Here is a 57236-nt window from a genome sequence, read left to right on the forward strand (position 1 = left end):
AGAACGTGCGTCCCGCGACCGGCCGCGTGACCGTGATGGCCTTCGTCCAGGGCGTGGAGGACTTCGTCGACATGAACGGCGACGGCCAGTACAGCTGCGCCGGCTGGACCGGCCCGGCCGGCAGCTACCGGCCACTGGTCGACACTTGCCCGAGCGGCGGCGAACCGTTTACGGACATGCCCGATCCGTTCCTGGACACGAACCTGAACGGCGTGTACGAAGCGGCCGACAACGACCTGCCGATCCCCTTCAACAGCAGCACCTACAAGCCGGTCGGCAATGGCGCCTGGGGCCTGAATTACCTGCGCCGCGACATCGAGATCGTATTCAGCGGCTCCTATGCGCGGCTGAGCGACGTCTGCTACAACGGCAGCTGTACCGGCGCGACCTACGCCAACGGCGCCTCGATCCCGCTCGCCGGACTGGCAGGAACGGGCTGCGCCGCGCGTGCACTGTCGGTCCGCCTGACCGACGTCAACAACAATCCGCTGCCGTTCGGGACCGGCGTGTCGGTGTCGTCCGCGACCAAATTGTCGGTCACGGGACTGTCGCCGGCGACGATTCCATCGACGCTCGCGGCCGGCGGCACCCTCCACCAGATGACGGTCTCGCCGGATGCGCAATGCGCGCCGGGCGATTTCACTCTCCAGACCAAGACGCCACAGGGTAAGATTACGGAATTCAAGTTCACCGCTAATTGATGTGAAATCCGAAAATGTGTTTCTTGTCGGACTGATGGGGTCCGGCAAGACCACCATCGGCCGGCTGCTGGCGCGCCGGCTGAACATGCGCTTCGTCGATTCCGACCATGCGATCGAGGCGCGCACCGGCGCCACGATCCCGTGGATCTTCGAAATCGAAGGGGAGGCCAGCTTCCGCCGGCGCGAAGCGGACATGATCCGCGAACTCACCGCCCAGCGCGGCATCGTGCTGGCCACCGGCGGCGGCGCCGTGCTCGATGCGGGCAGCCGCGCCTTCCTCGCCGAACGCGGCACCGTCATCTACCTGCGCGCCAGCGTCGGCAGCATCCTGCAGCGCACCTCGCACGACAAGAACCGGCCGCTGCTTCAAACCGCCGACCCGCGCAGGAAGCTCGAGGAACTGCTGGCCCAGAGGGAGCCCCTGTACCGCGAGATCGCGGACCTCGTCATCGATACCGGCCGACCTAACGTACAATCGATGGTTCAGACAATTTTGGACCAGCTCGACGCGCTCAATTCGGCGCGTTCGCGGCGCGCAAAGGCGACATCGATGAACGTACAAGCACCTCTCAATCTCAACGTCGACCTGGGCGAGCGCAGCTACCCGATCGCCATCGGCCCCGGCGTCCTCGACGACGGCGCGCTGCTTGCGCGCCAGGTGGGCGGCAACAAGGCGGCCATCGTCACCAACACGACGGTCGCGCCGCTGTACCTGGACAAAGTCGCGGCACCCTTGCGCGCGGCCGGGCGCGAGGTGGTCGAGATCATCCTGCCCGACGGCGAAGAGCACAAGAACTGGCAGTCGCTGATGCTGGTCTTCGACGCGCTGCTGGCGAATAAATGCGACCGCAAGACGACCCTGATCGCCCTGGGCGGCGGCGTCATCGGCGACCTGACCGGCTATGCCGCGGCCAGCTACATGCGCGGCGTGCCGTTCGTGCAAATACCGACTACCTTGCTCTCGCAGGTCGACTCCTCGGTCGGCGGCAAGACCGGCATCAACCACCCGCTCGGCAAGAACATGATCGGCGCCTTTTACCAGCCGCGCGCGGTGCTGGCCGATACCGCCACCCTGTCGACCTTGCCGGCGCGCGAACTGTCGGCGGGCCTGGCCGAAGTGATCAAGCACGGCGCGATCCTGGATGCCGCCTTCTTCGACTGGATCGAAGCGAACATCGATCGCCTGGTGGCGCGCGATCCGGGCGCGCTGTCGCATGCGATCGCGCGCTCCTGCGAGATCAAGGCCGAAGTCGTGCGCAAGGACGAACGGGAGGGCGGCCTGCGCGCCGTGCTGAACTTCGGCCACACCTTCGGGCATGCGATCGAAGCGGGCCTCGGCTACGGCACCTGGCTGCACGGCGAAGCGGTCGGCTGCGGGATGGTGATGGCGGCCGACCTGTCGCGCCGCCTGGGCCTGGTCGACGATGCCACCGTCGAACGCGTGCGGGCGCTGGTGGCCGCCGCCGGCCTGCCGGTCAAAGCGCCGGACCTCGGCATCGAGCGCTGGATCGAGCTGATGGAAGTGGACAAGAAGAACGAGGGCGGTGCCATCAAATTCATCCTGTTGAAACCCCTGGGCAGCCCGAGCATCAGCAGCGTGCCGCCGGAACTGCTGCGTGCCACGCTGGAAAGCTGCGTGGACGCCAGCGTAAAGTGAAGAGGCGCCGCGCATGATCGACTTCGACGCCCACCTGGCTCCGTATGCGGCGCATTCGAAGGCCTCGCGCGGGCGCCGTTTCGACGAGCCCGCGCCCGGCTCGCGCAGCGAGTATCAGCGCGACCGCGACCGCATCATCCACTCCACGGCCTTCCGCCGCCTCGAATACAAGACCCAGGTTTTTCTCAATCACGAGGGTGACCTGTTCCGCACGCGCCTGACGCACTCGATCGAAGTGGCGCAAATCGGCCGCACGCTGGCGCGCAGCCTGCGCCTGAACGAAGACCTGGTCGAAGCCACGGCGCTGGCGCACGACCTCGGGCACACGCCTTTCGGCCACGTCGGCCAGGACGTGCTCAACGAATGCATGAAGGACTACGGCGGCTTCGAGCACAACCTGCAAAGCCTGCGGGTGGTGGATCACCTGGAAGAGCACTACGGCGCCTTCGACGGCCTGAACCTCACGTTCGAAACGCGCGAAGGCATTTTGAAGCACTGCTCGCTGAACAACGCGCGCCAGCTTGGCCCGCTCGGCCAGCGCTTCATCGACAAGACCCAGCCCAGCCTGGAAGCGCAGCTGACCAATCTCGCCGACGAGATCGCGTACAACAACCACGACATCGACGACGGCCTGCGTTCGGGCCTGCTCACGATGGAGCAGATGATGCAGGTCGAGCTGTTCGCGCGCCATCGCAACGCGGTGGAAGCGCAGTATCCCGGCCTGCCGGGCCGGCGTGCGCTGTACGAGACGATCCGTTTGATGATCACGGCCATGACGGCCGACCTGGTCGAGACCTCGGCCGCCTTGCTGCTCGATGCCGCGCCGGCGAACATCGACGCAGTGCGGACTTCTCCGCCCCTGATCCGTTTTTCGGACCAGATGCGCGCCGAGACCACGGCCTTGAAACGCTTCCTGTATGCGAACCTGTACCGCCACTTCAAGGTCAACCGCATGCGGGTAAAGGCCAGCCGCATCGTGCGCGAACTGTTCGACGCCTTCATGACGGACCCGGTGCTGCTGCCGCCGGATTACCAGGTGGCCAACGGCGACACCGTGAAGCAGGCGAGGAAGATTGCGGACTACATCGCGGGCATGACGGACCGCTATGCGATCCGCGAGCACAAGCGGATTTTTTCGCTGGACGAATTGTAGGGTGGGCCGGGCCGCGATCGGATTCATGCCCAGGCAGTACTGCGCATGATGGTCGAAACGTGTAGATGCCGTGCCGCGTGGGCACAAGTGCCCACGCTACGTTACGCAACGGGCGCAAAATAGCACCACCCGGCGGTGGTGCACCGTAGGGTGGGCTCTCCGAGCCCACGCGTCCACCCTGTGCGCAACCTTAGCGCGCGCTAGAACAAACTCGGCCGCGCCAGCTCCAGCAGCAGCTTCTTGACCGGCGCCGGCAGCGCGGCATCGCCAACCGCCTCCATCGCGACCCACACATGACCGGCCGGCGTCGCCCCACGCTCGGCCAGCGTCACCTTGTGCGGATGAATGTGCAATTTATAGTGCGTGAACACATGCACCAGCGGCAGCAGCGCCTGCACTTCCTCGACCTGGCCCAGCGCCTGCACCTGCGCCGCGAGCGCAATCCCGCCATCTTGCGCGAGCTCGATGCCGACGTGGCCGTCCACTTCCGGCAGCGACAGCAATCCTCCCCAGATGCCGGTGGAAGGACGCTGCTCGAGCAGCACCTGATCGTCGTGGATCACGACCAGCATGGCCGCACGCTTCTCCGGCGTGGTCTTCTTCGGTTTGCGCACCGGCAGTTCATCGGTACGGTTCGTTGCAAACGCGACGCAGCGCGCCTGCAGCGGGCAGCGGCCGCAGTCGGGCTTCGAACGCGTGCACAGCGTCGCACCGAGGTCCATCAGGCCCTGCGTGTACGATTCGATGCCCTCTGCCGGCAGCAGCGCCTCGGCGCGGCGCCATAGTCCCTCTTCGATGCGCTTTTCGCCCGGATAGCCCTCGACGCCGAAGACGCGCGCGAACACGCGTTTCACGTTCCCGTCCAAAATCGCGGCGCGGGTGCCGTTCGAGAAGGCTGTGATCGCGGCGGCGGTCGAGCGCCCGATGCCGGGCAAATCGGCCAGCAGCGCAGGATCGGCCGGGAACTGGCCGCCATATTCGTTGACGACGCGGATCGCGCAGGCGTGCAGGTTTCTCGCCCGCGTGTAGTAACCGAGCCCGCTCCAGTGCGCCATCACGTCCTCGATCGGCGCGCTGGCCAGGTCCTGCACGGTCGGGAAGCGCTCCAGGAAGCGCGCGTAATAGCCGAGCACCGCGGCCACCTGCGTCTGCTGCAGCATGATCTCGGAGAGCCAGACGCGGTAGGCGTCGCGCGTGTTCTGCCACGGCAGGGTGTGGCGCCCGTGCGTGCGCTGCCAGTCGATCACGGCCTGCGAAAACGTCGGATTCAGCAGGTCGTCGAATTCCGTCAGACGCTTCATGCGGCCTCCCGCAGCGGCGCGTCGTCCAGCGCCGCGGCGACGGCATCGTTCAAGGCCTCCAGGCGCCGGCGCTGTCCGTCCAGTTCTTCCTGGCTCGTTTCGAATGCCGCGATCTTTTGCTCCAGGCTGTCGGTGGCATCGTGGATGCGCTGGATCGAGGACAGGCGATGCCGCAACTGCTCCTTGTGCTGGCGGATTTGGGTCTCGAGCGGCACCATGATCACCTTCAGCCAGGCCTCGACGTCCGCATTCGCGGCGCGGACACTGCGGCGCACGTTCGAGACGATCGAATCGAAGAAGCGGTCGAGCAGGGTACTGCGGCTGCTCATGAGCAGGGTCGCGGTACCGAACTGCTTGACGTACAGCGCCTCGACGGCATCGATCTCGTCGCGGTAGCGGGCGAGGGACAGCGGCATCGGCGGCGACATGGTGAGACCGTGCTCGGCGGCCAGGCCGCGCACCATCATGTCCATCACCTTGCCGATCTCGGACACTTGCGCGCCGGCCGCATCGAGGCTGGCGCGGACGTTCTCGAAAAAGGCGCGCACCGGGGCGCGCATGCCGGTCGCGAAGCGCGAGGCGTGCAGCGCCATGCGCACCGTCTCGGCCTGGCGCGCGACGGCGTCCATGTCGAGGATCGAATACAGTTCGGTCGACAGCTTCGTAAAACGGGCGCGCGCGTCCTGCAGGCGCAGCAGGCCGGCATCGAAATCCTTCCGCTCGGCCTCGATGCGGCGCATCATGTGCGCCAGCACGTTCTGGTTCTTGCCGCGCAGGCTTTTGAGTTCCTGCAGCTGCTCGACCAGGCCGCGCGCGCGCGCCGCCAGGGCGCTCGTCTGCGCGCTCGCCAGCGCCTGCAAGTCCTCGCGCAGCGCGCTGCCCAGGATCGCCTTCTTCTGCGGGATCAGGCCATGCAGCAGGGCCGCTTCCAGTTCGCCCAAGCGGCTGCGCTCGAATAAATCCATGTCGCCCTGGATGCGGCCGACCAGCGCCTTCTGCGCCGACACCGGGTACACCTGCCCGGGCGCGAGGCCGAGCTGCTGCGCCACGCTGGCCTGCTGGCGCGCGATCTCGGCTTCGTTCTGCTCGTCGCTCCGCAGGGCATCCCACATCGCGTCGATCTTGTTGAGCACGACGATGCGGCCGGGTCCGGCGCCGATATGGGTGCGCCAGACCTCGATGTCGCTGCGGGTGACGCCCGTCTCGGCGGCCAGCACGAACAGGACGGCATGCGCGTTGGGGATCAGGTTCAGCGTCAGTTCGGGCTCGGTGCCGATCGCGTTCAGGCCCGGGGTATCGAGAATCACGAGCCCCTGTTTCAGGAGCGGGTGCGGCAGGTTGATGATCGCATGCCGCCACTGCGAGATCTCGACCAGGCCGTCGCCCCCGAGCGCGTCCGCCAGTTCGGGATCGTCCGGATCGTAGAGGCCATAGCGCTGCGCTTCCTCGGGAGGCACGCGGCGGGTCATGCTGACCTGGCGGAACGCCTGCGCCATGCGCTCCGGCGCGTCGAGCGCGAGCGGCAGCACGGTCCAGGCGGACGCATCCTCGCGAAAATCGCTGGTGGAGAGCTGGCGCGCGCGGGTTTCGATCGGCAGCAGGCGGATGCAGGGTTCCCAGGCGGCGTCGTACAGCAGTTCGGTCGGGCACATGGTCGTGCGGCCGGCGGAGGAGGGCAGGATGCGCTGGCCGTAGTCGGCGAAGAAGATCGCGTTGATCAGCTCGGATTTGCCGCGCGAGAATTCGGCCACGAAAGCGACCGAGAGGCGGTCGTCGCGCACCCGCGCCGCGGCTTGCGCCATGCGTTGCGTGGTCGCCGCATCAAGCACGTCGACGCTGCCCAGCGCCGCGCGGTATTCGTTCAGCGCCGCCGCGATCGATGCGCGCCAGGCGCTGTATTCTTGGATATCTTGCATGGGGTTCCGCCTGCTAATCAGTGAGGTCTTCAGCGCTGGCAAGTCGCGCAATAAAACGTCGACCGCTGCCCCTGCTTGATCTGGCGCACCGGCGCGCCACAGTTTCTGCAAGGCACTCCCGCACGATCATAGACGAAATATGTCTGCTGGAAATAGCCAGATTGACCATTCACCGCAATAAAGTCTTTCAGGGTACTGCCGCCCTGCACGATGGCTTCCGCCAGGATCTCGCGAATCGCCGTCGCCAGCTTGTCGTAGCGGGCGCGGCTGATGCGCGAAGCCGGCGTCTTCGGGCTGATACCTGCCTTGAACAGGCTTTCGCAGGCGTAGATATTGCCGACGCCGACGACGATATCGCCCGCGAGCAGCACCTGCTTGATCGGCGCGCTGCGCTTGCGCGTTGCCTTGTGCAGCAGCTCGGCCGAAAATTTGTCTTCCAGGGGCTCGACGCCGAGGCCGCGCAGCAGCACGTGTTCGTCGATATCGCCGTCGTCGTGCGCATGCCAGAGCACGGCGCCGAAGCGGCGCGGATCGTGCAGCCGCAGCACCTGCAATTGCGCGCCGTCGCTGACGACCAGGTCGAAGTGGTCATGCTTCTTCAGCTCGGTGCCCACGGGCAGGACGCGCAAGTGACCGGACATGCCAAGGTGGATGATGAGCGTGCCGGCATCGAAACCGATCAACAGATACTTGCCGCGCCGGCCGACCTGCATGATGCGCTGGCCGAGCAGCGAATCGGTCAGGTGGCCGGGAAACGGCCAGCGCAAGCCTTCGCGCCGGAACACGACCTGCTCGACGATGCGGCCTTCGAGGTGGGGCGCCACGCCGAGCCGGGTCACTTCTACTTCGGGGAGTTCAGGCATGAAAATCTGACAAAATTCTTGTAAATTCGTGTTGCGCCCTCGCACGCGCGACGGGGCTTGGGCGTAGAATCGAACATCATTCCACACATGGACTTGCCTTGAAAAACGCTTTCGTCATTGTAACCCTCTCCGGCTTGCTGGCTGCGTGTGCCGTGGCGCCGCAGCAGCCGCCTGTTGCGCAATCGGCGCAGCTGTCGCCAGAGCAGCAAGCGGAAGCAAAGCTTGAGGCGCAGGCCAAGGCCGAGAGCGACGCGAAAGCCGAGCTTGAGGCGGAAAAGGCACGCCTGCCGAAGGTCGAACTGACGAGTACCTTGCTGAACCAGCTGCTGCGCGCCGAGTTCGCGTTTCGCGCCGGCGACTGGCAAGGGCCCTACCTGACGATGCTGAGCCTGGCGCAGCAGACGCGCGACCCGCGCCTGGCGCGCCGCGCCGCCGAAATGGCGCTGGCCGCGCGCCAGCCGGAAGACACGCTGGCCGCCGTGCGCCAATGGCGCCAGCTCGACCCGCAGTCCGACGAAGCGACCCAGTACTATCTGGGGATGGTCATCTTGTCCGACAATATCTCGGACGCAGAAGAAATTTTCCGCAAGCGTTTAGAGGGTGCGCCGGCCGGCGTGCGCGGCATCGTGCTCTACCAGGTGCAGCAACTGCTCTCGCGCGCCAAGGACAAGGAAGCGGCCGCCGCCATGCTGGAGCGTATTGTGGCGCCCTATCGCGACACGCTCGAGGGCCATGTGGTCCTGGCCCAGGGCGCACTGGCGCGCGGCGACAAGGCGCAAGCCGGGCGCGAGGCGCGCGCCGCACTGGCCATGAAACCGGATTCCGAGATCGCCGTCCTGACCCTGGCGCAGGCGGGCGAGAACGAGGCGCAGGTCGCCGAGTTGCTGGCGAAATTTATCGCCGCCAATCCGAATGCGCGCGAAGTGCGCGCCGCCCGTGCCCGCCTGCTGGTCAACGACAAGCAGTTCGAGGCCGCCCGGAGCGAATTCCTGCTGCTCGATAAACAGCAACCGGACAACGTCACCACTCTGTACGCGCTCGGCGTGCTGTCGACCCAGCTGAACGACCCGAGCGGCGCCGAGCGATACTTTGCGCGCTTCGTCGACGTCCTCGGGCGCAACCCGGAAGACGAACGCGATCCCTCGAAGGCTTTGTTGATCCTGTCGCAGCTGGCGGAAGAACGCGGCGACATCAAGGCCGCCGTCGGCTGGCTCGATAAACTGCCCGAGGGCGACGAAAAGGCAGCGTTCGGCGCCCAGTTGCGCCGCGCCCAGCTGCTCGGCAAGGGCGGCGACGTGCCGGCCGCGCGCCGCCTGCTGGCCTCCCTGAAGCCCGGCGAGCCAGTCGCCCAGGCGCAAGTTGCCGCCACCGAGGCGCAGGTGCTGCGCGATGCCGGCCAGGCCGAACAGGCCTTCCAGCTGATGCGGGACGCGACGCGCCGTTTCCCGAACAACCCTGATTTACTGTACGACTTCGCGCTGCTGGCCGAAAAGACCGGTCACGTCGACGTGATGGAAGGCAGCCTGCGCGAAGTGATGCGCCTGGCGCCCGACAACCACCACGCCTACAATGCCCTCGGCTACTCCCTGGCCGAGCGTAATGTGCGCCTGGAAGAAGCGCGCGCCCTGATCGAAAAGGCGCTGGCGATGGCACCGGAAGACCCTTTTATTATGGACAGCATGGGCTGGGTTCAATATCGCCTCGGTAACCTCGACGCCGCCGAAGCCCATCTGCGCCGCGCCTACGGCCTGCGCCACGATCCCGAGATCGCCGTCCACTTGGGAGAAGTGCTGTGGCAGAAGGGCAAGCAGGCCGACGCCCAGAAACTGTGGCGCGAAGCGCGCGCGAAAGACCCGCAGAACGACACGCTGCGCAGCACGCTGGCGCGCCTGAAGCTGTCGCTGTGAAATAATGCTGGATTAGCATGGCGGGCAGGGCGCCCGCCGCTTCCCCTACTGTTCCTATTTCGACCGATGCCGATCAACCGCCGTCTCTCCCTGTTCGTCCTGGCCGCCGCGCTCGCCGGCTGCGCCACCACCGCCACCCAGCCGAGCGGTACCGCGACTGCCGCCGCCGTCGCTCCCTACCGCGATACCATCGAGCTCACGGGCCGCCTGCAGGTGACCTACCAGAAGGATGGCCAGCCCGGCTCCACCAACGGCGGCTTCGAGTGGTCGCAGCGTCCGGGCCAGATCGACGTGGCCTTCCTCAGTCCATTAAAACAGACGGTCGCCACGATCAGCGTCACGCCGCAGGGCGCCACGCTCACCGAAGCCGGCCGCGCGCCGCGCACGGCCAGCGACATCGACACCCTGAGCGCGCAGGCGCTCGGCTGGGCGCTGCCGGTGTCCGGCCTGCGCGACTGGCTGCAGGGCTATGCGACCGGCGCCGACGGCAAGCGTTTTATTGCTTCTCCCGCCAATAACAGCGTCTACACCAGGGACGGCTGGCGCCTGCGCTTCGTTTCCTGGCAAACGGGCAAGGACGGTGCGCAAATGCCCAGGAATATCGTTGCTGAACGTGCCGCCAATGCCGGCAGCGAGCTGGCGATCCAGATCATTCTCGATCCGAGCGCTTGAGCATGCGTTCGCTGCACGGCTGCCCGGCTCCGGCCAAACTGAACCTGTTCCTGCACATCGTCGGCCGCCGTGCCGACGGTTATCACTTGCTGCAAAGCGTGTTTCAACTGATCGATCACGGCGACACGCTGCACTTCGATCTGCGCGAGGATGGCCGCATTCATCGCACCAACGACGTGCCCGGGGTGCCCGAAGACGCCGATCTGATCGTGCGCGCGCTGCAGCGGCTGGCCGCTGCCTATCGTGAACGCCATGGCCGCGCCGCGCCCGGCATCGACGTCGCCGTCCATAAAATTCTGCCGATGGGTGGTGGGCTCGGTGGCGGCTCCTCCGATGCGGCCACGGCGCTGATGGCGGCGAATCACCTGTGGCAGGGTGGCTTCAGCGACGGGGAGCTGATGGAGATCGGCTTGCCGCTGGGCGCCGACATTCCCTTTTTTATTTACGGCCGCACCGCCTTCGTCGAAGGCGTGGGGGAGGCGATGCAGCCGGTCGACGGGCCGGATTGCTGGTATGTCGTGCTCGAACCGGGCGTCTCCGTGCCGACTCCGGCAATTTTTGCTGCAGAGGATTTGACGCGCGATACGAAGCCCGTTAGAATAGCGGACTTTCCTGAAGCGAACTTATTAAGTGAGTTTGGGAAAAATGATTTGCAAGCAGTGGCGTCCCGTTTATTTCCGCCGGTAGAACAGGCGATCGAATGGCTGGGGCAATACGGTGCAGCAAGGATGACTGGTTCGGGGGCATGTGTGTTTTGTGCGCTTCCCGGCGAGGCACATGCGGATCAGGTGTTGGGGCAGGTTCCCAGTCACTGGCGAGCATGGAAAGCCCGGTCCTTGATGCAACATCCGCTGAAATCGCTCTTGCAAAACAATGAGTTGTAGAATAAAATTTTGCCTGTTGCAGGATTTGACGATCAGTCGATACGATGATCAGTGAGTAGTGCAACAAGCTGTAAGTTGCGTAGGGGAATCGCCAAGCTGGTTAAGGCACCGGATTTTGATTCCGGCATACCAAGGTTCGAATCCTTGTTCCCCTGCCATTCGTTTTATCCGGCCTGTCGATGCTGATGCGTCCAGCGGATAAATGGGGCGAAACCGCTCTCGTGGTCCAGCCTTAGCGCATAATCAGCCGGTATAGCCGGCTGCTTTTTTTTCAAGTATCAACGCTCTTCTCTCGGGACTCCCATGGCTTACGAAAACCTGATGGTTTTTACCGGCAACGCTAATCCGGCGCTAGCAGAAGGGGTCGCAAAAAGCCTCGGTATTCCTCTCGGCAAGGCCGTCGTCTCGAAGTTCTCGGACGGCGAAGTCATGGTCGAAATCAACGAGAACGTGCGCGGCAAGGATGTCTTTGTCCTGCAGTCGACCTGTGCTCCGACCAACGACAGCCTGATGGAAATCATGCTGATGGTCGACGCGCTCAAGCGTGCCTCGGCCGGCCGCATCACCGCCGCCATTCCCTACTTTGGTTACGCCCGCCAGGACCGCCGCCCACGCTCGGCGCGTGTCGCGATCTCGGCCAAGGTCGTTGCCAACATGCTCGAAGAAGCCGGCGTCGAGCGCGTCCTGATCATGGATTTGCACGCCGACCAGATCCAGGGCTTCTTCGACATCCCGGTCGACAACATCTACGCATCGCCGCTGCTGCTGGGTGACCTGCAAAAGCGCAACTACGACGACCTGCTGGTCGTGTCGCCGGACGTCGGCGGCGTGGTGCGTGCCCGTGCGCTGGCCAAGCGTCTCGGCTGCGACCTGGCGATCATCGACAAGCGTCGTCCAAAAGCGAACGTGTCGGAAGTCATGAACATCATCGGCGAAGTCGAAGGCCGCAACTGCGTCATCATGGATGACATGGTCGATACCGCCGGCACGCTGTGCAAGGCCGCCGAAGTCCTGAAGGAACGCGGCGCCAAGAAGGTTGTCGCTTACTGCACGCACCCGGTCCTGTCGGGTCCGGCGATCGAGCGTATCTCGAACTCGCCGCTGGACGAACTGGTCGTCACCGACACCATCCCGCTGAGCGAAGCCGGCCGTGCCTGCGGCAAGATCCGCCAGCTGACCTGTGCTCCGCTGCTGGCCGAAACGTTTAAACGTATCGTCAAGGGCGACTCGGTGATGTCGCTGTTCGTCGATTAAAAGTACTTGCTTCAAAACACGGCGCGCTGGGCTGAAAAGCTGGCGCGCCGTTGTGTCATTCAAGAATTCGTTTTTCTTGAGCGCGTTTTCAGCGCTCAGCCAAGCCAGTCCCTGGTCGCGGGGGCGGGCACAACCGGGAAATCGGGCGGGAACACTTTCCTGCATGCGATCCCAAACTTATGGAGTTTCACATGAAAGTAGTTGCATTCAACCGCACCCTGCAGGGCACCGGAGCGAGCCGCCGCCTGCGCAAGGCTGGCCAGACCCCAGGCATCATCTACGGCGGCGCAGCAGCCCCGACCCTGATCGCCCTGGACGGCAACGCCCTGTACCACGCGCTCAAGAAAGAAGCTTTCCACGGTTCCGTGCTGGACCTCGAAATCGAAGGCCAGACCCAGCAAGTCCTGCTGCGCGACTTCCAGATGCACGCATACAAGCAACTGGTCCTGCACGCTGACTTCCAGCGCGTCGACGCTTCGCAGCCGATCCACACCAAGGTCACCCTGCACTTCATCAACGCCGAGACCTCGCCAGCCGTCAAGCTGAGCGCTGCCGTCATCTCGCACGTGCTGAACGAGCTGGACGTGTCCTGCCTGCCAGGCAAGCTGCCTGAGTTCATCGAAGTCGACCTGGGCAACCTGGAAGCCGGTGCCTCGATCCACGTCAACGACCTGAAGCTGCCGGAAGGCGTGACCGCGCTGACCCACGGCCAGAACCTGACCATCGTCACCTCGTCGATCCCACGCGGCGCCGTTGCTGCCGAAGCGGAAGCCGAAGAGAAGAAGTAATTTACTTGCCGCGCGAGCGGCTTGTGAAACAGAACCCGCCGTGCGCAAGCCGGCGGGTTTTTTATTTCCCCACTTGAGCGATAATCTTCCTTTTCCTGACGCGACCGCTATGTCCATCCGCCTCATCGTCGGCCTCGGCAACCCAGGCCCCGACTACGAACAAACCCGCCACAACGCCGGCTTCTGGCTGGTCGACAACCTCGCCAACAGCTTGCCCGGCTGCCGCCTGCAGCGCGAAAGCCGTTTCAATGCGTTGATGGCGAAGACGGCGATCGCCGGCAACGAGGTCTGGCTGCTCGAGCCGCTGACCTTCATGAATCGTTCCGGCCAGTCGGTCGGCGCGCTGGCCCGCTTTTATAAAATTAACCCGGACGAGGTGCTGGTCGTCCACGACGAACTCGACCTGATGCCGGGCGTGGCGAAACTGAAAAAGGGCGGTTCCTCGGGCGGCCACAACGGGCTCAAGGACATCACGGCCGCGCTCGGCACCCAGGAATACTGGCGCCTGCGCCTCGGCATCGGTCACCCGCGCAGCCTGAACCTGCAGCAGGGGGTGGCCGACTTCGTGCTGCACCGCCCGCGCAAGGACGAGCAATCGCTGATCGAGGAATCGATCGACAAGGCCCTGCGCATCATTCCGCTCGCCGTCGAAGGCAAGCTCGACACGGCGACGATGCAGCTGCACACCGCCTGAGCCTTGCCTAGGCCAATGTTCAATATTCAGGGCGTCGCGTTCGGCACGGCATCCGGCCGCACCAGCCCGCGCAAGAATACATAGTCCGCGATCCGGTGGCCGAGCGCCACCCCTTCGGTCTTGTCGAACTGCCAGTGGACGCCCAGGTAGATCCGGCTCTGCCCGTTTTCTTCTTCCGCCTGCGACAGCGTGCCGAAGCTGCGCGCCAGACGCGGCCGCGTCCGCCCCTGGTTGTCGCGCGTGATCCCGTTGAATTCGTCGGACACGAAGGTGAACGGCAACCGGTCGCCATAGACGTGGCGCAGCATGTGGAAGAGGGCGCCGCCCAGACCGGCGTGACCGGACACATAGGCCGGGAAGGGCGGCGTGAAGTTCGGGCCCGTCAGGTTGCTGGCCGGCGCCCCGAGCGGCGTCCAGCCGGGATCGCCAAGCGTGGCCGGATTGCCGTCGCCCAGGCCACTGGGGCCGCTGCCCGGGCTGGCTTCGCGCACCGCCGTCACCGGGCGCCAGAAATCGTAGTCGTATTTCGACTGCCACACCGCCATCGTCGCGTCCGCCATCGCCACGTTGACCAGGGCCAGCACGCGCGCCAGTTCGAGCGCGTCCCTGCAGTGCGCCAGCGCCAGCTGCACCGCGATCTGGTTGTACAGGCGCACCGGCGTGCCGACCCAGGCCGTGCCGTCATAGGCCCAGTAGATCCCGGCCACCGTCTGTTCAAGCGTGCGCCGCGTCGGCGTGCGCACGCCGTCGCCGCCCAGCTGTTTCACTTCGTCGAAGGCGCGGGTATACGCCTCGCTCGCCAGCGACGGCGGCGGCGGCGCCCGGAACTGGCCGCTCGACTGCAGCACGAAGGGCCGCACGCCTTGCCAGAAGGCGCCCAGCGCAATCGGACTCCCGCTGATCGGATCGGGGCGCCACACGCCGGGCGCATTGCCGACCTGGTAGTCCACGCCGACGATCGGCTCGCCATAGTAATTGCCGTCGCTCGCGCGCAGCGCCAGGATCGCGGCCGCCGCGCGGCGTCCGACGTCGCTGCCGTTGAGCGTGGCACGCCCGGGCGGCAAGCTTGCCAGGTCGGCGCGCAGCCAGGCATCGAAGCGCTCCGCCTGGCGCGGATAGAGTGCGACGAGCGTATCGTGCGCCGCCTGGGCGATGGCGGCATCCTGCGAACTGTCGGCAAACGCCGGCAGCGGCCCGCTGTAGCCGGGATAGCGCTTGAGGATGGCGTTCATGGCGTCGTAGACGGCGATCTGGACGATCGCCATCGCCCGGCTGGTGCGCGTCGGTCCGAGCTGTTCCGCTTCCAGCGCCGCGCCGGAGACGATTGCCGGGGTATGGTCGAGCGCGTTGGCGCGCTGCGCCGCCTCGTTCCAGAACGCGATGCGCGCGCTCGGGTTCGGCCCGGAAGGCAGCGCATAGCGCGGCGGCAGCTCGTGCGTGCCGGGCTGGACCTGGTAGGCCGGGCCGCCGCCGATGGGCGGTTGGGAGCCGGCCCAGGCCAGCGAATTCAGCAGCGGACTCAGCAGCGAGCACAATAGCAAGCACACCAGCGCAACGCGCGACTTCATGGCGACTCTCCTGTCGGGATGGAGTCGTGCGGTCGGCCCGGCTCCTGCAATCGAGCTTAGGAACGGACGAGTCAAAAAACAAGCGAAACGGCACCGGACCTTGATATCGCCCAGCCGAAATTCTGCTCTGCATTAAATGCCGCACGCTATTCTTTCTCCCAGTCCAGCAAGGCCGGCCTGTGAGGCGTCGCGCCTCCTGCGATAATTGCACGCATGAGTGCACTTTCCTTCCACGCCGGCCCGCGCGCGCTGGCCCGGATCCGCGCGCAGGGCCTGCGCGCCGCCGATATCGCCGTCATTCCCGCCGCCGCCGGCGGGCCCAAGGGTCTGATCTTCCAGGCGCTCGACCAATATGTGTTCGGCGAGTGGCTGCCCGCCAGTCCGCGCGAGCGCACCCTGATCGGTTCCTCGATCGGCGCCTGGCGCATGGCCGCGGCCTGCCAGCGCGACCCGGTACGCGCCTTTGCGCGCCTGGGCGCCCTGTACGCCGGCCAGCGCTATTCCAGCACCAAGCCCAGCGTCGGCCAGATCAACGAGGTCGTGCAGGGTTTATTGCACGAATTCGTGAGCGGCCACGAGGACGATATCCTCGGCCATCCGCAGCACCACCTGCACCTGCTGGCCGTACGCGGCAAGGGAGTACTCGCCGAGCCCGTCCACCGGCGCGCCGAGATGCGCGGCTTCGCGGCCGCGGCACTGACCAATGTCGCCTCGCGCGAACGCCTGGGCGGTTTGCTGGAACGGGTCGTGATCGCCGATGCCCGCGCTCCGGCCCCCTGGCTGCGCGACAGCTTCGACGGGTTTACGACGCATTTCTCGACGCTCACGCGCGCCAACCTCGCGCCAAGTTTGCTGGCCTCGGGCACGCTGCCATTGATCATGCAGCCGGTGACCGGCATCGAAGGCCTCCCTCCCGGCTATTACTGGGATGGCGGTATCATCGATTACCACCTCGCCTTGCCCTATGCCCGCCTCGAGCGGGAAGAGCCGGATGCCATCGTCCTGTATCCGCACTTCAATGAGCACATCGTGCCCGGCTGGCTCGACAAGGCGATGCCCTGGCGCCGCTGCGCGCGTGGGCCGAATCGTGCCTGGCTCGACAATGTCCTGATCGTCGCGCCGACTCCGGCCTTTCTTAAAACCCTGCCGCGCCAGAAACTGCCCGACCGAAGCGATTTCAAGTATTACGGACTCGACCACGACGCGCGCATCCAGGCCTGGTCGCAGGCGATGGGGGAGGGCCAGAGATTGCGCGACGAGCTGGCCGCCTTCATCGAACGGCCCGACTTGTCGCGCCTGCGCGCGATCTAGCGCCAAATCCCGGGCGATGCGCCTGTTTTTGCGGCATTCGTCTTCGGCCCCGGTTACAATATGGGGTTACGAGCCGCGCTCCCGGGCTCACCACCATCGAAAGAAAGAATTCCCATGAGTCTCCAATGCGGCATCGTCGGCCTGCCCAACGTCGGCAAGTCCACCCTGTTCAACGCGCTGACCAAGGCCGGCATCCCGGCTGAGAACTATCCGTTCTGCACCATCGAGCCGAACGTCGGCGTGGTCGAGGTGCCGGACCCGCGCATGCAGGCGCTGGCCGACATCGTCAAGCCGGAGCGCGTCGTGCCGGCAATCGTCGAATTCGTCGACATCGCGGGCCTGGTGGCCGGCGCGTCGAAAGGCGAGGGCCTCGGTAACCAGTTCCTGTCGCACATCCGCGAGACCGACGCCATCGTCAATGTGGTGCGTTGCTTCGAAGACGACAACGTGATCCACGTCGCGGGTAAAGTCAGCCCGATCGACGACATCGAAGTCATCCAGACGGAATTGGCGCTGGCCGACATGGGTGCCGTCGAAAAGGCGATCCACCGCGAAAACAAGAAGGCGCGCTCGGGCGACAAGGATGCGGCAAAATTGGTCGCCATCTGCGAACGCCTGCTGCCGCACCTGAACGAAGGCCAGCCAGTGCGCACCCTGGGCCTGGACGCCGACGAGATGGCCCTGATCAAGCAGCTGTACCTGATCACGGCGAAACCGGCGATGTACGTGGCCAACGTCTCGGACACCGGTTTTACGAATAACCCGATGCTGGATCAGCTGACCGAATTCGCGAAGAAGCAGAACGCGCCGATCGTCGCCATTTCCGCCGCCATCGAAGCCGAAATCGCCGACCTCGACGACGCCGACAAGGCCGCCTTCCTGGGCGACATGGGCATGGAAGAACCGGGCCTGGATCGTCTGATCCGCGCCGCCTATAAACTGCTCGGCCTGCAGACCTATTTCACCGCCGGCGTGAAGGAAGTGCGGGCCTGGACCGTGAAGGTCGGCGCCACCGCCCCGCAGGCGGCCGGCGTGATCCACACCGACTTCGAACGCGGTTTCATCCGCGCGCAGACGATTGCGTATGACGACTACATCGCCTACAAGGGTGAGTCGGGCGCCAAGGAAGCGGGCAAGATGCGTGCCGAAGGCAAGGAATACGTCGTCAAGGATGGCGATGTGCTGAACTTCCTGTTCAACGTCTAGGCATGAGGTCGGAATCCGCTGGATTCTGACGGACAACTAATGCCCCGGTTTCCCTATCGAGCCGGGGCTTTTTCTATCCATCTCTGTCCGGCAGAGGTCGTCGCCATCCTGTCATTTACCGGGCGCGATGCCGGTGTGGAGTGAGAGACTCGGCGGTCAAAACCGGTATGGCGCGACCAGGCGAGACTGATGCTGACCGATACCCAATGCTGCAACGCCAATATCGGCACCGCCATTGGCGGAGCTGGCAGTCTGCTGCGCTACACTCGTTCCATGCTCAGTTCCCGAAATAGGCAGCGGCAACATCTTCAGCCGGCCCGTCCATACGGATTTTTCCATGCTCGAGCCAGATCGCCCGGTTGCACGTCTCCAGCACCAGTTCGCGCGTATGGCTGGCAATGACCAGGATGTTCGTGGCCTGGACCAGTTCGCGCATGCGCGCCTCGGCCTTGTGCTTGAAGCCCTGATCGCCCACCGAAAGCCACTCGTCCATCAGCAGGATCTCTGGCCGCACCGTGGTCGACACCGCGAACGCCAGGCGCAGATGCATGCCACTCGAGTACGTGCGCAGCGGCATGTCGATGAAGTCACCCAGTTCGGAAAACGCGACAATCTCGTCCATGCGATCTTTCAGCTCCGCCTTGCTCATTCCCAGCAGGGCACCGCGCAGGTAGATGTTTTCGCGGCCGGTTGCTTCCGTGTCGATACCGAGCGAGATGTCGATCAGCGAACCGATTTCACCCTCGATCCGGGCGCTGCCGTGGGATGGCATATATACGCCGCTGAGCAGGCGCAGCAGCGTGCTCTTGCCGGCGCCGTTGTGGCCCAGCAGGCCCACGCGGTCACCGTCACGCAGCGTAAAGGACAGCCCTTCGAGCGCGCGCACGACCACGCGGCCAAGCGGGTCTGCCCCAATCTGCCCGCCAGTCGCGGCCGAGATCAGGCGCTTCTTGAGTGAGCGTCCACTTGCGTTGTAGATCGGAAAATCGACGGCAACGTCTTTGAATTCAATAGAAGCCATAAGTCACTTCACAGCCAGTAGGCGATACGGCGCCGGTAGCGGCCAAATACGAACAGCGCCACGATCCATCCGACGACCGCCAACGCACCTGCAACCACCCAGTTGGTGACACTCGGCGCTTGGCCGAGCAGGGGAGCGCGGATAATTTCGAGCAAATGGTAGACCGGGTTGAGGTCAAGCAAATACATGCCGGCCCTCTGTGGCAGCAGCTTGGGCAACCACATGACCGGCGTCAGGTAGAAAACTACCTGCAGTACGCTCGTCACCATTTGCGGCAGGTCGCGATAGCGTGCGCAAACAATGGCGAGCAGCAGGGCGATCCAGCTGAGATTGAGAACGCCGAGCGCAAGGCCCGGAATGCTCAGCAGTGCAACCCAGCCGAGTGTCTTGCCAAAAACAAGAAGCACAATCGGAAAAATCACCAGGTTATGCAAAAGGATGAGCAGATTGCGCCAGATCATGCGCATGATGTGCACGAACATCGGAATCGGCAACTGCTTGATGATGTTTTCGGCAGTGATGAAGCCAGTTGCGCCTTCAGTGATGATGTTCGAGATGAAGGCCCACAGGATCAGGCCGATGGTCAAGAACGGCAGAAACTCTTGCATTGGAGACTTGAAAATCTGCCCGAACACGATGCCGATGGTGGCAATCACGACACCCATGCTCAGCGTGATCCAGAACGGACCCAGTGCCGAGCGGCGGTAACGCGCGCGCACGTCCTGCCAGCCGAGTACACCGACAAGCGAAATGCGCTTGGTTGCTGCAACAATATCCAGCAGCGCGCTTGCAGTAGGACGGTTATTCATTGTTTGGATGCAACAATAGATCAAGGGCTGGCATTTTAACCTACAGGCCCAAATCCTGGATAAATAATGTAAGCGAGTGTCTCGTTCTCGTCCCGATCCTGCGAAGGCTTGCGCCACGCCAAGAGCGCGCTGTGGCGCCAGGATGTGACCTCAACCGGATCTCCCATCGCTTCGCACTCTGCCCGGCCGATCGTGGAAGCATCGTCATTGCGAGCGGCAGATATCAGCGGCCAACGCACACAGGCGCGACGCGGTCTGGCATGGAAAGAGGTCAATGATCATGCGCAACCCACGACCGACTGGCGCGCCGCGCCGACCCGGCGCGATGCCCGAACGCAGCAGCGATTTTGCCCACCGTGGCAGAGGCGCATGCCGAAGCGCCAGCCGACCAAGGCAGCGGGGGAAGGTTTTGTTGTGGAGATGAAATCGCTAAATTATAACGAATGCTTTGAAGACGAACGGTTCTTCGTAGCGGAACGGACTAGATGCAAGCTGGAAATACGTATCATAGCAGCCTTACCCCGCTCCGATTACTCATCCGTCTATGCATAGCAGTTTCGCTCGGTGTGCTCTCGAGTTTTGCTTTTCTCATAACGTCGGCAAAACCCAATTTGGACGTTGCGCTAATCGCAAAGATCGATCGCAATTCACTCTCAACCGGCAATGAAATATCCGTAGCGTTGCCTGCCGGTGCCGCTAATTCTGTTGTCGCGCACGGGTGGAATCGTACGGATAATACATTTACGATTCTTTTCCTTCCCATGTAATAGAAACGTACCTGGCATGTGGCGCGCACGCTGCGTGCGCGACAAGTACAGGTCTGCGCTTTTGATCAGACAACCGGGTACAGAACCGGGTGCGATTTTGACGATCTTACGATATGGCCTGGAAGCGAGGCGGATTTCAGGCCGAATTTTCTGTTCAACGTTTAACATCCTGAAACCGGAGTCCGGCGGATGACCAAAGCCCCGCTGCCTTCACGTATCGGGGCTTTTTATTTGAGGATGCGATGATCAGAGTAATCTACCGCTGGAGCGTGGACCCCGAGCGTGGAGGGGAATTCGCCGCGGCGTGGCGCGAGGTGACGCGCTGCATCCAGCAGGGCTGCCCCGATGCGCGCGGCAGCGTCGTGCTGAAAAGCCAGATCGACGCGAATGTCTACCTTGCAGTGGCGCGGTGGGACGGGATCGATGCTTGGCGGGACAGCCGCGAGGCGGAAGACATCGTTCCCGCGCCCCTGGTCGAGCGCATGCGGGCAGCGGCGGGCGGACCGGCGGGCTACGAAATCTTCGACGAATTGCCCGACTGGGCTCTGCACTAGGCGAGGCGGCATGCTGTCATCAGCCTGACATACACCTCCACTATTGTGCTCCTCCATGGACGCGGCCACCGCCGCGCGCAATCACGCAACCCTGGAGAGAAACGCATGAACCCGACGACCCCCGAACTGTCCCGCCGCCGCCTGTTGCGCATGCTGGGCGCCGCCCCGATGCTGCCGCTGGGGAGCGTTGCCGCGGCGTCGTTGCTGACCGCCTGCGGCGGCGGCAGCGACGACGCGTCGGATGCGCTGGCCCCGAGCGCACCGGTCGCCACCCTTGGCTCGATCAGCTTCAGCTCGATGGCCGCGCCGACGCTGGCGAATGCCGCCGCGATGGCGACCAACACGGTCGGCTCGACCATGACGGTGAATTTCAGCGATACCAGCAAGCTCGATTTCAAGCTGGCCTATCAACCCTTCTTCATCACCGGCGATCTGGTCGCCAACGGCAACGGCGGCACCGTCCTCGCCGGCGGCTACTACGACATCCAGAACAAGCCGATCATCGACGCCACCGTTCCCGGCCGCGAACGCCAGTTCTTTTCCGACGCGCCGGACGGCACTTCGCTGCTGACCGTGCCGAACGCCAGCGTGGTGGGTGTCAAAGGCAAGCCGGTGTTCGCCGTGGTGCAGTTCGAGTACACGACGTTCGCCCAGGATGGCAAGACCGGCATGTACGGCCGCCTGCCGTCGCCGATCGGCGTGCTGACCCTCGACCAGGATCAGGCGACCGGCAAACTGAGCCTCGTGAAATACCACAACGTCGACACGTCCAGCGTCGAGGGCCTGTGGATCACCTGCGGCGCCAGCCTGTCTCCCTGGGGCACCCACCTCTCGAGCGAGGAATACGAACCGAACGCTTTTACGGCGGCAAGCGATGCGCAATTCAAAGCCTTCAGCAAGAATTTGTACGGCAGCGAGACGGCGGCCAACCCGTATAACTACGGCCACCTGCCGGAAGTGACGGTCAACCCGGACGGCACCGCCTCCATCAAAAAGCACTACTGCCTGGGCCGCATCTCGCACGAACTGGTGCAGGTGATGCCCGACCAGCGCACCGTGCTGATGGGCGACGACGCTACCAACAGCGGCTATTTTGTCTTTGTCGCCGACAAGGAAAAAGACCTGTCGAGTGGCACCCTGTATGTCGCGAAAGTCGGCGCCGGCTTCTCGCTCGATCCGCAGGGCGCCGCCGCGCCGCTCACCTGGATCAGGCTCGGTTCCGCCACCAGCGCCGAGATCCGCGCCCTGGCCGCCTCGCTGAAAGCGATCGACATCATGGACGTGCGCACACTCGATCCGCAAGACCCGACGTTTACCCGGGTGGCGGCGAACGGCGCCATCGAGTGGATCAAGCTGAAACCCGGCATGGAAAAGGCCGCCGCTTTCCTCGAGACCCACCGCTACGCCGCCCTGGTCGGCGCCTCGATGGGCTTTACGAAAATGGAAGGCACGACCGTCAACGCGGCGGACAAGGTCGCCTACTCGGCGCTGCAGAACTGCCAGAGCGCGATGGTGGCGGGCAATGCGCTGAACGTGCCCGGCAATGGCATCTCGATTCCGAAGGCCCTGAATGCCGGCGCCGTGATGGCTTTAAAACTGGCGGGCGGCCAGAAGGATCTCGGTGGCGCCGCCATCAACAGCGAGTGGATGCCGGTCGATGTAAAAGCGCTGCTGACCGGCGAAGACATTCCCGCCGACGCCCTCGGCAACACCGCCAATCCGGACCGCATCGGCAATCCGGACAATTTGAAATTCTCGGAAAAGATGCGCACGCTGTTTATCGGCGAAGACAGCGGCCAGCACGTGAATAACTTCCTGTGGGCGTATAACGTCGACACCAAAGTGCTGTCGCGCCTGATGTCGATTCCGGCTGGCGGCGAGTCCACCGGCCTGCATGCGGTCGATGAACTCAACGGCTGGACCTACATCATGAGCAACTTCCAGCACGCGGGTGATTGGGGCGGGATTCACAACGTCGTCAAGACCACCCTCGATCCGCTGGTGCGCGCGAATTACAAGGATAAATTCGGCGCGGCGGTGGGGTATCTGACGGGGGAGTTGAGCCAGATGAAGCTGGCCAAGGCCTGATGGTTTACCGCGCGTCGCTTTTACAGGCGGCGCGTGGTCGTTGACGGTGTAACGCGTGGGCTCTCGAGCCCACCCTACGTTACGCGACGGCCGCAGGGGAAATCCGCGGCAACAGTGCACCGTAGGGTGGGCTCTCGAGCCCACGCGTTTGCACGACCAGCATTCATGCGGCCCGATTGATGCGATACTGTCGACCCTTCGACACGCACCCATCGCAGCAATGCCCACGCTCTCCCACCTCATCCTGTACCCGATCAAATCCTGCGCCGCCATGCCGGTCGATCAGGCGGTCGTCACCGTCTCCGGCCTGGCCGCGCACGGCGTGCACGACCGCGAATGGATGCTCGTCACCGATGAGGGCCAGTTCCTGACCCAGCGCGAATTTCCGCGCATGGCGACCATCAATCCGCGCGTCGAGGATGGTGCGCTGGTGGTCACCGCTCCCGGCGCGTCCCCGCTGCGCCTGCCGCTGGCCCTGGAAGCGGTAGCACCTACGCGGCGCGTGCAGATCTGGGACGACGTGGTCGACGCGATCGACTGCGGCGACGGGGCCGCCGCCTGGTTCGGCGACGTGCTCGGCACCCGCTGCCGCCTGGTGCGCTGCAAGCCCGATGCGGCCCGCCCTACCAGCGAAAAATGGACTGGCGGCGCACCCTCGTCCGCGCGCTTCTCCGACGCCTATCCGCTGCTGCTGATCGGCGCATCGGCCCTCGATGAGATCAACGGTCGCATGCGCGCCGCCGGACGCGCGGCCCTGCCGATGGACCGCTTCCGCCCGAACCTGGTGGTCGCGGACACCGACCCGTTCGAAGAGGACTACACCGCCTCGCTGCGTGCGGGCGAGATCGTGATCCGGCCGGTGAAACCCTGCGCGCGCTGTCCGATCCCGGCCATCGACCAGGCCACCGGCATCCCCGGCCCGGATCCGCTCGACATCCTGCAATCCTGGCGCGCCAGGGCGATCCTGGACGGGGCAGTGTGCGTCGGCATGAACTGCATCGTGAGCGAGGGCAGCGGCGGCATCCTGCGCGTCGGGCAGGCGTTCGAGGTCAGCCTGTCGTTTTAAGGCTGCGCCGGGCCAGCCGCGCGCGAAAAAAGCGGCAATCCCGTTCTCAATTGCCGAAAACTCACGTAATGTAACGGCTATTGCTAAAAGGAATGCCCATGCGCCAGCCGGACGCCGTATTGCCCGACCTGCGGGACCTCATTGCCGAGAACGAAGGCCTGCGTGCGCGGATCGGCTATGTCATGGAGCAGGCCCAACGCAATCACGAGATCATGGCGCGCCACCAGGCCTTCGACCTCGAAATCGTCGGCGCCTCGAATTTTCCGCAGCTGGTCGGCACGATCTTCCGCCTGCTGCCCGTCATTTCCGATCTCGACAGCGTCACGCTGTCCCTGGTCGACACCGATGCCGACATCTATACGGTGATGCACAAGCTGGGGGTCGACTTCGAGAATTTCCCCGACCTGCTGTTCTGCGAGCACGCGGTCGAACTCGGCTTTGAGCCGGGCGAACGCCCGCGTCCGCGCCTGGGACCGTATTCGCGCGCCGCGCATGGCGCGATGTTCCCGCATCCGCCCGCGGGCCTGGAAAGCGTGGCGCTGGTGCCGCTGCTGCGCAATAAACGCCTGATCGGCAGCCTGAACCTGGGCAGCTGCGACCCCCAGCGCTTCACCGCGGCGCTCGGCACCGATTTCGTCGAGCACATGGCCTCGATCATCGCGATCTGCCTGGAAAACGTGATCAGCAACGAGATGTTGAAATACATCGGGCTGACCGATCCGCTGACCGGCGTCTATAACCGCCGCTACATCGACCGCCGCCTGGTCGAAGAGATCGCGCGCGCCCAGCGCCAGAATTACCACATCTCCTTCATGTTCATCGACGTCGATTATTTCAAAAAGGTCAACGACAGCGTTGGACACCAGGCGGGCGACGACGTGCTGCGCGAAGTCGCGGCGCGCATCAAGATGGAATTGCGGGTGTCGGACGCGCTGGCGCGCTTCGGCGGAGAAGAATTCGTCGTCCTGCTGATCAATGCCGATTTGCAGGCGGCCGCCATGGTCGCCGACCGCATCCGCGCGGGCGTGGCCGACAAGCCCTTCGACCTGGCGGGCGGGCAGTACCTGAACGTGTCGGTCTCGATCGGCGTCGCCGCGCTCGACGATTACGCGCGCGACCATGCGATCGAAGGCGTGGCGCAGGCGCTCGTCGCTTCCGCCGACGGCGCCTTGTATCAGGCGAAGGAAGCAGGGCGCAACCGGGTGGTCATGGCGGGGTGAAATGGCATTTACCGGGAACGTCGAACAGACCCGTAGGGTGGGCGGCTTCGCCCGGAAGATCGAATATTGTTGGTTTTGACGCCGCCCACCCTGGGTCCCTTCGGCCCGTTGCACAGCGTTGCCTATAACAAGCGCCCCTCCGCCCGCGTCACCGCATCGCCCGACCCGCGCAGCACCACGACGTCTCCCGCCTGCAGCACTGTTCCCGGCATCGGCTCGATCCGCACCCGCACACGCCGGATGCCGCTGACTTCGGCCCCCAGCTCTTCCAGCCCGAGTTCGTCGATCCGGCGCCCGACCGCCTGCGCATCCGCGTTCAGCACCACCGAGTGCAAACGCACGTAGGTGTGCTCGGGGTCGTCGATCAAGTCGCTGGCGCCGTGAAAATAGCCGCGCAGGGAAGCGTAGCGTTCGTCGCGCGCGCTCTGCACGCGGTGCACCACGCGGCGCAGCGGCACGCCGACCACGACCAGCGCGTGCGAGGCCAGCATCAGGCTGCTCTCCAGCGCTTCCGGCACGACTTCCGTCGCCCCCGCCTGGCGCAGCAGTTCGAGGTCGCTGTCGTCATGGCTCCTGACGATCACCGGCAGCGAGGGCGCCAGCTCGTGCACCAGATGCAGCACTTTCAAGGCCGCGCGCGTGTCGGCAAACGTAATCACCAGGGCGCTGGCGCGGTTGATGCCGGCCGCGATCAGCGACTCGCGCCGGCCGGCGTCGCCGTAGGAGACGCTGGAGCCCGCCGCCTGCGCTTCCTGCACCCGTTCCGGATCGAGGTCGAGCGCATACCAGGGCAGCTTTTCGTCGGACAGCAAAGTCGCCACGCTCTGGCCGCTGCGCCCGAAGCCGGCGAGAATGACGTGCTTTTGCGCGGCCATCGTGCGGCTCGCCAGCTGGGTCAGCTGGAGCGACTGCATCATCCATTCGTTGGCGGCGATCTTCATGACGATCTGGTCGGACTTGGCGATGACGAAGGGCGCAACCAGCATCGACAGCACCATCGAGGCCAATACGAGCTGCATCAGGAACGGGTCGAGCAGCTTCGAGCCGGACGCCATGTTCAGCAGCACGAAGCCGAACTCGCCGGCCTGGGCCAGGGCGAGACCGGTGCGCATCGCGACCCCGTCCGAGGAACCGAAGGCCTTCGCCAGCGCCGCGATCAGCGCGAATTTCAGCAGCACGGGAATGGCCAGCAGCACCAGCACGAGCCACCAGTGGGTGATCACCACTTCCACGTTCAGCAGCATGCCGATCGTGATGAAGAAGAGGCCGAGCAGCACGTCGCGGAAGGGCTTGATGTCTTCCTCGACCTGGTGCTTGAACTGGGTTTCCGAGATCAGCATGCCGGCGACGAATGCGCCCAGCGCCATCGACAGGCCGGCGCGCTCGGTGATCCAGGCCGCGCCCAGCGTCACCAAGAGCAGGTTCAGCATGAACAGCTCCTGCGAGCGGCGCTTGGCGACAATGGTGAACCAGTTGCGCATCAGTTTCTGGCCGAAGAACAGCAGCAGGGCCAGCACCGCCGCGGCTTTGACGCCCGCCCAAGCCAGGGTTTTCACCAGGTTTTCCGGGTCTTTCGCCAGCGCGGGAATCAGGATCAGGAGCGGCACCACGGCCAGGTCCTGGAACAGCAGGATGCCGATGATGCGCCGTCCGTGGTCGCTTTCCAGCTCCAGCCGCTCGGTGAGCAGTTTGACGACGATGGCGGTCGACGACATCGCCAGCGCGCCGCCCAGGGCAAAGGCGGCCTGCCAGCTGATGTGCAGCTGCGGCGCCCACATCGTCAGAACGAAGCCGCCCAGGATGGTGGCGACGATGGTCAGCACCACCTGCGCCAGTCCCAGCCCGAACACGATGCGCCGCATCGAGCGCAGCTGGGCCAGCGAAAATTCGAGGCCGATGGAAAACATCAAAAATACGACACCGAATTCGGCCAGCGCGTGGGTCGCGCCGGTTTCCGCCGCGAGGCCGAAAGCGTGCGGGCCGATCAGCACGCCGACGGCCAGGTAACCCAGCATCGGCGGCAGGTGCAGGCTGCGAAACACGACCACGCCGAGCACGGCGCTGCCGAGCAGCAGCAGGGTCAATTCAAGTCCGGATGCCATGCGTTTTTAAGATCTTTATGCTGAGCGATCGTGGTTTTGATACGTCTGGCAAGTTTTTTGCTTTCGCAATTCGTTTATACTTACAGAATGAGTGTAACCGATGAAAAAACAATGCTGAACAGTTTTGACGAGAACCAGTCGCGCCGCGTGCTGGAGCTGGCGCGCGAAACCCTGACCATCGAGGCCGACGCCATCCACGCCATGCACGCCCGTCTCGGCGCCGACGACAGCGTCGCCCGCGCGGTCGGCCTGATGTTCGCCTGCACCGGCCGCGTGGTGGTGTCGGGCATGGGCAAATCCGGCCATATCGCGCGCAAGATCGCCGCGACCCTGGCCTCGACCGGGACCCCGGCCATGTTCGTCCACCCGGGTGAAGCCGCCCACGGCGACCTCGGCATGGTGACCGACAAGGACGTGTTCATCGCGATCTCGTATTCCGGCGAATCTTCCGAATTGATGGACATCCTGCCGGTCGTGAAACGCATGGGCACGCCCCTGATCGCGATGACCGGCAAGCCGCAATCGCGCCTGGCGCAGCTCTCCGACGTCCACCTCGACGTCTCGGTGTCCAAGGAAGCCTGCCCCCTGAACCTGGCGCCGACCGCCAGCACCACCGTCACGCTGGCCCTGGGCGACGCGCTGGCCGTGGCGTTGCTCGATGCGCACGGCTTCCGTGAGGAAGACTTCGCGCGCTCGCATCCGGGCGGCGCCCTGGGCCGGCGCCTGCTGACCCATGTGCGCGACGTGATGCGCAGCGGCGAAGCGATTCCCGCCGTGACCCCGGATACGCCGCTCACCCGCGCGCTGCTGGAGATCAGCCAGAAGGGCATGGGCATGACGGCCGTGGTCGACCCTGGCTTCAAGCCGCTGGGTGTGTTCACCGACGGCGACCTGCGCCGCCTGATCGAGCGCATGCAGGACTTTTCGAATGTGACCATCCGCGACGTGATGCACGTCGGCGCGCGCACCGTGCACCCCGACCAGCTGGCGGTCGACGCGGTCGCGATCATGGAAGAGTTCCGCATCAACCAGATGCTGGTGGTCGATGAAGCGGGCGTGCTGGTCGGCGCGCTGCACATCCACGACCTGACGCGCGCCAAGGTGATTTAAATGACCCCGCTGGAACACATGACCCGCGCGGCGCGCGTAAAAGTGATGATCTTCGACGTCGACGGCATCCTGACCGACGGCAGCCTGACCTATGGGCCGGACGGCGAGGTCACCAAGACCTTCAACGTGCTCGATGGCCTGGGCATCCAGCTGCTGCAGAAGACGGGCGTGATCACCGCCATCATCAGCGCACGCAAATCGCCGATCGTGCTGGCGCGTGCCCGCGACCTCGGCATCAACCACGTCTGGCAGGGCCACCACGACAAGCGCGTCGCGTTTGCCGAGCTGCTCGAGCAGACCGGCTTCACGGCCGAGCAGTGCGGCTACATCGGCGACGACGTGATCGACCTGCCGCTGCTGACGAAAGTCGGTTTCGCCGTGACGGTGCCGACCGGGCATCCGGAAGTGCAGCACCGGGCGCACTATGTGACGAAAGCCGGCGGCGGCCGCGGCGCCGTGCGCGAAGTGTGCGACATGGTCATGCGCGCCCAGGGCACGTACGAGCAGGCGCTCTCGCCCTATTTCGCATGAGTTCAAATGAATTCGACTAAGCGCTTAACCGCATGGCAACCTACGTGAACAAACGGACCGCGCACCGCTGGCGCCTGCTGGCCTTGATGCTGACGGCGGTCTTCTTCGCCTTCGGCAGCTTCTGGCTGCTGCAGGCGGTCCAGACCGACGATGCGACGGGCGTCGGCAACGGCCTGAACGAACCCGACTACATCGTCGAGAATTTCAGCTTCGTGCGCATGACCGAACACGGCGCGCCGCGCTACGTGGTGTCGGGCGCGCGCCTGGCCCACCATCCGGACAACGACGTTTCGGAAGTGACCAGGCCGGTCGTCGAGAGCATGGCGCCGGGCCGCCCGCGCATGACCATGCACGCCGACCGCGGCCAGGTCTACCACGGCGAAGACCGCGTCGAGTTGATGGGCAACGTCGACGTCAACCGCCCGGCCACGCCGAAGAGCGCGGCCCTGCGCGCGAAAACCGAGGCCCTGACCGTGCTGGCCGACGACGAGATCGTCAAGACCGATCGTCCGGTCCAGATGACGCTCGGCGCCGCCTCGGCCAACGGCGTCGGCATGGTGGCCGAGAACCCGACGCAGAAGCTGCACCTCGGCGGCCGCGGCCAGATCGTCTATCCGCCGCGTACGAGCCCCGCACCCAACCAATAACAGGAACGAGCCCTAATGAAAAAAATCTTCGCCGCCGCCTTCCTTTCGCTGCTGTCGCTGACGGCAGCCCACGCCGAGCGCGCGGACTCGCTCAAGCAGGCCGTCATCAACTTCGATTCGCTCGACGTCGACGAAGTCACGCAGACGCGCATCCTGACGGGGAATGTGGTCCTCACGCGCGGCACCCTGATCCTGAAGTCGGACCGCGCGCTGCTCAAGGAAACCCCGGAAGGCTACATGAACGTCACGCTTACTTCGAACCCGGGGCGCGTGGCGACCTTCCGCCAGAAGCGCGACGGCGGCCCGGACCTGTGGGTCGAAGGCCAGGCCGAGCGCATCGAATACGACGAGCGGGTGGAACTCGTGAAACTGTTCTCGAAGGCGATCGTGAAGGAACTCGAGAACGGGCGCCTGACGAACGAACTCGATGGCGCCTACATCTCCTACGACAACCGCAAGGAAGTGGCCACCGTGCGCAACGACGCCAGCGGCGAGACCAAGTCCGGCGGCGGCCGCGGCACCCTGATCATCGCGCCGCGCCGCACTGCGCCCGCCGCGGCTCCAGCGGTGGCTCCGGCAGCGCCGGCAGCACCAGGAAAGAAATAATGAAAGATGCACGCGACAACCGCAGCACCCTGGTGGTGCGCGGACTGCAAAAAAGCTATGGCAAGCGCCTGGTCGTGCGCGACGTCTCGCTGGAGGTCGGCTGCGGCGAAGTCGTCGGCCTGCTCGGCCCCAACGGCGCCGGCAAGACCACCTCGTTCTACATGATCGTCGGCCTGGTGCCGTCGGACGCCGGTACCATCGAGATCAATGGCGCCAACATTTCGAGCCTGCCGATCCACCGGCGCGCGGTGATGGGCCTGTCGTACCTGCCGCAGGAAGCCTCGGTGTTTCGCAAGCTGACGGTGGAAGACAATATCCGCGCCGTGCTCGAACTGCAGCGCGACGACAACGGCAAGGCGCTGACGAAGGATGCCATCAATACGCGCCTCGACTCGCTGCTGGCCGAACTGCAGATCGAGAAGCTGCGCGAGAACCCGGCCCTGTCGCTGTCGGGCGGCGAGCGGCGCCGCGTCGAGATCGCGCGCGCGCTGGCGACCAATCCGCGCTTCGTGCTGCTCGACGAACCGTTCGCCGGCGTCGACCCGATCGCCGTGATCGAGATCCAGCGCATCGTGCGCTTCCTGAAGGAACGCGGCATCGGCGTCCTGATCACCGACCACAATGTGCGCGAGACGCTCGGCATCTGCGACCGCGCCTACATCATCAACCAGGGCGCGGTGCTGGCGTCGGGACGTCCCGACGACATCATCGCCGACGAGTCGGTACGACGCGTCTACCTGGGCGAACACTTCCGCATGTAGCAAGGCTGTAGCAACAACACGGGACACCAAGCGGCACCATGAAACAATCCCTGCAACTCCGGACTTCGCAGCACCTGGCGCTCACGCCGCAGCTTCAGCAGTCGATCCGCCTGCTGCAGCTCTCCACCCTCGAACTGCATCAGGAGATCGAGCAGATCCTGTCCGATAACCCGCTGCTCGAACGGCTCGACGACCCGCTCGACCACTCGGTGCGCCTGCTGGCCGACGGCGCGATCAACAGCGCGCCGGCGCAAGCCGAGGCGCCGGCGCCGAACAACGAGGAGGGCGCCCCTGCGCCCGAGGCGGCCGAGGGCGGCGAAGGCGGCGAGGTCGAACGCGGCGAGTCCGAGGGCGACTGGGGAGAGGGTTCGCGCGCATCGAGCGGCGACGGCGACGACGACGGCCGCCCGCAGCTCGGCGCGGTCGGCGTGACCCTGCGCGAGCATCTGTGCGAGCAGATTCGCGTGACGGGCGTCACGGCGCGCGACCGCGCGCTGGCCGAACTCGTGATCGACGCGATCGACGACAACGGCTACCTGGAGGAGCAGCTCGACGAGATCCATGCGCGCTTGCCGGAGGAGCTCGAGGTCGAGATGGACGAACTGCGCTGCGCGCTGGCGCTGGTGCAAAGCCTCGACCCGGTCGGCGTCGGCGCGCGCAGCGCATCCGAATGCCTGGCGCTGCAGATCCGCGCGATGCCGGGCGTGCCGCTGGTGACGCGGCGCATGGCCCTGAAAATCGTCGAGGGGTATCTGAGCTGGTTCGCGCAGCGCGAATTCACGAAACTGAAAAAAGCGCTCGACTGCGACGACGAGGACCTGCGCGAGGCGCAGGCCGTGATCCGCCAGTGCAATCCGCATCCCGGCGCCGCCTTCGCATCGAGCGTCTCGGATTACGTCGTACCGGACGTTATTGTCCGCAAGTCGAAGGGCGGCTGGAGCGTCTCGCTGAACAACGAAGTGATGCCGCGCCTGCGTGTGAACAACGTCTATGCGAATTTGCTCAAGCAGGGAAAAGGCGAAGGCCAGATGAGCGCGCAGCTGCAGGAAGCGAAGTGGCTCATTAAAAATATGCGCCAGCGTTTCGACACGATCCTGCGTGTTTCGCAGGCAATTGTGGAGCGCCAGAAGAACTTTTTCAGCCATGGCGCGGTTGCCATGCGTCCCCTTGTGCTTCGCGAGATAGCTGATACACTAGGACTACACGAGAGCACAATTTCTCGCGTGACAACTCAAAAATTCATGCTGACCCCGCACGGCATGTTTGAGCTGAAGTATTTCTTCGGAAGCCATGTCGCCACCGAAGCGGGGGGCGAAGCATCGTCTACGGCGATACGGGCGCTCATTGCGCAACTGACAGGAGCAGAAGACCCAAAGAACCCATTATCCGACAGCAAGATCGCGGAAATGCTCGGTGAACAAGGGATGGTCATTGCGCGCCGCACGGTTGCAAAATACCGCGAGGCACTCAAGATTCCTCCCGTCAGTCTCCGCAAATCCTTGTAACAGCGGCCCCCATGCGCACTCCCTGCGCGGCGCGGCGGCCGCTACATTTTCAAAGGAGTGTGTATGAATCTCACCATCAGTGGCCACCACCTCGACGTCACCCCCGCCATCCGTGAATACGTACAGAACAAGCTCGAACGCATCACCCGCCATTTCGATCAAGTGATCGATTCCCACGTCATCCTCGCGATCGACAACCTCACCGAAAAAGACAAACGACAGAAGGCCGAGATCAACCTGCGCGTCTCCGGCAAGACCGTACACGTGGAAAGTGTGGCGCAAGACCTGTATGCGGCGATCGATCTCCTGATGGACAGGCTCGATCGCCAGGTGATGAAATACAAGACGATGTTGAAGGACCATAGTCGTGAGGCGCTCAAGCGCCTGCCTGAAGGCGGAGAGGCTGCTGCTGCGATCTGATCGCGCATCGAGCACCGTCTGAACGAGGGCGCCGGAAGGCGCCCTTTTCATTTTGTGCGGTGGACGGCAGTGTCTTGGGTAAAATGCTTGTCTTTTCCATCAACGAATTCGCCATGACCGACCATGTCCTGACCCGCGTTGCCAACGGCACCGGCATCATCACGCTCGACCGTCCCAAGGCTCTGAACTCCCTCTCGCTGGCGATGGTGCGGCGCCTGACGGACATCCTGCTGGCCTGGCGCGACGACGCGTCGGTGTGCGCGGTCGTCCTCACCAGCAGCAGCGAAAAAGCCCTCTGCGCGGGCGGCGATATCCGCTTCTTCCACGAAGCCGGCCACGCGACCCCGACCGGCGGCAGCGCCCTGCTCGAAGATTTCTTCACCGAGGAATACGCGCTGAACCATCTGATCCACTTCTATCCGAAACCGTATGTGTCGATCATGGACGGCGTGGTGATGGGCGGCGGCATGGGTATCGCCCAGGGCGGTCCTGAAACTGGCCTGCGCATCGTGACCGAGCGCACGAAGATGGCGATGCCGGAAGTGAACATCGGCCTGTTCCCGGACGTCGGCGGCAGCCATTTCCTGTCGCACGCGCCGGGCCAGCTGGGCAACTACCTGGGCCTGACCGGACTGACGATCGGCGCTGCCGACGCGCTGTACCTCGGCCTGGCCGACGTCTTCGTGCCGGGCGCGCAGCTGGGCGAACTGAACGCGCTGATCGAATCGACGCCGGGCGCTCAGCTGGCTGACGCGATCCGTCGCTTCGCTGAGCGCTTCGCTGTGGACGCGGGCCGGAGCGTGCTGGAGACGCAGCGCGCCGCGATCGACGCGCACTTCGGCGCCGGTTCGGTGGCCGCCATCATGGCCTCGCTGGAAAAGGACGAGAATCCGTTCCTGCAGAAAGCCCTGGCTGCGATGCGCCAGCGTTCACCGCTGATGATGTGCGTGACCTGGGAGATGCTGCAGCGTGGGGCCGCGCTCGATGTCGCCGACTGCCTGCGCATGGAACGCTCGCTGGTGCGCCGCAATTTTGAACACGGGGAAGTGCTGGAAGGCGTGCGCGCGCTGGTGATCGACAAGGACAATGCGCCTGCCTGGAATCCGCCAACGCTCGACGCGGTGACTCCGGAAATGGTGGAGCAGTTCTTCGAACCTGTCTGGCCGGATCACGCACACCCGCTGCGGCATTTAAGCTGATAACTGTAGCGTAACGCAGGGTGGGCTCCCCGAGCCCACGCGGCGATACATGGCAGCGAGATCATCCGGCACGAAATCGGAGCCCGCGCGTATCACCGCGTGGGGTCGTTGAGGCCAATGGCCTCAACGACGGTTTCACTGGAGCCCACCCTACGGGAGCTACGACTGCTCGCGATGCCGCAGCACCACGCGCTCGCTCTCGTTGAAGTAGGCCGCCAACCGCTCCGCCATGTACACCGAGCGGTGCTGCCCGCCGGTACAGCCGACGGCCACCGTCAGGTAGCTGCGGTTGTCCGTCTTGAACGAAGGCAGCCACTTTTCCACGAACTTGCAGATATCGTGCAGCATCTCGGTGGCGCTCGGCTGGGCCTCGAGGAAGGCGATCACGGGGGCGTCCTTGCCGGTCAGCGGGCGCAGCGCCAGGTCGTAATACGGGTTCGGGATGGCGCGCACGTCGAACACGAAGTCGGCGTCGAGCGGCACGCCGACCTTGAAGGCGAAGGACTCGAAGAACAGGGTCAGCGGTGCGTGCTGGACTTCGGCCAGTTCCTTGATCCAGCCGCGCAGTTTATTCGCCGATGCTTCGGAGGTGTCGATCACGTGACCGAGCTGCTCGATCGCGCCGAGGCGTTCACGCTCCTCGGCGATGCATTCGATCAGCGTGCGGCGCGAGGCCGGGTTTTCGCCCGGGCGCAGCGTGTGCGACAGCGGATGGCTGCGCCGCGTTTCGGAGAAGCGCGCCACCAGCGAATGGGTGCTCGAGGTCAGGAACAGCACCTTGACCTGGTGGCCTTCTTCTTTCAGCCGCGCCACCGTCAGCGGCAATTCGGTCAGCGATTCCGAGCTGCGGGCATCGACCGCGACGGCGAGCTTGCCCGTGCCTTCGCTCGACACGGCTTTCACCAGCTGCGGCAGCAAGGCCGGCGGCAGGTTGTCGACGCAGTAGTAACCCGCGTCTTCCAGAACATTCAGGGCAACCGATTTGCCCGATCCGGAGATACCGGTGATGAGAACGATGTGCATGGCGCGATGATACCGCAACCGTAGCAACTTTGTCCCCGGTCGTCCCGATTTTGACCGGTTGAAAGCGATTACCTTCCGATCGTGAACGTTAGCAGCGAATGCACGGGGGTTGCGGCGCGTTTGGGCAGAGCAAGCGCTCTAATCTCCGCTCATGGCCTGACGTTGGTGGAGCAGGGGTTTCGCGGGACATGTCCCGCGCCTGCGGAACGGTCTGCCCTTGCAAGGGCAGACTCCTTGGCAACACTCAATCTCCGCTCATCGCTTGTCGTTGCCGCTCCATGAACTCCTGCAGCGTATCGATCCCGCGCAATTGCAGGATCGTATTGCGCACCGCGGCCTCGAGCAGCACCGCGATGTTGCGGCCGGCTGCCACCGGAATGACGACCTTGCGGATCGGCAGTCCCAGCACTTCTTCGGTCGGGAAATGGAAGGGCAGGCGCTCGACTTCCTCGTCGAGCACGCCGCGTTTTACCAGGTGCACGATCAGTTTCAGGCGCATCTTGCGGCGCACCGCGGTCTCGCCGAAGATCGCCTTGATGTCGAGCAGGCCGAGGCCGCGCACCTCCAGCAGGTTCTGCAGCAGGGGCGGGCAGCGGCCCTCGATCATGTTCGGGGCGATGCGCGAGAATTCGACGGCATCGTCGGCGACCAGACCGTGCGAGCGCGAGATCAGCTCGAGACCGAGCTCGCTTTTGCCGAGGCCGGAATCGCCCGTGATCAGCACGCCGACGCCGAGCACGTCCATGAAGACGCCGTGCATGATCACGCGCTGGGCCAGCTTTTTCGACAGGTACACGCGCAGGAAGTCGATCACCTGGGCCGCAGGCAGCGGGGTCGAAAACAGCGGGATGTTCTGCTCGTCGCAGATGGCAAGGATGTCGGGCGGGGTTTCCAGGCCTTGCGCGATGATCAGCGCCGGCGGCCCGCCGCCGATGAGTTCGCCGATCACGTGGCTGCGCGAACTCGATTTCAGGCGGTGGTAGTAATTCAGTTCCTGGTGCCCGAAGACCTGGATGCGGCCCGGGTGGATCAGGTTCAGGTGGCCGACCTGGTCGGCGGCCGAGGCGACGTCGCCCGAGATCAGCCGCTCGCCCCCTGGAAAGCCGGCGAACCAGCCCAGTTGCAGGCTGTCGCGGTTGTCGTCGTACAGCCGTTGGATGGTGAGCGGAGTCTGCAGCATGGCAAGATCGGTAAGGTTAAACGCGTGGCGGAGAGGACTCCCCCACGAGTTTAACCCAAGGCCTGCAAGCTAGGTTGCCAGTTGATAATGCGTTCGTGGATCGAGCGCGGATCGGTATCGGTGGCCAGGGCGGTGCGGATCGCTTCGTCCGAGAACAGCTCGGCAATTTCCGACAGGATTTCCAGGTGCTGCTGCGTCACGTGGTCCGGAATCAGGAGGAAGAACAGCAGGCTGACCGGCTGGCCGTCGGGCGATTCGAAGGGGATCGGTGCGGCCAGGCGAACAAACGCGGCGATCGGCTGCTTCAAACTCTTGCTGCCCTTGATGCGTCCGTGCGGCACGGCGACGCCATGGCCGAGGCCGGTCGAACCGAGGCGCTCGCGCGCGAACAGGTTCTCCGAGACGGTCGAACGTGCGATCCCGCAGTTGTTCTCGAAAATCAGTCCGGCCTGTTCAAAGGCGCGCTTCTTGCTCGACACTTCGATGTCGAGCTGGACGTTTTCGAGGGAAAGGATTTTGCTGAGGTTGGTCATTTCACGCTTTTCATAATGCGGCACCAAGGCCGACTTGCGGAGCGGAATTATAGGCCTGTTTTCCGGCCCTGTAATTCGATTTCGCGTCGGTATCCTACGCCTGTCGCCGGTTTCTTTCGACCTCTCAGCCACCCTTGTCTTAGCCCTCTTTGCGCTTTCACAAGAGGACGCGCAATTTCCGCAACGAAAAGTGGTAGTGGCTGAATGAATCGAAGGAAAGACGGCGCGTTCGCCGTCTTTTCACCGTCTTTGCATATTAATTATGCATACTGAAGGTAACAATAAAATATCGTTTGTCCGTCGATTCTGTGGCTGGAAAGGTACAACGGTCGTGGCGCCGATTTACTGGCGCGCGCCGCGCAGGTTGTGCGGCCGCCCGGTGCTGAAATTCGCCCGCCACGGATTGATGTCGAGGCCGCCACGGCGGGTGTAGCGCGCGTACACCGCCAGCTTGCTCGGTTTGCACTGGCGCAGGATGTCGATGAAGATGCGCTCGACGCACTGCTCGTGGAATTCATTGTGCTCGCGAAAGCCGATCAGGTAGCGCAGCAGGCCTTCCTGGTCGATTTGCGGACCCGCATACTCGATCTGCACGCTGCCCCAGTCCGGCTGTCCGGTGACGAGGCAATTCGATTTCAGCAGGTTCGAGACTAGGGTTTCCTCGACCGGCGCCTCGTCGAAATTGGCGGTGAGCAGGTGCGGCGCCGGCGAATAATCGTCGACTTCGATGTCGAGGCGGTCCAGCGACAGTCCTTCGAGTTCGCCCATTTTGAGCTTGCCGAAATTCTCGGGCTCGACCAGCGTGATGTGGACCGGCGCACCGAAGGCGTTCGACAAGTCCTCGCGCAGCAGGGACAACAGGGCATCCGGACCGGCCACGCGCGTCTGGTTGAAGGAATTGAGGTAGAGCTTGAACGACTTCGATTCGACGATGTTCGGCGAATCGGCCGGCGCGCTGATGGTCGCGATCGCCACCTGCGGCTTGCCGCGCATGTTCAGCCACGACAATTCGTAGGCATTCCAGATGTCCAGGCCGAAGAAGGGCAAGGTACCGGTGATCGCCAGTTCCTCGCGCTTTTGCTGGCGCGGAATCGGGAACAGCAGCTCCGGTGCGTACTGGGTCTGGTAGGCGGAAGATTTTCCAAGTGGCGATTGATCGGGGGTGTTGTGCATGATCTCGTCTCGATGGGCCCGGCGGCGGCAAAGCGGCGTATCGTACACCTTTCCGCGGATGGGTGTGTGTCTGGCCTGCGGTGCGGCAGCCGCATGACGCGTGGGCTCGGAGAGCCCACCCTACGGTGAGCAGCGGTCAACGACAACGCCCGCGGCCGTGGCGTAACGTAGGGTGGGCTCCCCGAGCCCACGCGTTACGACGGTGCGCAGCGGTCAACGTACAACGCCCGCGGCTGTGGCGTAACGTAGGGTGGGCTCCCCGAGCCCACGCGTTACGACGGTGCGCAGCGGTCAACGACAACGCCCGCAGCTGTGGCGTAACGTAGGGTGGGCTCTCCGAGCCCACGCGTTACGTACGTGTCACCGGCCGCTATCACAAGGCAATCACAAGAACAGTTTATAAACCGGATTCGCCGTCTCGTCCCAATACCGGTACCCCAGCGTCGCCAGGAACTGCCGGAACTCGTCCATCTCCCCGCTCGGCACCTGCAGGCCGACCAGGATGCGGCCCACGTCGCCCCCCTGGTTCCGGTAATGAAACAGCGAGATATTCCAGTTCGGCGCCATGCTGTCGAGGAAGCGCATCAGCGCACCCGGACGCTCGGGGAATTCGAAGCGGTACAGCAGCTCGTCCTGGGCCAGTGCGCTTTTGCCGCCGACCAGGTGGCGGATGTGCAGCTTGGCCAGTTCGTCGTGGGTGAGGTCGAGCGTGGCGAAATCGTGCTGCTCGAAGGTGTGGGCCAGCAGGCTCGATTCGCCGCGGCTGCCGACCTGCACGCCCACGAACACGTGCGCCTGGCGCGCATCGCTGATCCGGTACGTAAACTCGGTGACGTTGCGCGGACCGACCAGCGAGCAGAAACGCTTGAAACTGCCGCGCTGCTCGGGAATGGTCACCGCGAACACGGCCTCCCGCGCTTCGCCCAGCTCGGCGCGCTCGGCAACGAAACGCAGGCGATCGAAATTCATGTTGGCGCCGCAGGCGACCGCCACCAGGGACTCGTTCTTCACCGGCTGGCGCGCCATCTGCGAGCGTTCGATATAGGCCTTGGCGCCTGCGATCGCCAGCGCGCCGGCCGGCTCCAGGATGGAACGGGTGTCCTGGAACACGTCCTGGATCGCGGCGCAGATCGCATCGGTGTCGACCAGGATGATCTCGTCCACGACTTGCTGCGCCACGCGGAAGGTCTCTTCGCCGACCAGGCGCACCGCGGTGCCGTCCGAGAACAGGCCGACGTCGGGCAGCGTGATGCGCTCGCCCGCCTTCAAACTTTTCGCCATCGCGTCCGAATCGATCGACTGCACGCCGATGATCTTGATGTCCGGGCGCACCGCTTTCACATAAGCGCCGATGCCCGAGATCAGGCCGCCGCCGCCGATGGCGACGAAGATCGCGTGGATCGGGCTCGAATGCTGGCGCAGGATCTCCATGCCGATCGTGCCCTGGCCGGCAATCACGTCCGGGTCGTCGAAGGGGTGGACGAAGGTCAGCTTCTGCTCGCGCTCGAGCGTGATCGCGTGGTTGTAGGCGTCGGTGTAGGAGTCGCCGTGCAGCACGACCTCGACCGCATTGCCGCCGCGCGATTTGACCGCGTCGATTTTCACCTGCGGTGTCGTGGTCGGCATCACGATTAGCGCACGGCAGCCGAGGCGGGCGGCGGACAGGGCCACGCCTTGCGCGTGGTTGCCGGCCGAGGCGCAGATCACGCCGCGCTTCAGGGCCTCCTGCGACAGGTGCGCCATCTTGTTGTAGGCGCCGCGCAGTTTAAAACTGAACACGCTCTGCATGTCTTCGCGCTTGAAATAGATGCGGTTGCCGAAGCGCTGCGACAGGGTGGGCGCGAGTTCGAGCGGCGTTTCCTGGGCGACGTCGTAGACGCGCGCGGTCAGGATTTTTTTCAAATAGTCGGTTGTCATGATCAAGAAAGGAGAGTGCGTGGCCAGTATCCTGGTTCCTGTGACGCGAGACTGAAAACCTTGGCGGGTGACCTAAGCTGCAGTGCGACACGCCCTCCCGGGTAGCGGGCACGGCGTATCGTGTCGGGGCGATGTGTTTTCCTTATTATAATGGACCTCTCCAATTGCCGAACCTTCACTGATGATCGAAACCGCTGTCCTCTGGCTGCTCAAGGTCCTCGCCGCTCCCACAGTCGGGCTCACGTCGGTCTTTCTCATCGCATTCGTCTCCGCCACCCTGGTGCCGCTCGGTTCCGAGCCGGCCGTATTCGCCGTCGTGAAGGCGAACGAGGCCATGTTCTGGCCGGCGATCATCGTCGCCACCATCGGCAACACCCTGGGCGGTGCGGTCGACTACCTGATCGGCTATCGGGCCAAGATCGCCTTTGCCCGCGAACGCCAGAGCCGCTGGTTCGGCTGGCTGGCGAAGTACGGCTCGAAAACCATGCTGCTGTCCTGGGTGCCGGGAATCGGCGATCCGCTCTGTACGCTGGCCGGCTGGCTGCATTTGCCGTTCTGGTCCTCCGTGATGTACATGGCGATCGGGAAGTTCGGGAGATATCTCACCATGACGGCGGTGCTGCTGTATGTGCCGGACGACGCCTGGCGCAGGGTGGGGGACATGATGACGCGCTTCACCGGCTGATCCGGCTCGCAGGCTTACTTTCGATGCCTGAGAGGATGTTTTTGCGAATCTAATTTGCGTTCGAAGTCGTCTATACGCATTTTGTTGCTTCCCACCTCGGCAGGAAATTGTCTCGGCCCAGCGTTGTGCGGCGCAATAAGCTAAAATGATTGTCCTTCGGGCCAGTCCAAACATCGATCTCATCCATGAACGCCCCAGTCAACATCCAGACCCTGCTCGCCGATAACGCACCGGCGCGCCTGCGCGAAATTCCTTATAACTACACCTCGTTCTCGGACCGCGAAATCGTGATCCGCCTGCTCGGCGAAGCATCGTGGGAGCTGCTCGACCAGCTGCGCGGCGCACGCCAGACCGGGCGCTCCGCGCGCATGCTCTACGAGGTGCTGGGCGACATCTGGGTGGTACGGAGAAATCCCTACCTGCAGGACGACATGCTGGACAACCCGAAGCGCCGCCAGAAGCTGATCGACGCCCTGCATCACCGCCTGGCCGAAGTCGATAAACGCCGCCTGACGGTCGACACGACGGACGGTGGCGATGCCGCAGCGGTGGCCGCGCGCAGCGCCGCCGTCGAGCAGCTGCTGGCCGCCGCGCGCAAGGCCGTCGACGACTTCGGCCGCGAGTTCCGCGACATGTACGACCTGCGCAAGAAGGCGAAATCCGTCCTCGGCGCCTATACCGATAAACGCAATATCCGCTTCGACGGCATGCACCGCGTGTCGCACGTCACCGACGCCACCGACTGGCGCGTCGAATACCCGTTCCTGGTGCTGGTCCCGGACAGCGAGGAAGAGATGGCGGGCCTGGTGAAAGGCTGCATCGAACTCGGGCTGACCATCATCCCGCGCGGCGGCGGCACCGGCTACACCGGCGGCGCCATTCCCCTGACCGCCATGTCGGCCGTGATCAACACGGAAAAGCTGATCGGCCTGGGCGAAGTCGAGATGACGCGCCTGCCCGGCGTGGACCGCGAGTACGCGACCATCCATACCGGCGCCGGCGTCGTCACCCAGCGCGTCTCGCAGGCGGCCGAGAAGGCCGGCTTCGTGTTCGCGGTCGACCCGACCTCGGCCCACGCGTCCTGCATCGGCGGCAATATCGCGATGAACGCGGGTGGCAAGAAGGCCGTCCTGTGGGGCACGGCGCTGGATAACCTGGCCTCGTGGCGCATGGTCGACCCGAACGGCGACTGGCTGGAAGTCACGCGCCTGGAACACAACCTGGGCAAGATCCACGACGCCCCGACCGCCGTCTTTAAACTGGAATGGACCCACCCGGCAGTAAAGGGCGCGCCGAAGGGCGCACCCTTCCGCACCGAGACGCTGACCATCGAGGGCCGCAAGTTCCGCAAGGAGGGCTTGGGTAAGGACGTCACCGACAAATTCCTCTCGGGCCTGCCGGGCATCCAGAAAGAGGGCACCGATGGTTTGATCACCTCGGGGCGCTGGATCCTGCACAAGATGCCGAAGTTTACGCGCACCGTGGCGCTGGAATTCTTCGGCCAGGCGCGCGATGCGATTCCGTCGATCGTCGAGATCAAGGACTACCTCGATTCGCTGCCGAAAAACGGCAAGCCTGAATTCGAGACCCTGCGTCTCGCCGGCCTGGAGCACCTGGACGAACGCTACCTGCGCGCGGTCGGGTATGCCACCAAATCGAAGCGCGGCACGCTGCCGAAAATGGCGTTATTTGGAGATATCGTTGGCGACGACGAGAACGCCGTCGCCATGGCCGCCTCGGAAGTGGTGCGCATCGCGAACACCCGCGTCGGCGAAGGTTTTGTGGCCGTCAGCGCCGAAGCCCGCAAAAAATTCTGGCTCGATCGCGCCCGCACCGCGGCGATTGCCCGCCACACCAACGCCTTTAAAATCAACGAGGACGTCGTCATTCCGCTGAACCGGATGGGCGAGTACACCGACGGCATCGAGCGCATCAACGTCGAGCTGTCGATCAAAAACAAACTGCAGCTGGCCGGCGAACTGCATACCTATCTGTCCGGCGGCCACCTGCCGCTCGAGAAGAGCGACGACGCCACCGGCGACACGGTCGCGCGCGACGAGATCATGGGCGACCGTCCGGAGCAGGCCGTGGCCCTGGTCGAAGCCGTGCAGGCGCGCTGGAACTATGTGCTGGCCAACCTCGACCAGCGCCTGGTCGATGTGCACCACCAGCTCGATGAACTGGGCCTCGGCCACCTGTCGAGCACCTTCGACCTGCGCATCGGCAACCAGCCGGATGCGACCCTGTTCGACGTGGTGCAGGACCACACGCTGCGCATCTCCTGGAAGCAGGACCTGCGCGCGCCGCTGCGCCAGATTTTCAATGGCGCGGCCTACAAATGCATCCTCGACGAGACGACCGCGATCCACAAGCGGGTATTACGCTCGCGCGTCTTCGTGGCCCTGCACATGCACGCCGGCGACGGCAACGTGCACACGAACCTGCCGGTGAACTCGGACGACTACGCGATGCTGCAGGACGCCCATAAAGCCGTCGAGCGCATCATGAAGCTGGCGCGTTCATTGGATGGGGTGATTTCGGGCGAACACGGCATCGGCATCACCAAGCTCGAATTCCTGACGGACGACGAGATCCAGGAATTCCGCGACTACAAACTGCGCGTCGACCCGGAGGGCCGCTTCAACAAGGGCAAGCTGCTCAATCTGAAAGAAGCCCACGCCGACCTGCGCAACGCCTACACGCCGTCTTTCGGCCTGATGGGCCACGAATCGCTGATCATGCAGCAGAGCGACATCGGCGAGATCGCCAATTCGATCAAGGACTGCCTGCGCTGCGGCAAATGCAAGCCGGTCTGCACGACCCACGTGCCGCAGTCGAATTTGCTGTACTCGCCGCGCGACAAGATCCTCGCGACCTCGGCCCTGATCGAAGCCTTCCTCTACGAAGAACAGACCCGCCGCGGCGTCTCGATCCGCCACTGGGAAGAGTTCGAGGACGTGTCCGACCACTGCACCGTGTGCCATAAGTGCGTGACGCCATGCCCGGTCAACATCGACTTCGGCGACGTCTCGATGAACATGCGTAACCTGCTGCGCAAGATGGACAAGCGCAGCTTCAAACCGGCCAATCGCGCCGCCATGTTCTTCCTGAACGCGACCGATCCGACCACGATCAACGCCACCCGCGCGGCCATGGTCGGCGTCGGTTACAAGGCCCAGCGCCTGGGTAACAGCATCCTCAAGAAATTCGCGAAGGAGCAGACCGCCGCACCGCCACCGACCACCGGTAAAGCGCCGGTGCGCGAGCAGGTGATCCACTTCATCAACAAGAAGATGCCGGGGAACCTGCCGAAGAAGACGGCGCGCGCGCTGCTCGATATCGAGGACGATAAAGTCATCCCGATCATCCGCAACCCGAAGGCGACCAATGCCGACAGCGAAGCGGTGTTCTACTTCCCGGGCTGCGGTTCCGAGCGCCTGTTCTCGCAGGTCGGTCTCGCAACGCAAGCGATGTTGTGGGAAGTGGGCGTACAGACCGTGCTGCCGCCGGGTTACCTGTGCTGCGGCTATCCGCAGCGCGGCGCCGGCCAGTACGACAAGGCCGACAAGATGATGACGGATAACCGGGTGCTGTTCCACCGCATGGCGAACACCCTGAACTACCTCGACATCAAGACGGTGCTGGTCTCGTGCGGCACCTGTTACGACCAGCTGGCGACCTATGAGTTCGACAAGATCTTCCCGGGCTGCCGCATCATGGACATCCATGAATACCTGCTGGAGAAGGGCGTCAAGCTCGAAGGAGTCGAGGGCACGCGCTACATGTACCACGACCCTTGCCACACGCCGATGAAGATCCAGGATGCGGTCAAGACCGTGAACGAGCTGGTCTCCACCTTCGACAACGTGAAAATCGAAAAGAACGACCGCTGCTGCGGCGAGTCCGGCACCTTTGCCGTGTCGCGTCCGGACATCGCGACCCAGGTCCGCTACCGCAAGGAGAGCGAGATGGAGAAGGGTGCGGCGAAACTGCGCGAAGACGGCTTCGAGGGCGAAGTCAAGATCCTGACCAGCTGCCCGTCCTGCCTGCAGGGCCTGTCGCGCTACAACAATGATGCGAACACGTCGAGCGACTACATCGTCGTCGAGATCGCGAAGCACCTGCTGGGCGAGAACTGGCTGCCGGATTACGTCGCGCGCGCCAACAATGGCGGCATCGAGCGGGTGCTGGTATGACGACTGAGCAGGCCTGCGAGCTGTGCGCATTGAGCGTGCCGACCGTTGCCGCGAACGACAAGTTCGCGGTCATCATCGTCGACGACGCCAATTATCCGGGCTTCTGCCGGGTCATCTGGCGCAAGCACGTGCGCGAGATGAGCGACCTGTCACGCGCGGACCGGCTGCTGCTCAACGAAGCGGTCCATGAAGTGGAAGAGGCGATCCGCGAGGTGATGGCGCCTTCTAAAATCAACGTCGCAAGCCTGGGCAATGTCGTACCGCACCTGCACTGGCATGTGATCCCGCGCTACACTGACGATGCGCACTTCCCTGCTCCCGTGTGGGCGGCGGCGGTGCGCGAAACGGATGCCGCCGTGCTCGATGCACGGCGCGCATTGTTGCCGCAATTGGCCGACGCGATCGCGCGGCGGTTTAACAAAGTTTAAAAAATCATGCCGATTCCAACCGAACTGACCGTCCACCAGAAGTCCCGCCTGCTCGACATCGCCTTTGACGACGGCCGCGCCTTCTCGATTCCTTTCGAACTGATGCGCGTCTACTCGCCGTCGGCCGAAGTGAAGGGGCACGGCCCCGGCCAGGAAACCCTGCAAGTGGGCAAGCGCGAGGTCGGCATCAAGGGTGTCGAGCCGGTCGGCAACTACGCCGTCAAACCGCTGTTCACCGACGGCCACGAGAGCGGCATCTTTACCTGGGATTATTTGTACAAGCTGGGCAATGAGCACGATGCCCTGTGGCAGGACTATCTGAACCGCCTGCACGCGGCCGGCTTCGAGGGAGATAGCGGCCGCGAGCCGGGCACGGTACTGCCGGGTGCGCTGGTGCGCGGCGGCGTCTGCGGCAGCGGGCACAGCCATTAGGCCACGCCGGCCTCAGCCATAAAAAAAGCGCCTGCGAAGGCGCTTTTTTATTGTCGACACCGCGTCAGCCGGGGCCGCGCGATCCGAACATCACTGTGGCTGGATGTTGGCAGCTTGTTTGCCCTTCGGGCCGGTGGTGATCTCGAAGCTCACGCGCTGGTTTTCGGCCAGGGACTTGAAGCCCGGGGTGTTGATTGCCGAGAAGTGCGCGAACAGGTCTTCACCGCCGCCGTCAGGCGTGATGAAACCAAAACCTTTTGCATCGTTGAACCACTTAACAGTGCCAGTCGTCATTTTAATTCCCCAAAAGTTATTTTAATGTGCCTTGTTTCGGCTTGTCGGGAAACCACGAATGACCACCAGCGACTGTCTTAACAAAGCGATATTATTATAGGCACAGTTTCGCGCGTGTGAAGCACAATTAAATGCCGTATTTAAGGTCCAGTTGGCGAGAAACGACAGGCCATCCGTGCTTAGCGCGTGAATTAATGCAACTACGCAAGGAACGTTGTCGGAACTCAGCGAATCAGGCCTTCGCCGTCGCTTTTGACAGCACAGCCACCAGCTGTTCGATCGCATACGGTTTGGCCAGTACCTGCACGCCGGGCACGTCGACCTGCTGTTCGGTGTAGCCGGTGGCGAGGATGACCGGCAGGCCCGGATAGCGCTGGCGCAGGATGCCGGCCAGGTCGACGCCGCTGACCTGGCCCGGCATGACGATGTCGGAAAACACGGCGTCCGGACGCGGGCCGCCTTCGAGCAGGCGCAGGGCCGCTTCGCCGTCCTCGGCCGTCATCACCTCGAAACCGCTCTCGGTCAAGGCGCGCATGACCGCTTCGCGCACCAGGTTATCGTCTTCCACGAACAGGATGGTGCCGCTGCCCTGCGCCGGAGCCGCGCGCTCGTCGATCCCGGGAGCGGCCGCCACGTCCGCGCGGGCGCGCGCCAGGTAAAGGTCGACGCGGGTGCCGATGCCGGGAATGCTGTCGAGGGTGAGCGTACCGCCGGCCTGGGTGGCGAAAGCATAGGCCTGCGGCAGGCCCAGGCCCGTTCCCTGGCCCGGCGGTTTCGTCGTGAAGAAGGGGTCGAGGGCGCGTGCCATGACCGCGGGCGTCATGCCGCTGCCGCTGTCGACCATGCTGACCTGGACGTAGTCGCCCCGGGCCAGGCTGTCGTGGGCGCCGTCGATGCTGATGTTGCGCGCTTCCAGGCGCAGCAAGCCGCCGTTCGGCATGGCGTCGCGCGCGTTCAGGGCCAGGTTCAGCAAGGCCACGTCGAACTGCAGCGGCTCGAGCGTCACCGGCCAGACGCCATCCTCGCAATGCACCTCGACCGCGACGTCGCCGCGCAGCGAACCCTTCATCAGCTGGACGGCGCTGCGCAGCTGCTCGCAGACGTCGACCGTGATCAGGCGCGCTTCCTGCAGGCGGCCGAAGGAACCGAGCTGGCCGGTAAGGGTGGTGGCGCGCGCCACCGTGCGCTGGCAGGTCTGGATCAGGCCCTTGACCTTTTCCTCGCGCGTGGAGAAGGCGGCCAGTTGCAGCGCCGTGGTGAGCGTCTGCAGCAGGTTGTTGTACTCGTGGGCGATGCCGCCGGTGAGGCGTCCGAGCGCTTCCAGCTTCTGGTTCTTCAGGAGCGCGCTCTGGGCGCGCTCGGTGGCGGCGATCGCGGCGGCGACGCGCGCTTCCATCTCCGTCTGGCCATGACGGATGCGGGTGCTGGCCTCGGCCAGGTGCTGCGCCACGCTGTCGAGCTCGGCCCAGCCGGCGGCGGCGTAGCGCACCTCGGCGCCGTCGCCGAGCGCTTTCGCACTCTGTCCGAGCGCTTCGATCGGGGCGATGGCGCGGTTGGCGAAACGGCGGGCGGCGACCAGGCCCGCGATCAGCAGCAGCGCCATGACGCCGCCGAGCAGGGCGGCCGCGCGCAGCGGCGCTTCCCGCAACTCGCTGCGCGGGACGCTGAGCAGGATTTTCCAGTCGGATGCCGGCACGGTGCTGGCGAACACGCGCGATTCGACGCCGTCGAGCGAGCGCGATTCGAACATCTGGTCGCCCGGGCGCGCCAGGCGCTCCAGCGTGGCCGCACGCACCGGCTTGCCCACATACAGTTCCGGCGTGCGCGAACGGGCGACGACGATGCCGTTGCGGTCGACGATGGTGGCGAGCCAGGCCTGCGGCAGGCGCTGGCGCTGCAGCCGGCGGTCCAGCGTGCCGGCGTTGACCCCCACGGACAGCAGGTAGCGGATGCGCTCGCCCGACTTGACCGGCACCTGCACCGCGAAATCGTAACGCCCCGTCAGTTTCGACCTGAACAGGTCGGAGACCAGGGTGCGGTCGGCGCCGTAGCGCCCCATCAGCTGGCCGATATTCGATGCGCCGCGCAGCGGCAGCGGCTCGCCGTAGGACAGGCGGCTGTTGAGCAGGGGACGGCCGTCGAGGTCGAACAGCACCACCGCCGAGGCCGGCGGGGGCGCGACCCGGCGCGCGTGTTCGTGGAAGGTGTCAAGGCGGCCGTCCTGCAGGGCCGGGGAGCCGGCCAGTGCGCGCAGTAGCGTTTCCCGGGTGCCGATTTCGTTGTCGATCAGCAGCGCCATCGCACGCGCGGTCTCGGCCATGCTGCGGTTCTGCGCTTGCTGGGCGTCGTGGTAGACATAGGCGACGGCGAGCGCCGCCGCAATGAAGGAAGGAACCAGGATCGACAGCACAAGCAGCAGGAAACGGGTCCTGGTTCGCATGAAATTATTGTTGCCAATAGGAAAAAAAGGTGAGGGGAGAGATTATACAAGAGCTAACAATGTGCTGTCGCACCAATGCTTGCGCCCACCCGCGGCCGCGGCGGGCGCCCCATGGCGGGCGCGCTTGTATAATGTGGCAAGATCAAACAGCCAACGCCCTATGACCAACCAAACCCATTTCGGCTATAAAACCGTTTCCGAGGACGAGAAGGTCCACGAGGTCGCCAAGGTATTCCATTCGGTCGCATCGAAATACGACGTGATGAACGACCTCATGTCCGGCGGCCTGCACCGGCTCTGGAAGACTTTTACCATTGCCCAGGCGGGCGTGCGTCCGGGCTTCAAGGTGCTCGACATCGCCGGCGGTACCGGCGACTTGTCGAAGGCTTTCGCGAAGCAGGCGGGGCCGAGCGGGGAAGTCTGGCTCACCGACATCAACGAGTCGATGCTGCGCGTGGGCCGCGACCGTCTATTGAATAAGGGTCTGGTCACCCCCACCTTGCTGTGTGACGCCGAAAAGCTGCCTTTCCCGGACAATTATTTCGACCGGGTCAGCGTTGCCTTTGGCCTGCGCAACATGACGCACAAGGACCAGGCGCTGGCGGAAATGCGCCGCGTCCTGAAACCGGGCGGCAAGCTGCTGGTGCTGGAGTTCTCGAAAGTGGCGGCGCCGCTGCAAAAGCCGTACGACGTGTATTCGTTCTCGGTGCTGCCATGGCTGGGTCAGCGCATCGCAGGCGACAGCGAAAGCTACCGTTACCTGGCCGAATCGATCCGCATGCACCCGGACCAGGAAACGCTGAAGGGCATGATGGAAACGGCAGGGCTGGAGCGCGTGCAGTACTTCAACCTGACGGCGGGTGTGGCGGCACTGCACACCGGTATCAAACTTTAAGGGGACATTCGCATGAAAAAATTCCTGGTCACGATGGTGCTGGCGCTGACCGCTACCGCCATGATTTCCGAGGCGATTGCGCGTCCGATGGGCGGGCGCCGTTCGATCGGCCGCCAGTCGCAGACCGTGCGCCAGATGCCGGCCCCGGCACCTGCGCCGATGACGCCGATGAATCGCCAGGCTGCCCAGCCTGCGCCGGCCGCGCCGATGGCCGGTGCCGCCGGTGCGCGCGGCATGCAGCCGCAGCGTCCGAGCATGTGGAAAGGCCTGCTGGGCGGCGCGCTGCTCGGCCTCGGCCTGGGCGCGCTGTTCTCGCACCTCGGTATCGGCGGCGCGATGGCCTCGATGCTGTCGACCCTCCTGATGCTGGCCCTGCTCGCCTTTGCCGTGATGTTCATCGTCCGCATGTTCCGCCGCAAGGACACGCCGGCCAATGCCCAGTTCCAGGGCGGCGGTTTCAACCAGCCGGTGCCGGCCGGCATGACGCCGGAAATCGGTTCGGGCCTGCAGCAGCCATACCAGCCTCAGTCGCAGCCTCAGTCCTTCGGCAATGCACAGCCATCGGCGGGGGTCTCGCTGAACAAGGCCGGCCCTGCCGCCCACACCCCGTGGGGCGTGCCGGCCGACTTCGACACCGAGGCCTTCCTGCGCCATGCGAAATCCTCCTTCATCCGGATGCAGGCCGCTTGGGACAAGGGTGATGTTGCCGACCTGCGCGAATTCACGACGCCGGAAGTGTTCGCCGAACTGAAAATGCAGATCGCCGAACGCGGCGCGAATGCCGATTTCACGGATGTCGTCTCGATCGAGGCCCAGCTGCTCGGTATCGAAACGACGGCCACCGACTACCTGGCCAGCGTCCAGTTCAACGCCATGATCCGCACCGCCCCGAACGCGCCGGCCGAGCCCATGGCCGAAGTCTGGAACATGGAAAAGCCGCTGTCGGGCAATACTGGTTGGGTGTTGGCTGGTATCCAGCAGCTGGCGTGATTTCTGTAAAGTTTCCCGTGCGCCCGGGTTTGTCCCCGGCAAACTGGTAAGATCGAAGCCGCCCGCGTCACAACGGGCGGTTTTGTTTTTTAGCGACCCATTTTATGTCACCGAGCCCCTTATTTTTGTCGCCGCAACGCGCCTTGAGCGCCTCCGCCGTCGCCACGATCAACCACTTGCTGGCTGACGAGGCCTGGGCACGCGCGTCCCTGCAGCGCCATGCCGGCAAGATCGCCGTCATCGATACCGGCCATCTGGCATTGCGCCTGCGCGTGGGCGCCGACGGCCTGCTCGAAGCGGGGCTCCCTGATGCGGTGCCGAACGTCACCATCCACGTCAAGCTGGCCGACCTGCCCCTGATCGCGCAGAACCGCGAGCGCGCCTTTTCCTATGTGCGCATCGAGGGCGATGCCGAGTTCGCCAACACGATTTCCCAGCTCAGCCGCAGCTTGCGCTGGGAGCCCGAGCATGACCTGGAGCGCCTGTTCGGCCCGATCGGCGCGAACCGCCTGGCCGGCGGCGCCCGCAGTGCCTTTGCCAACGTGAATGCAACCGGACGGCGCCTGGCCGAGAACCTGGCCGAGTTCCTGGTCGAGGAACGGCCGGTGCTGATCCGTCCTGGCGAGGTCGATGCCTTCGGTGCCGACGTGGTGCGCCTGCGCGACGATGTCGAACGCACGGCCAAGCGCGTTGCCCGGCTGGAACAACTGCTCAAGCAAGCCCCCATTCCGACAACCCGCCCGAGCGGGGACCCCACCCTGGACAGCTGATGATATTGAAATTCCTGCGCCTGCTTAAAATCTTCACGGTCGCAACCAAGTACGGCCTCGATGAAATTGCAATGTCCGGCTTCGACGCGCCGCGCACCGCGCGCTTCGTCAGCGGAATGTTCTTCTGGCGCAAACGGATCACCACCCCGCGCGCGATCCGACTGCGCCTCGCCCTCGAGGAACTCGGGCCGATTTTCATTAAATTCGGCCAGGTGCTGTCGACCCGGCGCGACCTGATGCCGCCCGATATCGCGGACGAATTGTCGCGGCTGCAGGACCGGGTCCCACCCTTCCCATCCGACCAGGCCATCGCCCAGATCACGGCCTCGCTCGGCGCGCATCCCGATCAATTGTTTGCCAGTTTCGATCCGGTTCCGGTCGCCTCGGCCTCGATCGCCCAGGTCCACTTCGCGACCCTCAAGAACGGCAAGGAAGTGGCGATCAAGGTGCTGCGTCCCGGCATGAAGAAGACCATCGACGAAGACATCGCGCTGATGTACATGGCGACCGGCCTGATCGAGCGCGTCTGGGCCGAAAGCCGCAGGCTCAAACCGCGCGAAGTCGTGGCCGAGTTCGACAAATACCTGCACGACGAACTCGACTTGATGCGCGAGGCCGCCAACGCCGCCCAGCTGCGCCGCAATTTCGCGGATTCGGAATTGCTGATGGTCCCGGAAATGTACTGGGACTATTGCTCCAGCAGCGTGATCGTCATGGAGCGCATGAACGGCATCCCGGTGTCGCAGATCGACCGCCTGGCGGCCGAAGGGGTCGACCTGAAAAAGCTGTCGAGCGACGGCGTCGAAATCTTTTTCACGCAAGTTTTTCGGGACGGCTTTTTTCATGCGGACATGCATCCCGGCAACATTCTGGTGTCCATCGATCCGGCCACCTTCGGCCGCTACATCGCGCTCGACTTCGGCATCGTCGGCACGCTGAACGATTTCGACAAGGATTACCTGTCGCAGAATTTCCTCGCCTTCTTCCGGCGCGACTACAAGCGGGTGGCCGAGGCCCACATCGAATCGGGCTGGGCGCCGCGCAATACCCGCGTCGACGAACTCGAATCGGCCGTGCGCGCCTGCTGCGAGCCGATCTTCGACCGTCCATTGAAGGACATTTCCTTCGGCCAGATCCTGCTGCGCCTGTTCCAGACCTCGCGCCGCTTCAATGTCGAGGTCCAGCCGCAGCTGGTGCTGCTGCAAAAGACCCTGCTCAACATCGAGGGACTCGGCCGCCAGCTCGACCCGGACCTCGACCTGTGGAAGACCGCGAAGCCGTATCTGGAGCGCTGGATGGGCGAGCAGGTCGGCTGGCGCGGCCTGGTCGAGCGTTTAAAAGCCGAGGCGCCGCGCTACGCCCACATCTTCCCGCAACTGCCGCGCCTGGCGCACCGCGCGCTCGAACAGCATGCGCAACCGCACGCGGCCACCCAGGATCTGTTGACCATGCTGGTGCTGGAACAGCGCCGCACCAACCGCCTGATCGGCTTTGTCGCCTGGCTGGCCGGGGGCATTGCATCGGGCATCATCTTCGCCGCCCTGTTCGCGCGCTATGGCCAGCACCTCTGACATTCCGACTTTTAAAAGCCGCGATCCGCTGAGCCCGGACTTCTGGGACGAACGGTTTGAAGGCGCATTCACGCCCTGGGATCTGGGCGGGGTGCCGCAGGCGCTGCGCGATTTCGTGGGGCGCAACAAGACGCCGCGCACGGTGCTGATCCCCGGCTGCGGCAATGGCTACGAACTTGTCTGTTTTTCCGAAGCCGGGTGGGAAGCCACCGCCATCGATTTCTCGCCGGCCGCCGTGCTGCGCGCACGGCGGCTGGTCGGGCCCTGGGCGCCGCGCGTGGTGGAAGCCGATTTCTTCGCCTGGCAGGCGGCGCGTCCGCTCGACCTGATCTACGAGCGTGCATTCCTGTGCGCACTGCCGCCCGCCATGCGGCCGCACGTGGCGGCGCGCTGGGCCGACCTGCTGGCGCCGGGCGGGGAGCTGGCCGGCTTCTTCTTTTTCGGCCACTCTCCGAAGGGACCGCCGTTCGGCATCGCGCGCACGGAGCTGGAAGCTTTATTAGCGCCCGATTTCGAACTGGTGGAAGAAGGGGAGGTCGTCGATTCGCTGCCCGTCTTTGCCGGACAGGAGCGCTGGATGGTGTGGCGCCGGCGTTGAGTGTGACCGCGTGGGCACAGGGTGCCCACCCTACAACTTCGCGGCCTCGCCCTTGTAGGGTGGGCACTCCGTGCCCACGCGGTACAACGCATGCACAGCCCGGTAAGCAAGGCAAAAAAAATGCCCGCATACGCGGGCTGGTAACTGCAGCATTCTTGTACGGCCAGGCGGCGATGAGACATCGCGCCAACTTCTGTTTCTTGGACCTAGTCCCGCTGGCTTGACGCCCGGCGGCAGCTTGCGCTGTCGAAGATGCTATTTAAACAGCTGAGTTGATTTTGGGCAAATGAATTGGCTGAAATGCTGATTAAAAACAACAGTTCGCGGAGTTGCTGCTTTCGTGGGCAATCCAGTGTATGCCCGGCGGGGCCATCAATCCGTCAGAGCCCGCTAAAACCTTTATAATTCAGGGTTTTGAAGATTTTTGCGGAGTATCACAATGCCGATTTACGCTTACCGCTGCGATGAATGCGGTTTTTCCAAAGATGTACTGCAAAAAATTTCCGACCCGGTCCTGACGACCTGCCTGTCGTGCGGCAAGGATGCGTTCAAGAAGCAGGTCACCGCCGCCGGTTTCCAGCTCAAGGGCACCGGCTGGTATGTCACCGACTTCCGCGGCGGCAAAGCGCCGCCTACCGGCACCGCGCCTGCCGCCGGTGCAGCGACCGCCGCCCCGGCTGCGGAAAGCGCCTCGACCGGCAGCAGCGCGGCCGCTACCCCGGCACCGGCAACGCCTGCGAAGAGCGAGCCGAGCGCGTCCTGACGCCACCCTGCGGCCCCGCGCCGCAGCAATAAGAATAATGAGAATTCGATGCGCAAATATTTCCTGACCGGCTTACTGATCCTCGTGCCCCTGGCGATCACCGCCTGGGTGCTGAGCATGGTCATCGGCACCCTCGACCAGTCGCTGATGTTCGTACCGCAGCGCTGGCAGCCGCGCACCCTGATCGGCTTCGACATCCCCGGTATCGGGGCGATCCTGACGCTGGCGATCGTCTTCGTCACCGGCCTGCTGACGAATAACCTGGTCGGCAAGTACATCGTGCGCATCGGCGAACGGCTGCTGAAACGCATCCCGGTCGTCAGCTCGCTCTACGGCAGCGTGAAGCAGGTGTCCGATACCCTGTTTTCGTCTTCCGGCAACGCCTTCCGCCAGGCCGTGCTGATCCCGTATCCGCACGCCGATTCCTGGACGATCGCCTTCCTCACCGGCATTCCCGGCGGCGACGTCAAGAATCACCTGGTCGGCGAGTACGTCAGCGTCTACGTGCCGACCACCCCGAACCCGACCTCGGGCTTTTTCCTGATGATGGAACGCAGCAAAGTCGTCGAGCTGAACATGACGGTCGATGCTGCGCTGAAGTACATCGTGTCGATGGGCGTGGTAGCACCCGAATAAGCCTCCCGAGCGGACTACAATAAGCAAAATCAAAGCCGCTGCTGGCGGCAACCGATACACCAACTTGGAATAGAGAAAATATGTCCTCCATGCGTACCAACTATTGCGGCCTCGTCACCGAAGAACTGCTGGGCCAAACCGTCAGCCTGTGCGGCTGGGTACACCGCCGCCGCGACCACGGTGGCGTCATCTTCATCGACCTGCGCGACCGCGAAGGCCTGGTGCAGGTCGTCTGCCATCCGGACAATGCCGATGTGTTCAAGGCCGCCGAGCACGTGCGCAACGAGTACTGCCTGCGCATCACCGGCACCGTGACCAACCGCCTGGAAGGAACCGCCAATGCCAACCTGAAGTCGGGCAAGATCGAAATCAACGCCACCTCGGTCGAAGTGCTGAACGCCTCGGTGCCGGTGCCATTCCAGCTGGACGACGACAACCTGTCGGAAACGACCCGCCTGACCCACCGCGTGCTCGACCTGCGCCGCGGCCAGATGCAGCGCAACCTGCGCCTGCGTTATAAAGTGTCGATGGAAGTGCGTAAATACCTCGACAACCTGGGCTTCATCGACATCGAGACCCCGATGCTGACCAAGTCGACCCCGGAAGGCGCGCGCGACTATCTGGTCCCTTCGCGCGTCAACCCGGGCAACTTCTTCGCGCTGCCGCAGTCGCCGCAGCTGTTCAAGCAGCTGCTGATGGTCGCCAACTTCGACCGTTACTACCAGATCACCAAGTGCTTCCGCGACGAAGACCTGCGCGCCGACCGCCAGCCGGAATTCACGCAGATCGACTGCGAAACCTCCTTCCTGACCGAACAGGAAATCCGTGACCTGTTCGAAGACATGATGCGTGTCGTCTTCAAGAACGCCGCCGACATCGAGCTGCCGAACCCGTTCCCGGTCATGGACTTCGCCACCGCCATGGGCATGTACGGCTCGGACAAGCCGGACATGCGCGTCAAGCTGGAATTCACCGAACTGACCGAGCTGATGAAGTCGGTCGAGTTCAAGGTTTTCAACAGCGCCGCCAACATGACCGGCGGCCGTGTCGTCGGCCTGCGCGTGCCGCAAGGCGGCTCGATGCCGCGTTCGGAAATCGACGCCTACACCCAGTTCGTCGCCATCTACGGCGCCAAGGGCCTGGCCTACATCAAGGTCAACGAGAAGGCCAAGGGCCGCGAAGGCCTGCAGTCGCCGATCGTGAAAAACATCTCGGACGAGGTGCTGGCCCAGATCCTGGAACTGACGGGCGCGCAGGACGGCGACCTGATCTTCTTCGGTGCGGATAAAGCCAAGGTCGTCAACGACGCCATCGGCGCCCTGCGCGTGAAAATCGGCCACTCGGAATTCGGCAAGAAGGCCGGCCTGTTCGAAGACACCTGGAGCCCGCTGTGGGTGATCGACTTCCCGATGTTCGAGCACGACGAAGAGTCGAACCGCTGGACCGCGACCCACCACCCGTTCACGGCCCCGAAAGACGGCCATGAAGACATGCTGGAAACCAATCCGGGCGCCTGCATCGCCAAGGCCTACGACATGGTCCTGAACGGCTGGGAAATGGGCGGCGGCTCGATCCGTATCCACCGCGAAGAAGTGCAGAGCAAGGTCTTCCGCGCCCTGAAGATCGACGCCGAAGAAGCGCAGCTGAAGTTCGGCTTCCTGCTCGACGCCCTGCAATACGGCGCGCCGCCGCACGGTGGCCTGGCCTTCGGCCTGGACCGCCTGGTCACGCTGATGACGGGTTCGGAATCGATCCGCGACGTGATCGCCTTCCCGAAGACCCAGCGCGCGCAAGACCTGCTGACCAACGCGCCGTCCGAAGTCGACGAGAAGCAACTCAAGGAACTGCACATCCGCCTGCGCAACGAGCCGAAAGTCGGGTAATCACGCTCGGCCGTATGGCTGGGTAGAATAGGGGCCGGCGCATCGACGATGCGCCGGCCCTTTTATTTTCGCTTTTAGTTTTCCCACGGAGAAGTCCCGCGTGCACAAGATTCCTGAATCGGTCCTCGTCGTGATCCACACGCGTGAAATGGAAGTGCTGCTGATCGAGCGCGCCGACCGGCCCGGCTTCTGGCAGTCCGTTACCGGCTCGCTCGACGCGCTGGACGAGCCGCTGCTGACCACCGCTACGCGCGAACTGTTCGAGGAAACCGGGATCGTGGCCGACGGCGAGCGCATCCGCCTGCAGGACTGGAACCTGTCGAACATCTACGAGATCTATCCGACCTGGCGCCATCGCTACGCGCCCGGCGTCACCCACAACACCGAGCACGTGTTTTCAGTCTGCGTGCCGCGCGATATCCCGATTATCCTGAGCCCGCGCGAACACCTGCGCCACGCCTGGCTCCCCTTGCTGGAAGCGGCGGACCGCTGTTTTTCGTCGTCGAATGCGGAAGCCATTCTGCAGTTGCCCAGGCATGCGCGATCGG

Annotated in this window: 50 protein-coding genes and 1 tRNA gene (2 of these 51 only partly in view); 37 read left to right on the top strand and 14 right to left on the bottom strand. The window is 64.2% G+C overall.

Annotated features, from left to right (window positions below):
- The 3 genes in view from ACI48I_RS21475 to ACI48I_RS21485 are tightly spaced (at most 34 nt apart) and all read left to right on the top strand, a layout consistent with a single transcriptional unit that may run on beyond the window.
- Nucleotides 1-701: the end of an Ig-like domain-containing protein gene (locus tag ACI48I_RS21475; protein ID WP_498575349.1), read on the top strand. The gene continues 1402 nt to the left of window position 1, outside the view; 701 of the gene's 2103 nt are visible here — the last part of the coding sequence; the start codon falls outside the window, past its left edge; the stop codon is at nucleotides 699-701.
- A 34-nt stretch (nucleotides 702-735) separates the two neighbouring features.
- A complete protein-coding gene (gene aroKB / locus ACI48I_RS21480) occupies nucleotides 736-2358 on the top strand; it encodes a bifunctional shikimate kinase/3-dehydroquinate synthase AroKB (RefSeq protein ID WP_498575455.1) in 1623 nt (540 codons plus the stop codon).
- Between the two features lie 13 nt (nucleotides 2359-2371).
- Complete coding sequence (locus ACI48I_RS21485; protein ID WP_193687434.1) at nucleotides 2372-3511, top strand: deoxyguanosinetriphosphate triphosphohydrolase; 1140 nt, start codon at nucleotides 2372-2374, stop codon at nucleotides 3509-3511.
- A 200-nt stretch (nucleotides 3512-3711) separates the two neighbouring features.
- On the opposite strand, the gene mutY is transcribed toward ACI48I_RS21485, so the two are convergent.
- From mutY to mutM, 3 genes are read right to left on the bottom strand one after another with little or no spacing between them, the layout of a single operon-like run.
- The gene (gene mutY / locus ACI48I_RS21490; protein WP_498575350.1) at nucleotides 3712-4812 is read right to left on the bottom strand and encodes an A/G-specific adenine glycosylase; all 1101 of its coding nucleotides are present in this window, start codon (nucleotides 4810-4812) and stop codon (nucleotides 3712-3714) included.
- Complete coding sequence (locus tag ACI48I_RS21495) at nucleotides 4809-6728, bottom strand: dynamin family protein (protein ID WP_498575351.1); 1920 nt, start codon at nucleotides 6726-6728, stop codon at nucleotides 4809-4811. The genes mutY and ACI48I_RS21495 overlap by 4 nt, the downstream gene beginning before the upstream one ends.
- A 29-nt stretch (nucleotides 6729-6757) precedes the next feature.
- The gene (gene mutM / locus ACI48I_RS21500; protein ID WP_498575352.1) at nucleotides 6758-7591 is read right to left on the bottom strand and encodes a bifunctional DNA-formamidopyrimidine glycosylase/DNA-(apurinic or apyrimidinic site) lyase; all 834 of its coding nucleotides are present in this window, start codon (nucleotides 7589-7591) and stop codon (nucleotides 6758-6760) included.
- A 98-nt stretch (nucleotides 7592-7689) separates the two neighbouring features.
- On the opposite strand from mutM, the gene ACI48I_RS21505 reads away from it, so the two are divergent.
- The 7 genes from ACI48I_RS21505 to pth all read left to right on the top strand — a co-directional run bounded on the left by ACI48I_RS21505 (nucleotide 7690) and on the right by pth (nucleotide 13790).
- Nucleotides 7690-9498 (top strand): tetratricopeptide repeat protein, encoded by a 1809-nt coding sequence (locus ACI48I_RS21505; protein WP_498575353.1) that lies wholly within the window; start codon nucleotides 7690-7692, stop codon nucleotides 9496-9498.
- A gap of 66 nt (nucleotides 9499-9564) precedes the next feature.
- A complete protein-coding gene (locus tag ACI48I_RS21510; RefSeq protein ID WP_498575354.1) occupies nucleotides 9565-10170 on the top strand; it encodes a lipoprotein insertase outer membrane protein LolB in 606 nt (201 codons plus the stop codon).
- A 2-nt stretch (nucleotides 10171-10172) separates the two neighbouring features.
- On the top strand, nucleotides 10173-11054 hold the full coding sequence (ispE, locus tag ACI48I_RS21515; RefSeq protein ID WP_498575355.1) for a 4-(cytidine 5'-diphospho)-2-C-methyl-D-erythritol kinase: 882 nt from the start codon (nucleotides 10173-10175) through the stop codon (nucleotides 11052-11054).
- A gap of 81 nt (nucleotides 11055-11135) precedes the next feature.
- Nucleotides 11136-11212, top strand: a tRNA-Gln gene (locus ACI48I_RS21520).
- A gap of 145 nt (nucleotides 11213-11357) precedes the next feature.
- Complete coding sequence (locus tag ACI48I_RS21525; RefSeq protein WP_193687427.1) at nucleotides 11358-12308, top strand: ribose-phosphate pyrophosphokinase; 951 nt, start codon at nucleotides 11358-11360, stop codon at nucleotides 12306-12308.
- 191 nt (nucleotides 12309-12499) lie between these two features.
- Complete coding sequence (locus tag ACI48I_RS21530; protein ID WP_193687426.1) at nucleotides 12500-13096, top strand: 50S ribosomal protein L25/general stress protein Ctc; 597 nt, start codon at nucleotides 12500-12502, stop codon at nucleotides 13094-13096.
- Nucleotides 13097-13205: 109 nt separating this feature from the next.
- Nucleotides 13206-13790 (top strand): aminoacyl-tRNA hydrolase, encoded by a 585-nt coding sequence (gene pth / locus ACI48I_RS21535; protein ID WP_193687425.1) that lies wholly within the window; start codon nucleotides 13206-13208, stop codon nucleotides 13788-13790.
- Between the two features lie 26 nt (nucleotides 13791-13816).
- Here pth and ACI48I_RS21540 read toward each other — a convergent pair whose 3' ends face one another.
- The gene (locus ACI48I_RS21540) at nucleotides 13817-15358 is read right to left on the bottom strand and encodes a vanadium-dependent haloperoxidase (protein WP_498575356.1); all 1542 of its coding nucleotides are present in this window, start codon (nucleotides 15356-15358) and stop codon (nucleotides 13817-13819) included.
- Nucleotides 15359-15571: 213 nt separating this feature from the next.
- Between ACI48I_RS21540 and ACI48I_RS21545 the strand changes: the two genes are divergently transcribed.
- Complete coding sequence (locus ACI48I_RS21545) at nucleotides 15572-16669, top strand: patatin-like phospholipase family protein (protein WP_498575357.1); 1098 nt, start codon at nucleotides 15572-15574, stop codon at nucleotides 16667-16669.
- Nucleotides 16670-16783: 114 nt separating this feature from the next.
- Nucleotides 16784-17875 (top strand): redox-regulated ATPase YchF, encoded by a 1092-nt coding sequence (gene ychF / locus ACI48I_RS21550; RefSeq protein ID WP_498575358.1) that lies wholly within the window; start codon nucleotides 16784-16786, stop codon nucleotides 17873-17875.
- A 277-nt stretch (nucleotides 17876-18152) separates the two neighbouring features.
- On the opposite strand, the gene ACI48I_RS21555 is transcribed toward ychF, so the two are convergent.
- Nucleotides 18153-18896: an ABC transporter ATP-binding protein gene (locus tag ACI48I_RS21555; protein WP_193687421.1), complete on the bottom strand. Its 744-nt coding sequence runs from the start codon at nucleotides 18894-18896 to the stop codon at nucleotides 18153-18155.
- An 8-nt stretch (nucleotides 18897-18904) separates the two neighbouring features.
- Nucleotides 18905-19705 (bottom strand): ABC transporter permease, encoded by an 801-nt coding sequence (locus ACI48I_RS21560; protein WP_193687420.1) that lies wholly within the window; start codon nucleotides 19703-19705, stop codon nucleotides 18905-18907.
- A 1009-nt stretch (nucleotides 19706-20714) separates the two neighbouring features.
- On the opposite strand from ACI48I_RS21560, the gene ACI48I_RS21565 reads away from it, so the two are divergent.
- From ACI48I_RS21565 to ACI48I_RS21580, 4 genes are all read left to right on the top strand, one after another.
- Nucleotides 20715-21026: an antibiotic biosynthesis monooxygenase family protein gene (locus ACI48I_RS21565; RefSeq protein WP_193687419.1), complete on the top strand. Its 312-nt coding sequence runs from the start codon at nucleotides 20715-20717 to the stop codon at nucleotides 21024-21026.
- A 105-nt stretch (nucleotides 21027-21131) separates the two neighbouring features.
- On the top strand, nucleotides 21132-23114 hold the full coding sequence (locus ACI48I_RS21570) for a PhoX family protein (protein WP_498575359.1): 1983 nt from the start codon (nucleotides 21132-21134) through the stop codon (nucleotides 23112-23114).
- A gap of 220 nt (nucleotides 23115-23334) precedes the next feature.
- Entirely contained in the window at nucleotides 23335-24180 is an 846-nt protein-coding gene (locus ACI48I_RS21575; RefSeq protein WP_498575360.1) for an MOSC domain-containing protein, read from the top strand.
- A gap of 98 nt (nucleotides 24181-24278) precedes the next feature.
- Nucleotides 24279-25400: a sensor domain-containing diguanylate cyclase gene (locus tag ACI48I_RS21580; RefSeq protein WP_498575361.1), complete on the top strand. Its 1122-nt coding sequence runs from the start codon at nucleotides 24279-24281 to the stop codon at nucleotides 25398-25400.
- Nucleotides 25401-25522: 122 nt separating this feature from the next.
- Here ACI48I_RS21580 and ACI48I_RS21585 read toward each other — a convergent pair whose 3' ends face one another.
- Nucleotides 25523-27502 carry a monovalent cation:proton antiporter family protein gene (locus tag ACI48I_RS21585; RefSeq protein WP_498575362.1) on the bottom strand — a complete coding sequence of 660 codons (1980 nt, stop codon included), beginning with the start codon at nucleotides 27500-27502 and terminating at the stop codon, nucleotides 25523-25525.
- Between the two features lie 87 nt (nucleotides 27503-27589).
- On the opposite strand from ACI48I_RS21585, the gene ACI48I_RS21590 reads away from it, so the two are divergent.
- The 8 genes from ACI48I_RS21590 to ACI48I_RS21625 all read left to right on the top strand — a co-directional run bounded on the left by ACI48I_RS21590 (nucleotide 27590) and on the right by ACI48I_RS21625 (nucleotide 34281).
- Nucleotides 27590-28612 carry a KpsF/GutQ family sugar-phosphate isomerase gene (locus ACI48I_RS21590; protein WP_330635406.1) on the top strand — a complete coding sequence of 341 codons (1023 nt, stop codon included), beginning with the start codon at nucleotides 27590-27592 and terminating at the stop codon, nucleotides 28610-28612.
- On the top strand, nucleotides 28613-29143 hold the full coding sequence (locus ACI48I_RS21595) for a KdsC family phosphatase (protein ID WP_193687413.1): 531 nt from the start codon (nucleotides 28613-28615) through the stop codon (nucleotides 29141-29143).
- Between the two features lie 44 nt (nucleotides 29144-29187).
- Nucleotides 29188-29790 carry an LPS export ABC transporter periplasmic protein LptC gene (gene lptC / locus ACI48I_RS21600; protein ID WP_227496604.1) on the top strand — a complete coding sequence of 201 codons (603 nt, stop codon included), beginning with the start codon at nucleotides 29188-29190 and terminating at the stop codon, nucleotides 29788-29790.
- A 15-nt stretch (nucleotides 29791-29805) separates the two neighbouring features.
- On the top strand, nucleotides 29806-30396 hold the full coding sequence (gene lptA, locus ACI48I_RS21605; RefSeq protein ID WP_498575363.1) for a lipopolysaccharide transport periplasmic protein LptA: 591 nt from the start codon (nucleotides 29806-29808) through the stop codon (nucleotides 30394-30396).
- On the top strand, nucleotides 30396-31157 hold the full coding sequence (gene lptB / locus ACI48I_RS21610) for an LPS export ABC transporter ATP-binding protein (RefSeq protein ID WP_193687410.1): 762 nt from the start codon (nucleotides 30396-30398) through the stop codon (nucleotides 31155-31157). Before lptA ends, lptB begins: the two co-directional genes overlap by 1 nt.
- 38 nt (nucleotides 31158-31195) lie before the next feature.
- Entirely contained in the window at nucleotides 31196-32662 is a 1467-nt protein-coding gene (locus ACI48I_RS21615) for an RNA polymerase factor sigma-54 (protein WP_193687409.1), read from the top strand.
- A 63-nt stretch (nucleotides 32663-32725) separates the two neighbouring features.
- On the top strand, nucleotides 32726-33082 hold the full coding sequence (hpf, locus tag ACI48I_RS21620) for a ribosome hibernation-promoting factor, HPF/YfiA family (RefSeq protein ID WP_193687408.1): 357 nt from the start codon (nucleotides 32726-32728) through the stop codon (nucleotides 33080-33082).
- 113 nt (nucleotides 33083-33195) lie between these two features.
- The gene (locus ACI48I_RS21625) at nucleotides 33196-34281 is read left to right on the top strand and encodes an enoyl-CoA hydratase/isomerase family protein (protein WP_498575364.1); all 1086 of its coding nucleotides are present in this window, start codon (nucleotides 33196-33198) and stop codon (nucleotides 34279-34281) included.
- A gap of 159 nt (nucleotides 34282-34440) precedes the next feature.
- Here the strand turns inward: ACI48I_RS21625 and rapZ are convergent, their stop codons facing one another.
- From rapZ to ilvA, 5 genes are all read right to left on the bottom strand, one after another.
- Nucleotides 34441-35304 (bottom strand): RNase adapter RapZ, encoded by an 864-nt coding sequence (gene rapZ / locus ACI48I_RS21630; RefSeq protein WP_193687406.1) that lies wholly within the window; start codon nucleotides 35302-35304, stop codon nucleotides 34441-34443.
- A 244-nt stretch (nucleotides 35305-35548) separates the two neighbouring features.
- Nucleotides 35549-36484, bottom strand: a complete 936-nt coding sequence (gene hprK, locus ACI48I_RS21635; protein ID WP_056345175.1) for an HPr(Ser) kinase/phosphatase — start codon at nucleotides 36482-36484, stop codon at nucleotides 35549-35551.
- 50 nt (nucleotides 36485-36534) lie between these two features.
- Nucleotides 36535-37017, bottom strand: a complete 483-nt coding sequence (locus tag ACI48I_RS21640; RefSeq protein WP_056345172.1) for a PTS sugar transporter subunit IIA — start codon at nucleotides 37015-37017, stop codon at nucleotides 36535-36537.
- Nucleotides 37018-37359: 342 nt separating this feature from the next.
- On the bottom strand, nucleotides 37360-38190 hold the full coding sequence (gene queF / locus ACI48I_RS21645) for an NADPH-dependent 7-cyano-7-deazaguanine reductase QueF (RefSeq protein WP_498575365.1): 831 nt from the start codon (nucleotides 38188-38190) through the stop codon (nucleotides 37360-37362).
- Nucleotides 38191-38574: 384 nt separating this feature from the next.
- Nucleotides 38575-40107 (bottom strand): threonine ammonia-lyase, biosynthetic, encoded by a 1533-nt coding sequence (gene ilvA, locus ACI48I_RS21650; protein ID WP_193687404.1) that lies wholly within the window; start codon nucleotides 40105-40107, stop codon nucleotides 38575-38577.
- 181 nt (nucleotides 40108-40288) lie between these two features.
- On the opposite strand from ilvA, the gene ACI48I_RS21655 reads away from it, so the two are divergent.
- From ACI48I_RS21655 to ACI48I_RS21670, 4 genes are all read left to right on the top strand, one after another.
- Entirely contained in the window at nucleotides 40289-40792 is a 504-nt protein-coding gene (locus ACI48I_RS21655; protein WP_193687403.1) for a YqaA family protein, read from the top strand.
- Nucleotides 40793-40977: 185 nt separating this feature from the next.
- On the top strand, nucleotides 40978-44988 hold the full coding sequence (locus tag ACI48I_RS21660) for a DUF3683 domain-containing protein (protein WP_193687402.1): 4011 nt from the start codon (nucleotides 40978-40980) through the stop codon (nucleotides 44986-44988).
- Nucleotides 44985-45416, top strand: a complete 432-nt coding sequence (locus ACI48I_RS21665; protein WP_193687401.1) for an HIT family protein — start codon at nucleotides 44985-44987, stop codon at nucleotides 45414-45416. The genes ACI48I_RS21660 and ACI48I_RS21665 overlap by 4 nt, the downstream gene beginning before the upstream one ends.
- Nucleotides 45417-45422: 6 nt before the next feature.
- Entirely contained in the window at nucleotides 45423-45848 is a 426-nt protein-coding gene (locus ACI48I_RS21670; protein WP_193687400.1) for a gamma-butyrobetaine hydroxylase family protein, read from the top strand.
- Nucleotides 45849-45938: 90 nt separating this feature from the next.
- Here the strand turns inward: ACI48I_RS21670 and ACI48I_RS21675 are convergent, their stop codons facing one another.
- Complete coding sequence (locus ACI48I_RS21675) at nucleotides 45939-46142, bottom strand: cold-shock protein (protein WP_056345149.1); 204 nt, start codon at nucleotides 46140-46142, stop codon at nucleotides 45939-45941.
- Nucleotides 46143-46374: 232 nt separating this feature from the next.
- Complete coding sequence (locus tag ACI48I_RS21680) at nucleotides 46375-48582, bottom strand: hybrid sensor histidine kinase/response regulator (protein ID WP_498575366.1); 2208 nt, start codon at nucleotides 48580-48582, stop codon at nucleotides 46375-46377.
- A 160-nt stretch (nucleotides 48583-48742) separates the two neighbouring features.
- Here ACI48I_RS21680 and ubiE point away from each other — a divergent pair, with 160 nt between their 5' ends.
- From ubiE to nudB, 9 genes are all read left to right on the top strand, one after another.
- Entirely contained in the window at nucleotides 48743-49477 is a 735-nt protein-coding gene (gene ubiE / locus ACI48I_RS21685; protein ID WP_193687398.1) for a bifunctional demethylmenaquinone methyltransferase/2-methoxy-6-polyprenyl-1,4-benzoquinol methylase UbiE, read from the top strand.
- Nucleotides 49478-49489: 12 nt separating this feature from the next.
- Nucleotides 49490-50467: a Tim44 domain-containing protein gene (locus tag ACI48I_RS21690; RefSeq protein WP_498575367.1), complete on the top strand. Its 978-nt coding sequence runs from the start codon at nucleotides 49490-49492 to the stop codon at nucleotides 50465-50467.
- Between the two features lie 104 nt (nucleotides 50468-50571).
- Nucleotides 50572-51237 carry a ubiquinone biosynthesis accessory factor UbiJ gene (locus ACI48I_RS21695; RefSeq protein ID WP_498575368.1) on the top strand — a complete coding sequence of 222 codons (666 nt, stop codon included), beginning with the start codon at nucleotides 50572-50574 and terminating at the stop codon, nucleotides 51235-51237.
- 2 nt (nucleotides 51238-51239) lie between these two features.
- The gene (gene ubiB / locus ACI48I_RS21700; protein WP_498575456.1) at nucleotides 51240-52808 is read left to right on the top strand and encodes a ubiquinone biosynthesis regulatory protein kinase UbiB; all 1569 of its coding nucleotides are present in this window, start codon (nucleotides 51240-51242) and stop codon (nucleotides 52806-52808) included.
- Complete coding sequence (locus tag ACI48I_RS21705; protein WP_193687394.1) at nucleotides 52792-53406, top strand: methyltransferase domain-containing protein; 615 nt, start codon at nucleotides 52792-52794, stop codon at nucleotides 53404-53406. Before ubiB ends, ACI48I_RS21705 begins: the two co-directional genes overlap by 17 nt.
- A gap of 439 nt (nucleotides 53407-53845) precedes the next feature.
- On the top strand, nucleotides 53846-54169 hold the full coding sequence (locus ACI48I_RS21710; RefSeq protein WP_498575369.1) for an FmdB family zinc ribbon protein: 324 nt from the start codon (nucleotides 53846-53848) through the stop codon (nucleotides 54167-54169).
- 48 nt (nucleotides 54170-54217) lie between these two features.
- Nucleotides 54218-54805, top strand: a complete 588-nt coding sequence (locus tag ACI48I_RS21715; protein WP_193687392.1) for a DUF502 domain-containing protein — start codon at nucleotides 54218-54220, stop codon at nucleotides 54803-54805.
- Between the two features lie 89 nt (nucleotides 54806-54894).
- The gene (aspS, locus tag ACI48I_RS21720) at nucleotides 54895-56688 is read left to right on the top strand and encodes an aspartate--tRNA ligase (RefSeq protein WP_193688843.1); all 1794 of its coding nucleotides are present in this window, start codon (nucleotides 54895-54897) and stop codon (nucleotides 56686-56688) included.
- A gap of 100 nt (nucleotides 56689-56788) precedes the next feature.
- On the top strand, nucleotides 56789-57236 hold the 5' portion of the coding sequence (nudB, locus tag ACI48I_RS21725; RefSeq protein WP_193687391.1) for a dihydroneopterin triphosphate diphosphatase. 17 nt of this gene lie beyond the right edge of the window; only the first 448 of its 465 coding nucleotides appear in the window; the start codon lies at nucleotides 56789-56791; the stop codon falls past the right edge of the window.

It is taken from the genome of Massilia sp. LXY-5 (assembly GCF_059801075.1).

Excerpts from the sequence above, each read along its gene's own strand:
- aroKB (WP_498575455.1), top strand. The coding sequence starts at position 736 with ATGGGGTCCGGCAAGACCACCATCGGCCGGCTGCTGGCGCGCCGGCTG.
- ACI48I_RS21485 (WP_193687434.1), top strand. The coding sequence starts at position 2,372 with ATGATCGACTTCGACGCCCACCTGGCTCCGTATGCGGCGCATTCGAAG.
- mutY (WP_498575350.1), bottom strand. The coding sequence starts at position 4,812 with ATGAAGCGTCTGACGGAATTCGACGACCTGCTGAATCCGACGTTTTCG.
- ACI48I_RS21495 (WP_498575351.1), bottom strand. The coding sequence starts at position 6,728 with ATGCAAGATATCCAAGAATACAGCGCCTGGCGCGCATCGATCGCGGCG.
- mutM (WP_498575352.1), bottom strand. The coding sequence starts at position 7,591 with ATGCCTGAACTCCCCGAAGTAGAAGTGACCCGGCTCGGCGTGGCGCCC.
- ACI48I_RS21510 (WP_498575354.1), top strand. The coding sequence starts at position 9,565 with ATGCCGATCAACCGCCGTCTCTCCCTGTTCGTCCTGGCCGCCGCGCTC.
- ispE (WP_498575355.1), top strand. The coding sequence starts at position 10,173 with ATGCGTTCGCTGCACGGCTGCCCGGCTCCGGCCAAACTGAACCTGTTC.
- ACI48I_RS21525 (WP_193687427.1), top strand. The coding sequence starts at position 11,358 with ATGGCTTACGAAAACCTGATGGTTTTTACCGGCAACGCTAATCCGGCG.
- ACI48I_RS21530 (WP_193687426.1), top strand. The coding sequence starts at position 12,500 with ATGAAAGTAGTTGCATTCAACCGCACCCTGCAGGGCACCGGAGCGAGC.
- pth (WP_193687425.1), top strand. The coding sequence starts at position 13,206 with ATGTCCATCCGCCTCATCGTCGGCCTCGGCAACCCAGGCCCCGACTAC.
- ACI48I_RS21540 (WP_498575356.1), bottom strand. The coding sequence starts at position 15,358 with ATGAAGTCGCGCGTTGCGCTGGTGTGCTTGCTATTGTGCTCGCTGCTG.
- ACI48I_RS21545 (WP_498575357.1), top strand. The coding sequence starts at position 15,572 with ATGAGTGCACTTTCCTTCCACGCCGGCCCGCGCGCGCTGGCCCGGATC.
- ychF (WP_498575358.1), top strand. The coding sequence starts at position 16,784 with ATGAGTCTCCAATGCGGCATCGTCGGCCTGCCCAACGTCGGCAAGTCC.
- ACI48I_RS21555 (WP_193687421.1), bottom strand. The coding sequence starts at position 18,896 with ATGGCTTCTATTGAATTCAAAGACGTTGCCGTCGATTTTCCGATCTAC.
- ACI48I_RS21560 (WP_193687420.1), bottom strand. The coding sequence starts at position 19,705 with ATGAATAACCGTCCTACTGCAAGCGCGCTGCTGGATATTGTTGCAGCA.
- ACI48I_RS21565 (WP_193687419.1), top strand. The coding sequence starts at position 20,715 with ATGATCAGAGTAATCTACCGCTGGAGCGTGGACCCCGAGCGTGGAGGG.
- ACI48I_RS21570 (WP_498575359.1), top strand. The coding sequence starts at position 21,132 with ATGAACCCGACGACCCCCGAACTGTCCCGCCGCCGCCTGTTGCGCATG.
- ACI48I_RS21575 (WP_498575360.1), top strand. The coding sequence starts at position 23,335 with ATGCCCACGCTCTCCCACCTCATCCTGTACCCGATCAAATCCTGCGCC.
- ACI48I_RS21580 (WP_498575361.1), top strand. The coding sequence starts at position 24,279 with ATGCGCCAGCCGGACGCCGTATTGCCCGACCTGCGGGACCTCATTGCC.
- ACI48I_RS21585 (WP_498575362.1), bottom strand. The coding sequence starts at position 27,502 with ATGGCATCCGGACTTGAATTGACCCTGCTGCTGCTCGGCAGCGCCGTG.
- ACI48I_RS21590 (WP_330635406.1), top strand. The coding sequence starts at position 27,590 with ATGAGTGTAACCGATGAAAAAACAATGCTGAACAGTTTTGACGAGAAC.
- ACI48I_RS21595 (WP_193687413.1), top strand. The coding sequence starts at position 28,613 with ATGACCCCGCTGGAACACATGACCCGCGCGGCGCGCGTAAAAGTGATG.
- lptA (WP_498575363.1), top strand. The coding sequence starts at position 29,806 with ATGAAAAAAATCTTCGCCGCCGCCTTCCTTTCGCTGCTGTCGCTGACG.
- lptB (WP_193687410.1), top strand. The coding sequence starts at position 30,396 with ATGAAAGATGCACGCGACAACCGCAGCACCCTGGTGGTGCGCGGACTG.
- ACI48I_RS21615 (WP_193687409.1), top strand. The coding sequence starts at position 31,196 with ATGAAACAATCCCTGCAACTCCGGACTTCGCAGCACCTGGCGCTCACG.
- hpf (WP_193687408.1), top strand. The coding sequence starts at position 32,726 with ATGAATCTCACCATCAGTGGCCACCACCTCGACGTCACCCCCGCCATC.
- ACI48I_RS21625 (WP_498575364.1), top strand. The coding sequence starts at position 33,196 with ATGACCGACCATGTCCTGACCCGCGTTGCCAACGGCACCGGCATCATC.
- rapZ (WP_193687406.1), bottom strand. The coding sequence starts at position 35,304 with ATGCACATCGTTCTCATCACCGGTATCTCCGGATCGGGCAAATCGGTT.
- hprK (WP_056345175.1), bottom strand. The coding sequence starts at position 36,484 with ATGCTGCAGACTCCGCTCACCATCCAACGGCTGTACGACGACAACCGC.
- ACI48I_RS21640 (WP_056345172.1), bottom strand. The coding sequence starts at position 37,017 with ATGACCAACCTCAGCAAAATCCTTTCCCTCGAAAACGTCCAGCTCGAC.
- queF (WP_498575365.1), bottom strand. The coding sequence starts at position 38,190 with ATGCACAACACCCCCGATCAATCGCCACTTGGAAAATCTTCCGCCTAC.
- ilvA (WP_193687404.1), bottom strand. The coding sequence starts at position 40,107 with ATGACAACCGACTATTTGAAAAAAATCCTGACCGCGCGCGTCTACGAC.
- ACI48I_RS21655 (WP_193687403.1), top strand. The coding sequence starts at position 40,289 with ATGATCGAAACCGCTGTCCTCTGGCTGCTCAAGGTCCTCGCCGCTCCC.
- ACI48I_RS21660 (WP_193687402.1), top strand. The coding sequence starts at position 40,978 with ATGAACGCCCCAGTCAACATCCAGACCCTGCTCGCCGATAACGCACCG.
- ACI48I_RS21665 (WP_193687401.1), top strand. The coding sequence starts at position 44,985 with ATGACGACTGAGCAGGCCTGCGAGCTGTGCGCATTGAGCGTGCCGACC.
- ACI48I_RS21670 (WP_193687400.1), top strand. The coding sequence starts at position 45,423 with ATGCCGATTCCAACCGAACTGACCGTCCACCAGAAGTCCCGCCTGCTC.
- ACI48I_RS21675 (WP_056345149.1), bottom strand. The coding sequence starts at position 46,142 with ATGACGACTGGCACTGTTAAGTGGTTCAACGATGCAAAAGGTTTTGGT.
- ACI48I_RS21680 (WP_498575366.1), bottom strand. The coding sequence starts at position 48,582 with ATGCGAACCAGGACCCGTTTCCTGCTGCTTGTGCTGTCGATCCTGGTT.
- ubiE (WP_193687398.1), top strand. The coding sequence starts at position 48,743 with ATGACCAACCAAACCCATTTCGGCTATAAAACCGTTTCCGAGGACGAG.
- ACI48I_RS21690 (WP_498575367.1), top strand. The coding sequence starts at position 49,490 with ATGAAAAAATTCCTGGTCACGATGGTGCTGGCGCTGACCGCTACCGCC.
- ACI48I_RS21695 (WP_498575368.1), top strand. The coding sequence starts at position 50,572 with ATGTCACCGAGCCCCTTATTTTTGTCGCCGCAACGCGCCTTGAGCGCC.
- ACI48I_RS21705 (WP_193687394.1), top strand. The coding sequence starts at position 52,792 with ATGGCCAGCACCTCTGACATTCCGACTTTTAAAAGCCGCGATCCGCTG.
- ACI48I_RS21710 (WP_498575369.1), top strand. The coding sequence starts at position 53,846 with ATGCCGATTTACGCTTACCGCTGCGATGAATGCGGTTTTTCCAAAGAT.
- ACI48I_RS21715 (WP_193687392.1), top strand. The coding sequence starts at position 54,218 with ATGCGCAAATATTTCCTGACCGGCTTACTGATCCTCGTGCCCCTGGCG.
- aspS (WP_193688843.1), top strand. The coding sequence starts at position 54,895 with ATGCGTACCAACTATTGCGGCCTCGTCACCGAAGAACTGCTGGGCCAA.